Genomic DNA, 57,671 nt, shown 5'->3' on the forward strand with positions numbered 1-57,671 from the left:
CCGGTGAGAACCTGACCCGTGACGAGGCCCGGGAGCGGGCAGCACTGCTGTCCGTCGACGGGTACGAGGTGTCCCTCGACCTGCGGTCGGCGGTCGGCGGCAGCGGCGGCGAGGAACCGCGCACCTTCCGCTCCGTGACCACCGTGCGGTTCCGCTGCGCCGAGCCGGGTGCGAGCAGCTTCGCGGACCTGATCGCGCCGGGCGTGACGGCCGTGTCCCTGAACGGGCGGGACCTCGACCCCGGCCAGGTCTTCGACGGCTCGCGCCTGCTGCTGGAGGACCTGGCCGCAGAGAACGAACTGGTCGTCGACGCGCAGTGCGCCTACTCCCGCACCGGCGAGGGCATGCACCGCTTCGTCGACCCCGAGGACGGCGAGGTGTACCTGTACACCCAGTACGAGCCCGCCGACGCCCGTCGGGTCTTCGCCAATTTCGAGCAGCCCGACCTCAAGGCCCCCTACCGCTTCGAGGTGCGGGCGCCCGAGGGCTGGACGGTGTGGAGCAACGGGGCCGGTGAACTCACCGACGGCGTGTGGCGGTTCGCGGAGACGAAGCCGATCTCGACGTACATCACCTGCGTGGTGGCGGGCCCGTACCACTACGTGAGGGACACCTACGAGCGGGTCTTCGAGGACGGCACGCGGCTGGAGATCCCGCTCGGCGCGATGTGCCGCAAGGCTCTCGCCCCGCACTTCGACGCCGACGACGTGTTCCTGGTGACCAAGCAGGGCCTGGACTTCTTCCACGACCACTTCGACTACCCGTACCCGTTCGGGAAGTACGACCAGGCCTTCGTGCCGGAGTACAACCTGGGGGCGATGGAGAACCCGGGGATGGTGACCTTCCGCGAGGAGTTCATCTTCCGGGGCAAGGTGACGCGGGCGTCGTACGAGGGCCGGGCCAACGTCGTCCTGCACGAGATGGCGCACATGTGGTTCGGCGACCTGGTCACCATGGAATGGTGGGACGACCTGTGGCTGAAGGAGTCCTTCGCCGACTTCATGGGCGCGTTCTCGCTGGTCGGCGCGACGCGCTTCACCGACGGCTGGATCACCTTCGCCAACCGCCGCAAGGCGTGGGCGTACCGCGCGGACCAGCTGCCCTCCACGCACCCGATCACCGCGGACATCCGCGACCTGCAGGACGCCAAGCTCAACTTCGACGGCATCACCTACGCCAAGGGCGCCTCCGTGCTCAAGCAGCTGGTGGCGTACGTCGGCCAGGACGCCTTCCTGGAGGGCGCCCGCCGCTACTTCAAGCGGCACGCCTACGGCAACACCACCCTCGGTGATCTGCTGTCGGTCCTTGAGGAGACCAGCGGGCGGGACATGGGCGCGTGGGCCCGCTCCTGGCTGCAGACGGCCGGTGTCAACTCGCTCACCCCGCAGGTGCTGTTGCGTGAGGACGGCACGGTCGACGAGCTGGCCGTCGTGCAGGAGGCCGCCGAGTCGCACCCCGAACTGCGGCCGCACCGTGTGGCGGTGGGCCTCTACCGGCGCACGGACGCGGGCACCCTGGAGCGGTACGCCCAGGCCGAGACGGACGTCGACGGGGCACGGACCGTGGTGGCCGAGCTGGCGGGCGCGGACGCGCCGGAGCTGGTGCTGGTCAACGACGACGACCTGACGTACTGCAAGACCCGCTTCGACGAGACGTCGCTGGCCACGCTGCGCGAGCACCTGGGGTCGCTGACCGACCCGCTGGCCCGCGCGCTGTGCTGGTCGGCGCTGTGGAACATGACGCGGGACGCGCTGCTGCCGGCCCGGGAGTTCACCGAGCTGGTGCTCCGCTTCGCGGGCCGCGAGTCCGACATCGGCGTGCTGCAGATGCTGCACGCGTGGGCGGAGTCGGCGGCCGTGCACTACACCGCACCGGAGCGGCGGGAGCAGGCCGGACGGCGGCTCGCCGAGGGTGCGTCGGCCGGGCTGCGAGGCGCCGAGGAGGGCAGCGAGCACCAGCTGGCGTGGGCGAGGTTCTTCGCCCGCACGGCGGACGCGACGGCCGACTTCGAGCTGCTGACCGCGCTGCTGGACGGCACGGTGACCCTGCCGGGACTCGAGGTGGACCAGGAGCTGCGCTGGGCGTTCCTGGAGCCGCTGGCCGCCCACGGGGTGGCGGACGAGAAGCGGCTGGACGAGGAACTGGCCCGCGACGACACCGCCTCCGGCAAGCGGCACCACGTGCGCTGTCTGGCCGCCCGCCCGTCGGCGGCGGTCAAGGCGCAGTGCTGGGCGCGGGTGGTGGAGTCGGACGCGCTGTCCAACGCGCTGGTGGAGGCGACGATCTCCGGCTTCGCCCAGCCGTCCCAGCGGGAGCTGCTCGCGCCGTACGCGGAGAAGTACTTCGCGGCGATCGAGCGGGTGTGGAGCGAGCGGTCCATCCAGATCGGCATGGACGTGGTCCGGGGACTGTTCCCGTCCTTCCAGGACTCGCAGGGAACACTGGACGCGACGGACGCCTGGCTCACCTCCCACGAGGACGCGGCCCCGGCCCTGCGGCGCCTGGTCCTGGAAGCCCGCGACGACCTGGCCCGCGCCCTGCGCGGCCAGGCCTGCGACACCGCGGCCGGCTGACGCCCACCGCCACGGCGGGGCCAGCGGCACCTTCCGCCGCCGGCCCCGCACGGGGTTCCGCGGTCGTTACCGAACGCGGGCAATCAGGCCGTAACCCCCGGTCCTCCCCCGAACGGACCAGGGGATTTCGGTGCCCGAACACACGTCCTTCAGTGCGGACCTGTCCTTGTTCGTCGACGGGCGTGTAACAGGGGTTGGGTGGCGGGCCGGAGGCGGGAAATGTGCCGGTCATGAACCACGACACGCCGCTCTCCCCCCGCCCGCTGCACCACCTCTCCACCGGCGCCGGACGCCGCGTGCTGACCCACACACAGCTGCGTGCCCACGGCGTCTCGGCCGCGGCGGCCGGTGAGCGGTGCCGCCCCGGCGGGCCCTGGCAGCAGCTCCTGCCGGGCGTCGTCCTGCTCCACCCCGGCCCGCCGACCGGCGAGGAGCGGCTGCACGCGGTGCTGCTGTACGCGGCCCGGGAGCGGACCGTGAGCGTCCCCGTCCAGCCCGGCGCGGACGAGCCGCCCGCGTCCCCCTACGGCGAGGCGATGATCACCGGGCTGGCGGCGCTGACCCTGCACGGCTTCGCCTCCGCTCCCCCGTTGCCGTCCCTGGAGGTCCTCGACGTCCTGGTCCCGCGACTGCGCCGGCTGCGCTCGACGGGCTGCGCCCGGATCGTCCGCACCCCCGCCCTGCCCGTCCCGGAGCAGGTCACCGGCTTGCCGGTGGCACCCGTGCCGCGTGCGCTGGCCGACGCGGTGGCGGGCATCGAGGACGCGGCTCTCGTGCGGCGGCTCTTGACGGAGACGGTGCGCGGGGGCCACTGCGACCCGGCGGCGGTGGTGCGGGAGCTGACCGGCGCGAAGCTGCTGAACCGGCCGCACGTGGTGGACGCGGTGGACTCGCTGCTGGCCGAGGGCCGGGCGCTGGCGGAGGCGCGGCTGTACCGGATGGTGCGCGACCACGGCCTGCCGGACCCGTGCTGGAACGTCGATCTGCACCTGCCGGGCGGCCCCCGCCTCGGCGGGCTGGACGCGTACTGGCCGGAGCAGGCGGTGGCGGTGGAGCTCGACACCCGTGCGCCCCGCCCCGGCCGGCGCCCGGAGGACGACGCGGAGTGGACGGAGTACGCCCGCAAGCGCGAACTCCTGGAGCGTCTCGGCATCACGGTCGTCCACGTCACCCCCCGGGGGCTGCGGGACGCGGCGGACCAGCAGGCGGCCGTGGTCCGCACGGCTCTCACCGCCGCGGCCGACCGCGACCCGGCGGCGTACGTCGTCGTCTCACCCCGCTAGGCCGTGGACCGGAACGGACCGGACCTGAAGGGAACGGACCGGAAGGGACCGCACCGCACGCTACGGCGCCGCCCGGCCCGTCGGCGGCCGTTCGCGCCACAGGCGCAGGGCGATGTCGACCAGACGGACCCGCACCAGGCCGGCGACGGCGTCGAGGGGCTGCCAGGCGGCGAGTTCCGTGGTTCCGCCCACCTCGTCGCGGAGCTCGCCGCCGGTGACGTGGGCCTCGTAGAGCAGGCGTATCCCGTGGTGGTCGACGGTGCGGCCGAGGCGGGCGGGGACGGTGCGGCGGGTGGAGTCCACGCCGAGCAGGCGGGTGACCTCCACGAGGTGGCCGGTCTCCTCCTCCACCTCCCGGCGCACGGTGTCATAGGGGTCCTCGCCGTGTTCCGTGCCCCCGCCCGGCAACACCCACTCGGGGACACCGCCGGGGCCCGGGGAACGGGCGAGCAGGAGCTGTCCGTCGCGCACCACCACGGCGTAGGCCGCCACCCGCACCTTCTGTCGCATCGGATGACGGTAACCCGCAAGCCCGGGAGCGACTTGTCGGCTTCGCCGCTCATCTCCCCATAAGCACACCGGGGGTTTTCCCCACACCTCCATTTCCTTTCCGACAACTCTCGCCAAACATCTATCCCTTGCGTAAGGCTCAGCGATCGTCCGGGATTGCCTTCCGGACCGTCGCGGCCAGGGGCGATCGGCTCCGGTCGCTGCCGATCGTTCCTTTACTTACAAGGGATGCCGATGACCAACTCCCCCCAGCGCGATTCCATATCGGGCACCAGACGCGTGGCCCGCATCGCCGTGGCCGCCGGTCTCGTCGCCGCGCTCTCCGCGGCCGGGCCCGTCCCGCTGGCCTTCGCCGCCGACACCCCGCCCGCCTCGCCGGCCGACGCCGACGTCAAGTCCGCTCCCGACAAGCTCGGTTCGGACGACGCCGACCTGCTGGCGGAGGCCAAGGCCGACGGCGCCAAGCACGTCACGATGATGATCGCCACCGCTCCCGGCAAGACCGAGCAGGTCGCCGAGCAGCTGAACGCGGTCAAGGGCGGCTCGGTCGGCCGGACCGACGACAAGCTCGGCTACGTCCGCGCCACCGTCCCCACCGGCAAGGCCGACGCGGCGATCGCCGCCGCCACCAAGCTCTCCTCCGTGCACGGCGTCGACCTGCGCGACGAGATCCCACTGGACGACCCGACGCCCGCCGCGGACACCACGAAGAGCGCCAAGGGCAAGGGCGGCCAGAAGACCTACTCAGGACCCGACCGGCGGACGCCCGCGAAGAACCCGTACAACCCGTCCTTCGAGACCGGTGCCGTCGACTTCGTCGAGGACAACCCGAAGGCGGACGGCCGCGGCGTCACCATCGGCATCCTCGACTCCGGTGTGGACCTCGGCCACCCCGCACTGCAGAAGACCACCACCGGCGAGCGCAAGATCGTCGACTGGGTGACGGCGACCGACCCGATCGTCGACAACGACCGGACCTGGCGCCCGATGGTGTCCGCCGTCTCCGGGCCCACCTTCACCTACGGCGGCGCGACCTGGACGGCCCCGGCGGGCACGTACCAGATCAGCACCTTCCTGGAGTCGTACACCACCGGCGGCGACGCGGACGGCGACGCCAACCGCGACGGCGACACCACCGACTCCTGGGGCATGCTCTACGACGCCCAGGCCGGCACGGTCCGCGTCGACCTGAACAACAACCGGGACTTCTCCGACGACACCCCGATGAAGCCGTACAAGGACGGCTTCCAGATCGGGTACTTCGGCACCGACGACCCCAAGACCGATGTCGTGGAGCGTCAGCCGTTCGTCGTGGAGATCCGCAAGGACGTCCCGATGGACCCCTACGGCGGCGACTGGACCGGCAAGAAGGCCGACTTCGTCAACATCGGTGTCATCGAGGGTTCGCACGGCTCGCACGTCGCCGGCATCACCGCCGCCAATGGCCTGTTCGGCGGCCGGATGGACGGCGCCGCGCCCGGCGCGAAGCTCGTCTCCTCCCGCGCCTGCACCTGGTCCGGCGGCTGCACCAACGTGGCGCTCACCGAGGGCATGATCGACCTCGTCACCAAGCGCGGTGTCGACATCGTCAACATGTCCATCGGCGGTCTGCCGGCGCTCAACGACGGCAACAACGCCCGCGTGGAGCTCTACAACCGGCTGATCGACACCTACGGCGTCCAGCTGGTGATCTCCGCGGGCAACTCCGGCCCCGGTGCCAACACCATCGGCGACCCCGCCCTGGCGGACAAGGTCATCTCCGTCGGCGCGACCGTCTCCAAGGAGACCTGGGCCGCCAACTACGGCTCCGAGGTGCGCACCAAGTACGACATGATGCCCTTCTCCTCGCGCGGTCCGCGTGAGGACGGCGGCTTCACGCCGACCCTGGTCGCCCCCGGCGCGGCGATCAACACCATCCAGACCTGGGTCCCGGGCGCCCCGGTCGCCGAGGCGGGCTACGGCCTCCCGGCCGGCTACGGCATGCTCCAGGGCACCTCGATGGCCTCCCCGCAGGCCACCGGCGCCGCCGCGCTGCTGCTGTCCGCCGCGAAGCAGAAGCGCATCGACCTCACCCCGGCGACGCTGCGCACCGCCCTCACCTCCACCGCCGAGCACATCAAGGGTGTGCAGGCCTACGAGGAGGGCGCCGGCCTCATCGACATCGAGGACGCCTGGGACGCCATCCGTGACGGTGCCACCGCGCACCAGTACGAGGTGAAGGCGCCGGTCGACACCGCGATCGACCAGTTCCTGAAGACCCCGGGCTTCGGCACGGGTCTGTACGACCGTGAGGGCGGCCTGAAGGCCGGCCAGAAGAAGACGTACGACATCACGATCACCCGTACGTCCGGTCCCGACCGTGCACTCCGCCACGAGCTGGACATCGAGAACAACGAGGGCCGCACCTTCCGCATCCTCGGCGACGACGACATCCGGCTGCCGCTGAACAAGCCGGTGACCGTCAAGGTCCAGGCCGCGCCCGGTTCGGCCGGCATCAAGAGCGCCATCCTCGAGGTGGACGACCCGCGCACCGAGGGTGTCGACCGGCAGATCCTGAGCACCGTGGTGGTCTCGGAGCCGCTGCAGCACACCTTCTCCGCGTCGGGCACGGCCCAGCGCAACAGCAGCACCTCCTACTTCGTCACCGTGCCCGAGGGCGCGAAGACGCTGGAGATCGCGATGAGCGGGCTGAAGGCCACGAGCCAGACCCGCTTCATCGCCATCCACCCCTACGGTGTCCCGGCCGACCCGACGTCGACGGTCAACTGCTACCCGAACTACGCCAACCCGGCCAACACCTGCCGCCCCGACGTGCGTTCCTACCCGAACCCGCAGCCGGGCGTCTGGGAGATCGAGGTCGAGTCGCGCCGTACCTCGCCGCTGCTCGACAACCCCTACACGCTGGACGTCGCCGTGCTCGGCGCCGCCTTCGACCCGGAGACCGTGACGGTGCCCGAGGCGAAGATCGGCACGCCGGCCACCGCCACCTGGACGGTGACGAACGAGGCCGCCGCCATCGACGGCAAGCTGGTGGGCGGGCCGCTCGGCTCGTCCAGGACGGAGCGTCCCGCCATCAGGACCGGTGAGACGCACACGACGACCGTCGAGGTGCCCGCGGGCGCCGCGTCGCTCGACGTGTCCATCGGCAACGTCTCCGACACCGCCGCCGACCTGGACCTGGCCGTGTACGACCAGGCCGGCAACCGCGTCGCCCAGTCCGCCGACGGCGACTCGGAGGAGTCGGTCTCCGTGGCCTCCCCGGCGGCCGGCACGTACACCATCGAGGTGGACGGCTACTCGGTCCCGGCCGGTTCGACGGACTACGACTACCTGGACGTGTTCTTCTCCTCCACGCTCGGTACCGTCGGCGTCGACGGCTCCGCGCCGGTGAAGCTCGGCACGGGCGACTCGGCCACCGTCTCCGGCGAGGTCACCGTCGCGGCGGCGGCTCCCGAGGGACGCGCGTTCTTCGGGCGCGTGCAGCTGGTGAACGAGCGCGGCACGGTCGCGGGCCTCGGCAACGTGGCGATCGGCAAGGTCGTCCCGTAAGCGGCTGAGGCACGAAGCAGAGGGGCGGGCGTCCGTACGGGCGCCCGCCCCTTCGTCGTGCTCAGTCGCAGGTCAGGGCGTGCGACGTGGGGAGCGCGGCGATGATCCGGGCCCGCTCGGGGGCGATGCCCGGCTCGCCGGCGATCACCGTGTCCGGGCGTTCGCCGCCGGCCGGCATGCCGACCAGCACCAGGTCACCCGGTTCCAGCGGGGGCTCCCCGGCGGTGTCCCGGAGGAACGTGACCTCGCCCTCGCCCTTGTAGTACCGGCTCGCCCCCACGGTGACGCGCTCCACTCCCGCGCCGCCCGGCACCTGCTCCACCGCCGTCACCGGGCCTTCGGCGACCAGCCGGGCGCACGCCAGATAGCGAGGACTGCCGAAGGCGGCCGAGCCCGCCTCCGCCTCCTTGGAGTCCGCGGCGACACCCCGCGCCGCCGAGTCGGCCGTTCCCCCGCCCTGCGTCACGAGCCAGCCCGTGCCGAGCACCAGACCGGCGGCGGCAGCGGCGACCAGCCCGCCGAGGACGACCTTCGCCGTCCGTCGGCGGGGGCGGCGGGCGCCGCGGGGGCCGCCCGCGTCCGCCGGCCCGTCCCCGGAGCGGGAGGGCAGCCCCGTCAGGAGGGCGGGCGGCGCGTTCTCCGGACCGGGGCCCTTGCTGTCCGGGGACGCCGGCGCCGTGTCCCGTCCCGGCCCGGCGTCGGTGTCCGGGCGCCTCCCGGGCCGGGCGGCCGCCTCCCGCGCCGCAGGAACAGCGCCCCCCGCCCCGGCGAGGGCGTCCCCGATCAGCGACAGCTGCTCGCGCAGCACCGCCAGGTCGGCGACGGCGGCGTCCCGCGCGGCCAGGAACGCCGGATCCCGCCGGGCCGGCTCCGGCAGGGGCTCGTCGGAGAGGGCGGCCATCAGGGCGTCCACGCCGTCGTACTCGGCTCCGGGCCCCTCGCGGGAGGGCTCCCGGCTCTCGTCGTGGGCGGTCATGTCACACCACCTCGTCCTCGTGCAGGCGGGCGCGCAGGGCCCGTACGGCAGTGTGCAGCCTGCTCTTGACCGTGCCCTCCGGGACGCCGAGCTGCTCGGCGATCGAGCGCACCGGCAGATCGGCGTAGAAACGCAGCACGACGACCTGGCGCTGCGCGTCGGGCAGCCGGTCCAGGCCCCGGGCGACGGCGAGGGAGAGCACGCTGGTCTCCTCGCCGGAAGGCTCCTGAGCCGGCCGCAGCGCGGCCAGCCGCTCCCCCAGCCGCTCCTGGCGGCGCTTGGCCCGGTGCCAGTCCATGGCGAGGTTCGAGGCGACGACCGCCGCCCACGCCGAGACGTCCCGCGGCGCCTCCCGGCCGCTCGCGGCCCTCTCCAGCAACCGCAGGCGGACCTGCTGCACCCCGTCCGGCAGGTCCGCCTGCGGTACCCCGCCCAGGGCGAGCACCGCCCGCACCCGGCGTTCCTGCACCGCGTCCAGCGGGTCGTCGTCGGCAGCGACGTACGCCCCCCGGCCGCGCCGGATCCTTCCGCGCAGCACTGGCCACCCCCCTCACGCTGTTTCTCCTACGACGCCACTCGGGCCGGGAACGTTCGCACCGGTTGTCGGGAGCAGCAGAGGCGTACATCACATCTCCGTGTGGGCGAGGGCGGACCGGGCAGGGAACCTTGCGGTCCGTGACCCCTGGTGGCTGAATTTCTCCTGGTCAGCGGGGTGACGGCCGAAGGTCCGCGGCCTGTCCGCCCTGCTCGGTCGTCCCAGTGGGCGGGCAAACCGGCAAAGAATTGGACAGGCGGGCCGTGGTCGGCCGCATCATGGAAGAGCCTCGGCCAGGCACATCAGGTACGTATCAGGACGCAGTAGGGAGTCACCGTGAGGGTCGGAATCGTCGGAGCCACCGGTCAGGTGGGCACGGTCATGCGCAGGATCCTCAAGGAGCGGAACTTCCCGGTCACGGAGCTGCGCCTGTTCGCCTCGGCCCGCTCGGCGGGCACGGAGCTGGACGGCGTGACGGTGGAGGACGCCTCCACCGCCGACTACAGCGGCCTGGACATCGTGCTGTTCTCCGCCGGCGGCGCGACCTCCAGGGCGCTGGCCGAGAAGGTCGCCGCGCAGGGTCCCGTCGTGATCGACAACTCCTCCGCCTGGCGCAAGGACCCCGAGGTCCCCCTCGTCGTCTCCGAGGTCAACCCGCACGCCATCGCCAACCGGCCCAAGGGCATCATCGCCAACCCGAACTGCACCACGATGGCCGCGATGCCGGTGCTGCGTCCGCTGCACGCGGAGGCGGGCCTCGAGGCGCTGGTCGTCGCCACGTACCAGGCGGTGTCCGGTTCCGGCCTCGCGGGCGTCGCCGAGCTGCACGGCCAGGCGTCGAAGGTGATCGACGAGGCCGACAAGCTGACCCACGACGGTTCGGCGGTCGACTTCCCCGAGCCCGGCGTCTACCAGCGCCCCATCGCCTTCAACGTGCTGCCGCTGGCCGGCAACCTCGTCGACGACGGTCGGTACGAGACCGACGAGGAGCAGAAGCTGCGCAACGAGTCGCGCAAGATCCTCGGCATTCCCGGCCTCAAGGTCTCCGGCACCTGTGTGCGCGTCCCGGTCTTCTCCGGCCACTCGCTGCAGATCAACGCCCGTTTCGCCCGCCCGATCAGCGCGGAGCGCGCGACCGAGCTGCTGGCCCAGGCACCCGGCGTGGTCCTCACCGACATCCCCACCCCGCTCCAGGCGGCCGGCCAGGACCCGTCCTACGTGGGCCGCATCCGCCCCGACGAGACGGTGGACAACGGCCTCGCGCTGTTCGTCTCCAACGACAACCTCCGCAAGGGCGCCGCGCTGAACGCGGTGCAGATCGCGGAGCTGGTGGCGGCCGAGCTGAAGGGCTGAGCAGGCCAACGGACGTCACGAGGGGCGGTCACCGGGCTCGGTGACCGCCCCTCGGCGCTTTCACAGCGCCAGGTGTCGTCGCAGCGCCACGTCGATCTCGGCCATGCGCTGCCGCGGCACCACACCGATCGGCCGCAGCAGCCGCTCCGGGGCCAGTGCCCGAACCTGCTCGCACTGCGCCTTGGAATCCTTCAGGAGCCCGCACTCCGCCGCGGGCAGCAGCACCTGGAACGGGTAGACGCGGGACGTGTTCGTCGTCAGCGGCACCAGCGTGAGCACACCTCGTCCGGCCCTCTCCACGGCCGCGTTGGCGCCGTCGTTCGAGACGATGACGCCCGGCCGCGCCTTGTTGGCTTCGCTCCCCCGGGCCGGCTCGTAGTCGACCAGATAGATGTCACCGCGCTTCATCGGACACTCCGTCCCCCGAGAAGCGGTCCCAGAACTGTGCGTCCTCGCTCTCGTCCCACTCGGCGAAGGCCTCCGTGTACTGCTGCTCGAGCTGTGCCTGCCGCAGCAGTTCGATCGCGGCGTGTATCACCGAGGACCGGGAGGCGGCGTCCGTACGGGCGGCGTACTCGTCGACGAAGGCGACATCCTCCTGCGGCAGACTCACACTGATCTTCATACAGTCAATGCTACCTAAGGTGCCACCCTTCAGGCCACCCTTATCCGACCTCAGCGCGGATGGAACCCTCCCACATGTCCGACCGAGGGGTATCCCCATGGTCCGGCTCGGTCATCCCCCGATCCCGATCCCGCGTGGAAGGATGACGCAACCCACACATAACGAGGAGATGACCGCGTGCCTGGCACAAACCTGACTCGCGAAGAGGCGCAGCAGCGGGCGAAGCTGCTGACGGTTGACTCGTACGAGATCGATCTCGATCTCTCCGGCGCGCAGGAGGGCGGCACCTACCGGTCCGTGACCACGGTGCGCTTCGACGTCGCCGAGGACGGCGACGGCGCGGAGTCGTTCATCGACCTGGTCGCTCCGGCCGTGCACGAGGTGACCCTCAACGGTGACTCCCTCGACCCGTCCGAGGTCTTCGCCGATTCCCGCATCGCCCTGCCGGGCCTGCTCCGGGGCCGCAACGTCCTGCGGGTGAGGGCGGACTGCGCCTACACCAACACCGGCGAGGGCCTGCACCGCTTCGTCGACCCGGTCGACGACCAGGCGTACCTCTACACCCAGTTCGAGGTGCCGGACGCCCGCCGCGTCTTCGCGAGTTTCGAACAGCCGGACCTCAAGGCGACCTTCCAGTTCACCGTGAAGGCGCCGGAGGGCTGGACCGTCATCTCCAACTCGCCGACCCCCGAACCGCGCGACAACGTCTGGGAGTTCGCGCCGACCCCGCGCATCTCGTCGTACATCACGGCGCTGATCGTCGGCCCGTACCACTCCGTGCACAGCGTGTACGAGAAGGACGGCCAGTCCGTCCCGCTCGGCATCTACTGCCGGCCCTCGCTCGCCGAGCACCTCGACGCGGACGCGATCTTCGCCGTAACCCGGCAGGGCTTCGAGTGGTTCCAGGAGAAGTTCGACTACGCGTACCCGTTCGAGAAGTACGACCAGCTGTTCGTGCCGGAGTTCAACGCGGGTGCGATGGAGAACGCGGGCGCGGTGACCATCCGCGACCAGTACGTGTTCCGGTCGAAGGTGACCGACGCCGCGTACGAGGTGCGGGCCGCCACGATCCTGCACGAGCTGGCCCACATGTGGTTCGGCGACCTCGTCACCATGGAGTGGTGGAACGACCTGTGGCTGAACGAGTCGTTCGCCACCTACGCCGAGGCCGCCTGCCAGGCCGACGCGCCCGGCTCGAAGTGGCCGCACTCGTGGACGACGTTCGCCAACTCCATGAAGACGTGGGCCTACCGCCAGGACCAGCTGCCGTCCACGCACCCGATCATGGCGGACATCCGCGACCTGGACGACGTGCTCGTCAACTTCGACGGCATCACGTACGCCAAGGGCGCCTCGGTGCTGAAGCAGCTCGTCGCGTACGTCGGCGAGGACGCGTTCTTCCGGGGCGTGCAGGCGTACTTCAAGCGCCACGCGTTCGGCAACACGCGCCTGTCCGACCTGCTGGGCGCGCTGGAGGAGACCTCCGGGCGCGATCTGAAGACGTGGTCGAAGCAGTGGCTGGAGACGGCCGGCATCAACGTCCTGCGCCCGGAGATCGCCACGGACGGCGACGGCGTCATCACCTCCTTCGCCATCCGCCAGGAGGCGCCCGCGCTCCCGGCCGGCGCGAAGGGCGAGCCGACCCTGCGCCCGCACCGCATCGCGATCGGCCTGTACGACCTCGACGGGGCGACCGGCAAGCTGGTGCGCGGCGACCGGGTCGAACTCGACGTGGACGGCGAGCTGACCGACGTGCCGCAGCTGGCCGGCAAGCGCCGTCCGGCGGTCGTCCTCCTCAACGACGACGACCTGTCCTACGCCAAGGTCCGCCTGGACGAGCAGTCCCTGGCCTTCGTCACCGAGCACCTGGGCGACTTCGAGTCGTCCCTGCCCCGCGCCCTGTGCTGGGCCTCCGCCTGGGACATGACCCGGGACGCGGAGCTCCCCGCCCGCGACTACCTCTCGCTCGTGCTGTCGGGCATCGGCAAGGAGTCCGACATCGGTGTCGTGCAGTCGCTGCACCGCCAGGTGAAGCTGGCGATCGACCTGTACACCGACCCGGGCGCCCGCGAGACGCTGCTGGCCCGCTGGACCGACGCGACGCTGGCCCACCTGCGGGCCGCCGAACCGGCCAGCGACCACCAGCTCGCGTGGGCGCGTGCCTTCGCGGCGACGGCCCGCACCCCGGAGCAGCTGGACCTGCTGGAGGCGCTGCTGGCCGGCACGCAGACCGTCGAGGGGCTGGCCGTGGACACGGAGCTGCGCTGGGCGTTCGTGCAGCGGCTGGCGGCGGTGGGCCGCTTCGACGAGGCGGAGATCACGGCCGAGTACGAGCGGGACAGGACGGCGGCCGGCGAGCGCCACGCCGCGACCGCCCGCGCGGCCCGCCCGACGGAGGAGGCCAAGGCGGAGGCGTGGGCCTCGGTCGTCGAGTCCGACAAGCTGCCGAACGCCGTCCAGGAGGCGGTCATCGCCGGCTTCGTCCAGACCGACCAGCGCGAGCTGCTGGCCCCGTACACCGACCGGTACTTCGAGGTGCTGGAGGACGTGTGGGCCTCCCGCTCGCACGAGATGGCCCAGCAGATCGCCGTCGGCCTCTACCCGGGCATCCAGGTCTCCGGCGAGACCCTGGACAGGACCGACACCTGGCTGACCGCCACCTCCCCCAACGCGGCCCTGCGCCGTCTGGTCTCGGAGTCCCGCGCGGGTGTGGAGCGCGCGCTGCGGGCACAGGCGGCGGACGCGGCGGCGTCCGCGTAACCGCCGCACGGCTCGAAGGGCGCCCGGTGCTCACGCCGGGCGCCCTTCTTCGTGCCCGCGGTCGTCAGGACGTCGGGCGTCACGGTGGTGACCGCCCGGTCAGCGGGTGCGCCGCGCGAGCGGCGCGGTCAGGGCGCGGCCGGATACGGCTTGGCCGTGAGGCCGCCGAGCCAGGGACCCTGGAGGTGTTCGGCACGCAGTTCGGTGCGGGAGACCGCCTGGGCGGCGAGGAGGGCGAGGGCACCCTCGCTGGGGGCGGCGGGCACCGGGTCCTCCAGGCTCGCGTGGCCGTCGGGGAAACCCGCGTCGCGCAGGGACCGCAGGACGCGGTCACCGAAGTGGCCCCAGCGGCGGTTGCCGCGCGGCTCCAGGCCGCCGACCGGGCTGCCGTGCTCCCGGAAGACGACCTGCACCTTGTTCGGGTCGGAGAAGACGGTGCAGGCGGGTGCGTCCGGTGCGGTGAACGCCTCGAGGACGTCCGGGTGGGTGCCTACCCAGCCGGTCTGCGCCTCGCTCTCCACCACCACCGACCACCGGTCGTCCAGCACGGCCGCCGCGACCAGCACCGGCGGCCCGTCGAACGGCGAACGGCGGGCGAACGCCGCCAGCCCGTCCGGCAGCGGCGCGGCCTCGCTCACCCCCATGGCGTCGAGGCAGAACGCGGGCGGCCGGGGCGCGAAGGTGACGGCCCAGCCCTCGCCCCACAGGCGGGTCGGATCGAGCGGTTGTGCGTGCATCGCGTCGGCTCCCTGATGGCTTGCGGAGAACGGGGGCCGCCTGCGCGGCAGCGCGGCCCCCGCCGGTGCGCGGTCTGGTCGGTGATCTCGACCCAGAACCGGTCGTTGCTGCCGTCCGGGTACGGCAGGGTCGCGTCCCAGGCCAGAATGCCTCTCTGGGGCAACTAGGAGCCTCCGCGGCGCACTTGCGCACGGAGTCGATCACAGAACTTAAAGATCGTTTACGTGGGAGACGGGTGCGGGGTGGTCACGTTCTGTGCAACACCTGCGCATCTCCCGTGACGGCGGACCCGGGCGGCGCCGGCGCGGGCGCCCCGAGGGCCGTGCGCGGGCGCGGCGCGGCCTGCCCCGCCACCGTCGCCCCGAACGCCAGGGCCATGCCCGCCAGTTGGGGCGGGGTCAGCGTCTCACCGAGGGCCGCCCAGCCGATCACCGCCGCCGTGAGGGGGCTGAGGGGGCCGAGGAAGGTGACCTGGGTGGCGGTGAGGCGTCCGACGCCCCGGAACCAGAGCCAGTACGCGATCGCCGTGTTGGCCAGGGCGAGGTAGAGGTAGCCGCCGAGGGCCGGAACGTCCAGGGCGGGGGGCGCGCCCTCGGCCAGGACGGCGAAGGGCGCGATCAGCAGGCCTCCGGCCGTCAGCTGCCAGCCCGTCAGGGCGAGCGGGCCGACACCCTCCGGGCGCCCCCAGCGCTGGGTGAGGACGGTGCCGGCGGACATCGAGGCGGTGGAGGCGAGGGCCGCGAGGACGCCCAGCGGATCCAGCGCGCCCGCCGACTCCAGGACCACCAGGCTGACGCCGGACGCGGCCGCGAACCCGGTGATCACATGGCGCGCCGTCGGCCGCTGCCCCAGCAGCAGCGCCGACAGGACGACCACGAACAGCGGTCCGGCCGAGCCCACGACCGCCGCCATGCCGCCGGGCAGCCGGTACGCGGAGAGGAACAGCAGCGGGAAGAAGGCGCCGATGTTGAGCGCGCCGAGCACCGCCGCCTTCCACCACCAGGCACCGCGTGGCAGTACGCGGACCAGGGCGAGCAGGACCAGGCCGGCCGGCAGGGCGCGTACCAGGCCGGTGAACAGGGGGCGGTCGGGCGGGAGGAACTCCGTGGTCACGGCGTAGGTGGTGCCCCAGGAGACGGGTGCGAGGGCGGTGAGGGCGGTGACGGCCGCGCGGGAGGGGGCGCGGCGCTGGGACATGGGCGGTGGCATGGGCAGCCCTTCCGGGTAGGTCAGCTGCGAGTAGCTTACTCGTGAGCTACTTATCGTCGAGCCACTTTCTTGCGGGTGATCCTGTGGACGCGGATACTCCTCGCCATGAGCACATCCCAGGAGCCGCGCCCCAAGGATCCCGTCGACGCGATCGTCGAGCAGTGGGCGCGGGTGCGGCCCGATCTGGACACGGCCGGTATGGAGGTCTTCGGGCGTGTCTTCCGGCTGGCGCGCGCCATGGGCGACCGGATGGAGAGGGCGTACGCCCGGTACGGCATCTCGCGCGGGGAGTTCGATGTGCTGGCGACCCTGCGGCGGGCCGGGGAGCCCTACACCCTCTCCCCCCGGCAGCTCTCGGGCACGCTGATGCTGACCACCGGCGGGATGACGGGGCGGCTCGACAAGCTGGAGCGGGCGGGGCTGCTGCGCCGCTCCCCCGACCCGCACGACCGGCGCGGGCTCCAGGTCACGCTCACCGCGGAGGGGCTGGAGCTGATCGACCAGGCGGTCGGCGCGGGACTCGCCGAGCAGACGGAGGCCCTGGCGGCGCTCGGCGGGGAGCGGGCGGGGCAGCTGTCCTCGCTGCTGCGGGAGTTGCTGCTCGCGAGCGAGCGGTAAGGGCGCCGGGGCCGCCCTCGGAGCCGGGGCGGGCCCGGCCCTCTCAGGGCCGGGGCGGGCCGGCCTCCCTCAGGGGCGACAGCGCCGAGGGCGCCGGCGTCCGCTCGTCGCGGTGCCGGCGCCCTCGGGACAGTGCGCGGAGGTGCTCCGGGTCAGGCCTTGGCCTCGGCCTTCGTGCTGATGTTGGAGCTGGTGACGTCCTTCTTCTTGTGCGACTTGTCGCCGACCATCACCAGTGCGGCGATGATCACGAAGAGCGCGATCGGGGCCAGGACGTAGAGGCCCAGCGTCTCGACGACGCTCAGGCCCGTGCCGGGGTCGTCGCCGTCGTCGCGGGTGAGCGCGAGCGCGGGGGACGTCATGAGCAGCATCATCAGCGTCGTACCGGCTGCCAGGGCGCCGGCGCGCAGGGCGTTCTTCGTGTCCACGGTCCCAACGTATCGAACGCGGTTCAGGTGCGCGCGGCCGGGGTGCCGTAAGGGGGCGGGGCGTCAGGGGCGGTCTCGGTCAGTGTCCTCAGCAGGGCGTGCAGCCTCGGTGAGGCCGTCAGGTCCTCCAGCGTCACCGGGCGGCCCTCCGCGTCCGCGATCGGCAAGCGCCAGTTCGGGTACTGGTCCCACGTGCCCGGCAGGTTCTGCGGGCGGCGGTCGCCGACGCCGTCCGGCAGCCACACGCCGATCATCCGGGCGGGGGTGCGCAGCAGGTACCGGTGCACGGCCTGGATCTCCGCCTCCTCCCCCGGGGCCCCTCGCAGCAGCCCCAGCCGGCGCAGCAGCTCACGCCACTCCCCCACGTCCGCCGCCGCTTCCGCGCGCTCCTCCTCCAGGGGACGGGTGAGCAGCCCCAGGCGGTCCCGGAGTTCCACGTGCTCGCCGCCGAGCCGTGCCGCGGTGGGCGGCAGGTCGTGGGTGGTGGCCGTCGCCAGGCAGTCCGCGCGCCAGGTCTCCGGCGGCAGCGGGCGGCGGTCGCCCTCCCAGTCCCGCTCGAACCACAGCACCGAGGTGCCGTACACCCCGCGTTCGCGCAGCGCCTCGCGCACGCCCGGCTCCACGGTGCCGAGATCCTCGCCGATCACCACCGACCCGGCGCGGGAGGCCTCCAGGACCAGCACGGCGAGCATCGCCTCGGCGTCGTAGCGGACGTAGGTGCCCTCCGTGGGCGGGTGCCCCTCGGGGACCCACCAGAGCCGGAACAGGCCCATCACGTGGTCGATGCGCAGCGCTCCCGCGTACCGGAAGAGGGCCCGCAGCAGGGCGCGGAAGGGGGCGTACCCGGAGTCGGCGAGGCGGTCGGGGCGCCAGGGCGGCAGGCCCCAGTCCTGGCCGCGCGCGTTGAAGGCGTCCGGGGGAGCGCCGACGGACATGCCGGCCGCGAAGTGGTCCTGCTGCGCCCAGGCGTCGGCGCCGGCGGGGTGGACGCCGACGGCGAGGTCGTGGACGATCCCGACCGTCATCCCGGCCTCGCGCGCGGCGCGCTGGGCGGCGGTGAGCTGGGCGTCGGTGAGCCAGACGAGGCGGGAGTGGAAGTCGACGCGGTCCGCCAGTTCCCGGCGGGCTCGGGCGGTGCCGGGCGAGCGGGGGTCGCGCAGTTCGGCGGGCCAGCGGTGCCAGTCGGCACCGTGGACCTCGGCGAGGGCGTACCAGGTGGCGTGGTCCTGGAGGGCCTGCCCCTGCGCGGTGCGGAAATCGGCGTAGGCGGCCCGGCGGCCGGGGCCGAGCGGGACCGCGTGGACCAGCTCCAGGGCCTCCCGCTTGGCCTCCCAGACGGCGTCCCGGTCGATCAGCGCGCCCTTGTCCAGCACCGCCCCGCGCAGCCGGGCCGCCCGCTCCCGCAGGGCGCGGACGCGGCCCTGGTCCTCGACGTAACCGAACTCGGGGACGTCCTCGATCCGCAGGTGGACGGGGTCGGGGAAGCGGCGGGAGGAGGGACGGTAGGGGGAGGGGTCGGTCGGGGGGCCGGGGACGGCCGCGTGCAGCGGGTTGACCTGGACGAATCCGGCGCCGAGGGTGCGTCCGGCCCACCCGGCGAGTTCGCCGAGGTCGGCGAGGTCGCCCATGCCCCAGGAGCGGCGGGAGAGGAGCGAGTAGAGCTGCACCAGGAGGCCGCAGGAGCGTCCCCGCGGCGCGGGCAGCCGGGGTGGGGCGACGATCAGGTGGGCGCGGGCGGTGCGGCCGTCGGGTGCGGTGGCGGTCAGGTCGTGCACGCCGGGCGGAAGGTGCCGGGCGGAGGCGAGGGTCTCGCCCTGTTCGGTGCGGACGCTCAGCCGGGTGCCGTCGGGCAGTGCGGTGAGGGCGGCCGGGGTGTCGGTGCCCCAGGCGACCACGGTGGGGGGCAGCAGCCGTGCGCCCCGTTCGCGTTCGCGGGTGGTGAGGGCGGCACGGACGGCGTCCGGGCTTGCCGCGTCCACGCCGAGGGCGGCCAGCGCGAGGGTGACGGCGGTGGCGGAGGCCGTGACGGTGCGGTCCGGTGAGGGGCTGTAGGAGGTGGCGACGCCGTGCAGGGCGGCGAGCCGCGACAGGTCCGCGGAAGGGGGCTCGGCCGGCCGGGGCGCGCTCACCCTAGGGCTCCGGGCGGTACTGGGCCGGGAAGGAGTCGAGTCCGGAGGCGTCCGAGGAGTCCGTCCAGGTGTCGGACTCGCTGGTCAGGGGGGCGGCTTCGGCGAGCGGCGGTTCGCTGGTGAGCGGTTCGGCGTCCGGCAGCGGGGGTTCGCTGGTCAGCGGGAGTTCGGTGCAGGGGCCCTCCGCGCTGAAGACGCAGAAGTGGAGGTCGTCGGCGGAGGTCTCCGCCACGGGTTTGGACAGGGGCGGGGTAGGAACGTAGGCCGGTGCGGTCACAGATCGTCTCCTCGTCGAGCACGGTCCGCGGATCACGCGGACGTGCGGGATGCGGGTCGTGCGTGGTCGTGCGGGTTATCCCGCAGCCCTACCCAGCGGGCGCGATGGCAGACGTACAAAGTCTTCCAACGTGTTCCTGCTCACATTCTTCCCGCTTCTCCTCCCTCCACGGTGGGACAAACCCGCCACAGCGTCCACTCTCATTGACACGTTCATCACCGAAGTGGTGGGGTCGGATCTCTCGGTAACGGAATGGACACGGCCGTTCGGCCGCCGGACCGTTCGGACCGCTCGAGCGACCAGGAGGGGCCCGTGCAGCTGCGGCGTGGGAGGACGGCGAACACCAGGAGGGCCGCCCTCGCGTTCGCCGTCCTCGCCGGAACGCTGGGGACCGCGCCGGCCGCCGTGGCGGCGCCGCCCGCGCCCGGGACGACCGCCTCGCCCACCGCCGATCCGGTGGGGACCGCGGAGCCGTCCGTGTGGCCGCGCCCCCACTCCGTGCGCGCGAACGGCGCCCCGGTCGAGGTGACCGAGGAGGTCGCCCTCATCGCGGACGAGACGGCCGACCCGTACGCCGTCGAGGTGCTGCGGGAGCTGTTGCGGGAGGCCGGGGCGCGCCGGTTCACCGCCCCCGGCGCACCGGTGCCCGAGGGGGCGCTCGTGGTGCGGGCGGGGACGGAGCGCGCCTCGAACGACCCCCGGCACGCCCTGCCGGCCGGCGGCTACACGCTGACCACGGGGCGGGGGGCCGTCTCCCTGGCCGGGGCGGACGGTGCCGGCCTGTTCCACGCCGTGCAGACCCTGCGGCAGCTGCTGCGCCCGGACGGCACGATCGGCGCCGTCGCGGTGCGCGACTGGCCGGGCACCGCCGTGCGCGGCATCACCGAGGGCTTCTACGGCACCCCGTGGACCCACCGGCAGCGGCTGGGCCAGCTGGACTTCATGGGCCGCACCAAGCAGAACCGGTACCTCTACGCGCCCGGCGAGGACCTGCTGCGCCAGGCCCGCTGGCGGGAGCCGTACCCGGCCGAGCGGCGCGCGGAGTTCCGCGAGCTGGCCGAGCGGGCCCGGCGCAACCACGTCACGCTCGCCTGGGCGGTCGCGCCGGGGCAGGCGATGTGCTTCGCCTCGGAGCGGGACCTGCGCGCCCTGACCCGGAAACTGGACGCGATGTGGGCACTGGGCTTCCGCGCCTTCCAGCTCCAGTTCCAGGACGTCAGCTACAGCGAGTGGCACTGCGGGGCGGACGCCGACCGGTTCGGGTCGGGCCCCGAGGCGGCGGCCCGCGCCCAGGCGCACGTGGCGAACGCGGTGGCCCGGCACCTGGCGGACCGCCACCCGGAGTCCGTGGCGCTGTCGCTGATGCCGACCGAGTACCACGAGGAGGGTTCCACGTCGTACCGGAGGTCCCTCGCGCAGGCACTGGACGAGGGCATCGAGGTGGCGTGGACCGGGGTCGGGGTGGTGCCGCGCACCATCACCGGCCGCCAACTGGGCGAGGCGCGGAAGGCGTTCGGACACCCGCTGGTCACGATGGACAACTACCCGGTGAACGACTACGCCCCGGGCCGGATCTTCCTCGGCCCCTACCAGGGCCGCGAGCCGGCCGTCGCCGCCGGTTCGGCGGCCCTGCTCGCCAACGCGATGGCGCAGCCCGAGGCGTCCCGCGTCCCGCTGTTCACGGCCGCCGACTTCGCCTGGAACCCGCGTGGTTACCGCCCCCAGGAGTCCTGGCGGGCCGCGATCGCCGACCTCGCCGGTGGTGACACCCGGCGCGAGAAGGCGCTGACGGCGCTCGCCGGGAACGTCGCCTCGTCGGTGCTCGGCGGCACCGAGTCGGCGTATCTGCGGCCGCTGCTGGAGGAGTTCTGGCGCACCCGGCCGACGGCGCGCGGGCCTCGGGAGCCCGACGCCGCCGTCCGGCTGCGCGCGGCCTTCACGGCGCTGCGTGACCTGCCGGGCCGGCTGTCCGGCACCGCGCTCGCCACCGAGGTCGCCCCGTGGTCCGAGGCGCTGGCCCGTCACGGCGAGGCCGGCACGACGGCGCTGGACATGCTGGGCGCCCAGCGGGCCGGGGACGCGGCCTCCGCCTGGTCGGCGTACCGGAAGCTGGGCGAGCAGCGCCGGGCGGCCGCCTCGGCACGCGTGACGGTCGGCGAGGGCGTGCTGGACCCGTTCCTGAGCCGGGCGCGGAAGGCGTACGAGAGCTGGGCCGGGCTCGACCGGGAGCCGCCCGCGCGGTCCGGCGGCGAGCGCACCCTCGACCTGCCGCGCGCCCGTGCGGTCGACACCGTGACGGTGCTCACCGAGCCGGGCACGCGGGGAGCCGTGGAGGCGCACGTGCCGGGCGAGGGGTGGCGCCGGCTCGGGACGCTGGCCGAGGAGGGCGCCACCGAGCTGCGGGCCGGCGCCGAGCCGGTCGACGCCGTCCGTGTCACCGGCGCCGACCCCGCCCGGGTGCGGCACCTGGTCCCGTGGTTCGCGGACGCGCCCGCCGCCTCCGTCGAACTGCCCGGCGACCGCGCGGACGCCGACATCGGCGGCACCCGGAAGCTGACGGTCACCCTCGGCTCGCTGCGCCCCGACGAGGTGCGCGGCAGGCTGACCGTGGAGGCCCCGAAGGAGCTCGCCGTGCGGGTGCCCCCGGAGGTCCTGACCGTCCCGCGCGGTACGCCGCTCCAGGTGCCGGTCGAGGTGACCGTGAAGCCGGGCACGCCCGTCCGGGACCACCAGGTCCGGCTCGGCTTCGGCGGCGCGACGCGCACGCTGACGGTGCACGCGGTTCCCCGCGTCGGCGGCCCCGACCTGGCCCGCGGCGGCCGGGCGAGCTCCTCGGCCGACGAGACGCCCGACTTCCCCGCCGCGGCGGGGAACGACGGAGACCCGGAGACCCGCTGGTCGTCCCCGGTGGAGGACGACGCCTGGTGGCAGGTGGACCTCGAACGCCCGGTGCGGCTGGGGAAGGTGGCGCTGCACTGGCAGGACGCGCACCCGTCGGCGTACCGCGTGGAGGTGTCGGCGGACGGCCGCAGCTGGCGCACGGCGGTGGAGGTCCGCGACGGCGCGGGGGGCCGGGAGAGCGTCCGCATGGACGAGCGGGACGTGCGCCACGTCCGCGTCCAGGGCGAGAAGCGCGCGACGCGGTACGGCTATTCACTGTGGTCGGTGGAGGCGTACGCGGTCGCGGACTGAGCGATTCCCCTTGTGCTGATTCCGGATGCCCGGGGCCGTACTATTCACTCAGTACATGTACGCAGTACATACTGGGGCCCATGAGCACCCGTCACATCCTGCTGGGCCTGCTCGCCTCGGGGCCGAGCCACGGCTACGACCTCAAGCGACGCCACGACGAACGCTTCCCGCAGGCCCGTCCGCTGGCCTACGGGCAGGTCTACACGACGCTTCAGCGCCTGGTCCGGGACGGTCTCGCCGAGGTCGAGGGCACCGACTCCGACGGCGGTCCCGAGCGGACGACGTACCGCGCCACGGACGACGGCGCGCGTGAACTGTCCCAGTGGGCCGGGGAGATCGCCCCGCCCGCGCCGTTCGTGACGAACGAGATCTTCGCCAAGGTCGTGGTGTCGATCCTGTCCGACGGCGACCCCGCCGGGTACCTGCGTGCCCAGCGCGCCGCCCACATGGACCGGATGCGGGAGCTCACCGCGGTGAAGACGGCGGGCGGCGCCGATCTGGCGACCGTGCTCTCCGCCGACTTCGCCCTCAACCACCTGGACGCCGACCTGCGGTGGATGACGACCACGGCGGCCCGGCTCACCACCCTGACCGCGGAGGTCGACACGGCATGAACGACGGGGACAACACGGCGGGGCCGCTGCTCACGGGCCGCCGGCTGGTCAAGGCACACGGCAGGACCGAGGCGCTGCGGGGCGCCACCGTCACCCTGGGCGCGGGCGAGATCCTCGCGGTGACGGGCCCCAGCGGGAGCGGCAAGTCGACGCTGGCGCACTGCCTCTCCGGCATCACCCGCCCGGACGCGGGCTCGGTGACGTACGCCGGGCAGCGGCTGGAGGAGCTGCCGGAGAAGCGGCTGAGCGAGCTGCGCCGCACCGAGTTCGGGGTGGTGTTCCAGTTCGGCCAGCTGATCCCGGAGCTGACCGCCGCGGACAACGTGGCGCTGCCGCTGATGCTGGCGGGCGCCGGCCGCGCCGAGGCGCGGGCGGCGGCCGGGGAGTGGCTGGAGCGGTTCGGGGTGCGCGGCCAGGAGGAGTCGCGGCCGGGCGAGATGAGCGGAGGGCAGGCGCAGCGGGTGGCGCTGGCCCGCGCGCTGGTCACCGGGCCCCGGGTGGTGTTCGCGGACGAGCCGACGGGGGCGCTGGACTCGCTGGCGGGCGAGCAGGTGATGACGGCCCTGGTGCACACGGCCCGCGAGGCCGGCACGGCGGTGCTGCTGATCACGCACGACGCGCAGGTGGCGGCGTACGCCGACCGTGAAGTACGGCTGTGCGACGGTGCCGTGACGCCGCAGGGGGTGGCGGCATGACGGCGTCCCTCGTCTGCGACCTGCGGCTGGCGTGGCAGCTCACCCGCGGCTCCGACCGGCGCGAGTGGTGGCGGATCGGGCTCACCGCGACCGGGGCGGCGCTCGCCACCGGGTTCGCGCTGGCGGCCGGTGCGCTGGCCTCGCTGAGCGGCCACTACTCCGTGCCCGTCGCCGAGGGGCTGCTCAGCGAACCCGGCACGCGCGCCGGGGTGATCCTCGCCCTGCTGCTGCTCCTCGTCCCGGTGCTCGGCTTCCTCGGGCAGTGCGCCCGGATCGGGGCCGTGCACCGCGACCGGCGGCTGGCCGGCCTGCGGCTGGCGGGGACGGGTCCGTGGCAGGTGCGGCGGATCGCCGCGCTGGAGACCGGGCTGGCCTGCCTGCTCGGGTCGGCGGTCGCGACAGCCGTCTCGGTGACGGTCCTGGCGGGGGCGCGGAAGCCTCCCGCGCTCACCTGGGGGGTGCTCGCGCTGGTCGCGTTCGCCGTCCCCGTCCTGGGCGCGGCGGCGGGCGCGCTGGCGCTGCGCCGGGTGGTGGCCTCGCCGCTCGGGTGGGTGCGCCGCGTCGGTCCGGCACGCCCGGGGCGCGGGCCGGGGCGGCTGTTCCTGCTGTCGCTGCTGCTGGTGGGGGCGGTCGCGCTGGTCACGGCGACCACCGCCTCGGCGGGCCCGCGCGGCGCCTCCCCGTGGCAGATGCCGATGACGGTGTCCGGTGCGCTGCTCGCGGTCGGCGCGGGCGCGGTGTGGCTGTCCGGGGTTACGTCCCGGGCCGTGGGCCGGACGCTTGCGGTGCGGGCCCGCTCGGCGGCGACACTGATCGCGGCGGAGCGGCTGCGCGACGACCCGTGGGCAGCGGCCCGTACACATGCGGCGGTGCTGCTGGTGACGGTCGTGGGCACCGGGTTCGTGAGCGTGCGGCACATCATGATCGAAGGGCTGCGCGAGGACCGGCATCGGCTCGCGGAGAGCGTCTCGTACTACACGACCGGGCTGAACCTCACCGGCGCGGCGATCGCGGTGGGCCTGGTGATCACCTTGTCCGCGCTCGCCGTCGGCACGGCCGAGTCGCTCGCCGGCCGCCGCAGGGGGCTGGCGGCGCAGGTGGCGGCCGGTGTGCCGCGGGCGGTACTCAACCGGGCACTGCTGCTGGAGACCGCGCTGCCGCTGGCACCGGCCCTGCTGGTGGCGGGCGTCGGCGGTCTGGCGATCGGCGTCGCCTACTCCTCGGTCGCCGCGTCCGGCGTCCTGCCGTGGTCCGCCCTGCTGGTCCCGCTCACGGTCTACGCCACCTGCCTGCTGGCCTCGGCCACCGCCCTGCCCCTGCTGCGGCGCACGATCCGCCCGGCGGAGCTGCGCTACACCTGAACCGGCGCGGCCCCGGGGGGGACGGGGGTTCCCCGGGGCCGGGCCGTACGCGGGCGCCGGGCCCCGGGCCGGACCGTACGGGGGCGTCCTGGACCGCACCGCGCCGGCGGGGCGACCCTCCGGCCGGACTCACCCGTGCCGGACTGGACCCCGTCACCACGCGGAGGGGCCGGGGTCAGGCCGAGAGGCCGTCGATCCGGGCCATCGCGTCCTCCGCCCCGTACGGCTGGAGGTAGGGCAGCCAGCGCGGGTCACGGTGGCCGGTGCCGATGATGCGCCAGGCCAGACCGGTGGGCGGGGCGGGTTTGTGACGCAGGCGCCAGCCCAGCTCGAACAGGTGCCGGTCGGCCTTCACGTGGTTGCAGCGGCGGCAGGACGCCACGACGTTGTCCCAGACGTGCTTGCCCCCGCGGCTGCGCGGGATCACGTGGTCGACGCTGGTTGCGACGCCACCGCAGTACATGCACCGGCCCCCGTCACGGGCGAACAGCGCCCGGCGGGTGAGGGGAACGGGCCCCCGGTAGGGAACCCGCACGAAACGCTTGAGCCGGACCACGCTGGGTGCGGGGACTGTGACGGTCGCGCTGTGCAGATAGGCGCCGGTCTCCTCGAGGCAGACTGCCTTGTTCTCGAGGACGAGCACGAGCGCGCGGCGGAGCGGTACGACGCCGAGCGGCTCGTACGACGCGTTGAGGACCAGGACATGCGGCACGGACGGCCTCCTTGTACGCCGGCGGCGCGTGGCTCGCGCCGGGACGATCCGTAGTCAGTTTCTCCTCATGCCTGGTGGAAGCGCCACCATGTCCCGGTAACGGGCTGGGAGTGTTTTCGACCACATCCCGATGCATCCCCAGGATCACGGCCTGTTCACGCACGGGTGAGCACGGTCTCTTCTTCACAGAGGGGGCCGATCCCCGCACAATGCCCCGTTAGTGTGGTGGTTCTGCCCGTCCGGTGACCCGATCGTGACCTTGCCGGACTTGACCGCCCCGGCGGGGGCAGATCGTGCACTGGAGGTACCTGCCGTGTCCTTGTCCGCCGTCCTGTCGGCCGCCGATCCGTCGCCGACGCCCTCGGAGTCCGGGACCCCCGTGGTGCCCTCCCTCAAGGACGCCCACGAGAGCGCCACCAACGCCGCCGGCTGGGTCGAGGAGAACTGGTCGACGTGGCTGGCGATCGGGCTCAGGGTCCTGCTCATCCTGGTGATCGCGGTGGTGCTGCGCGTGGTGGTGCGGCGGGCGATCACGAAGCTGGTCGACCGCATGTCCCGCACCGGCCAGGCGGTGGACGGCACCGCGCTCGGCGGTCTGCTGGTCAACGCCGAGCGGCGCCGGCAGCGCTCGCAGGCGATCGGTTCGGTACTGCGCTCGGTGGCGTCGTTCCTGATCATGGGAACCGCCGCGCTGATGGTCCTCGGCACGTTCCAGATCAATCTGGCGCCGCTGCTGGCCTCGGCCGGTGTCGCGGGTGTGGCGATCGGCTTCGGCGCGCGCAACCTGGTGACCGACTTCCTCTCCGGCGTGTTCATGATCCTGGAGGACCAGTACGGCGTCGGTGACACCGTCGACGCGGGCGTGGCGTCCGGTGAGGTGATCGAGGTCGGGCTGCGGGTGACCAAGCTCCGCGGTGACAACGGCGAGATCTGGTACGTCCGCAACGGCGAGGTCAAGCGCATCGGCAACCTGTCGCAGGGCTGGGCGACCGCCAACGTGGACGTCACGGTCCGTTCCGACGAGGACCTGGACCGGGTGAAGGAGACGCTGACCGACGTGGCCGAGCGGACGAGCAAGGAGGAGCCCTGGAACGAGCTCCTGTGGAGCCCGGTCGAGGTGCTCGGCCTGGACTCGGTGCTGCTGGACTCGATGGTGGTCCGCGTCTCGGCGAAGACCATGCCGGGCAAGTCACTGACCGTGGAGCGGGAGCTGCGCTGGCGCATCAAGCGCGCCTTCGACGCGACCGGCATCCGTATCGTCGGCGGCGCCACGGCCCTGGAGGACGCGCCGCCCGCCGACCCGACGGCCGGCGTGGCGGCCCCGTCCGCCTACGCGAGCACGATCTCACCGCAGTCGATCGCGGCGTCCCCGCTGCCCCCGCCGAACATCACCAAGTAGGCGCGCACCCGAAGGGCGGCGACCGGGACTCCCCCGGTGCCGCCCTTCGGCATCCCCTTGACGACCCTTCCGCACCGGCCTACCGTCCTCCCCGTCCGACAGGAAACTTTCCTGACAGTGCGCCGACCGCTCCCGGGACGGACGTCCCGCACCGGTCGCTGACAGGCTGGGCAGTCCGAGAAGGGCAGGTGTCGCACCCCGTGGCCGGAACCGCCGGTACGCCGGGCACCCCGCGTGTGCTGCGCGCCATGAACGACCGCACCGCCCTGGACCTCCTGCTCGAGCACGGCCCGCTGTCCCGCACCCGGATCGGCAAGCTGACCGGCCTGTCCAAGCCGACCGCCTCCCAGCTCCTGGCCCGCCTGGAGGCGGCCGGGCTGGTCCTCGCCACCGGCACCACCGAGGGCCGCCCCGGCCCCGGCGCCCAGCTGTACGAGGTCAACCCGGCCGCCGCCCACGCGGCGGGGCTGGACGTCACCCCCCGGCGGATACGCGCCGCCGTCGCCGACATCACCGGCCGCACGGTCGGCCGGCACGAGCTGCCCACCCCCGGCCGCCGCTCCGCGACCCCCGTCGTCCAGCAGGTCACCGACGCCCTGGACGGCGCGGTGAAGGCGGCGGGACTGTCCCGCCTCGACATCCATCACCTGGTCATAGGGACACCGGGCGCCTTCGACCCGAACACCGGCCGGCTGCGCTACGCCTCCCACCTCCCCGGCTGGCACTCCCCGACGCTGCTCGGCGAACTGGCGGCCGCACTGCCCATGCCGTTCGAGTACGAGAACGACGTCAACCTGGTCGCCCTGGCCGAGCAGCGTCTCGGCGCGGCCCGCGACCACACCGACTTCGTCCTGCTGTGGAACCAGGAGGGCCTGGGCGCCGCCCTGGTGCTGGGCGGCCGGCTGCACCGGGGCTGGACCGGAGGCGCGGGCGAGGTCGGCTTCCTCCCCGTGCCCGGCGCTCCCCTGGTCCGCCACGTCGCCAGGACCAACAGCGGCGGTTTCCAGGAGCTGGCCGGCGCCCAGGCCGTGCCCGGGCTCGCCCGTGAGCTGGGCATCGACGGCATCCCGCCGGGCCCGCACACCGAGCAGGCGGCCGCCCTCCTCGAACGCGCCGCCGCGTCCCCGCCCGACGACGATCCCCCTCACCGCCTCCTGCGCGCCTACGCCACCCGCCTGGCCACCGGTCTGGCCTCCCTGGTCTCCGTCCTCGACCCCGAACTCGTCGTCCTGAGCGGCAGCGGCCTCACCTCGGGCGGCGAGGTGCTGCGCGCCCTGGTCCAGGCCGAACTCGAAGAACTGGCAGCCCCCCGCCCCCGGCTCGTCCTCGGCGACGTCCGCGAACACCCCGTGCTGCGCGGCGCGCTGGAGAGCGCGCTGGCGACCACCCGCGACGAGGTCTTCGACACCTCCCGCTGAACCGCGTCCGTGCGTCACGGCCCCGTGATCCTCCTGCTCGTCTCCCCCAGAAGGCACGCGTCGAGGGCGTCACCCTCACCGGAGTGAAGGGACACAAGACACGACATGAAACTCACCGTGGTCGGCGGAGGCTCGACCTACACCCCAGAACTCGTCGACGGTCTCGCCCGTCTGAGAGACACCCTCCCCCTCACCGAGCTGGTCCTCACCGACCCGGCGACGGACCGCCTCGACCTGATCGGTGCCCTCTCCCGCCGCATCCTCGCCCGCCAGGGCCACCCCGGCACCCTCACCACGACCGCCGACCTGGACGCGGCGGTGGACGGCGCGGACGCGGTCCTCCTCCAGCTCAGGGTGGGCGGTCAGGCGGCCCGGCAGCAGGACGAGACCTGGCCCCTGGAGTGCGGCTGCGTCGGTCAGGAGACCACCGGCGCGGGCGGCCTGGCCAAGGCGCTGCGCACGGTCCCGGTCGTCCTCGACATCGCCGACCGCGTCCGCCGGACCAACCCGGACGCCTGGATCATCGACTTCACCAACCCCGTGGGCATCGTCACCCGTGCCCTGCTCCGGGCCGGCCACAAGGCACTGGGCCTGTGCAACGTGGCCATCGGCCTCCAGCGCAAGTTCGCCGCGCTCCTGGACACCGACCCGGCCGACATCCACCTGGACCACGTCGGACTCAACCACCTCACCTGGGAGACGGCGGTGCGCCGGGGCGGCGGCCCCGACGGCGAGGACGTCCTCCCCGCCCTCCTCTCCGCCCACGGCGACACGATCGCCGCCGACCTGCGCCTCCCCCGCCCCCTCCTGGACCGCCTGGGCGTCATCCCGTCCTACTACCTGCGCTACTTCTACGCACACGACGAGGTCGTACGCGAACAGCGCACCAAGCCCTCCCGGGCCGCCGAGGTGGCCGACATGGAACGCCGCCTCCTCGCCCTGTACGCCGACCCGGCCCTCGCCGAGAAGCCCGCCCTGCTGTCCCAGCGGGGCGGCGCCTACTACTCGGAGGCGGCGGTGGACCTGGCGGCGGCCCTGCTCCGCGGTGCGGGCTCCCCGCACCAGGTGGTCAACACCCACAACAACGGCACCCTCCCCTTCCTCCCCGACGACGCCGTCATCGAAGTCCAGGCGACGGCGGGCCCGAAGGGCGCGAACCCGCTCCCCGTCGCCCCGGTCGACCCCCTCTTCGCGGGCCTGATGGCCGACGTCACCGCCTACGAGGACCTGGCCCTGGAGGCGGCCCTGCACGGCACCCGGGACCGCGTGTTCCGCGCCCTGCTCGCCCACCCCCTGATCGGCCAGTACGCGTACGCCGACCGGCTCACCGACGAACTCGTCGCGCACAACCGGGAGTACCTCCCGTGGGCCTGACCGCGGGCGTCCTCGCCATCGACGCCGGCAACAGCAAGACGGACGTGGCGGTGATCGGGTCCGACGGGGCGGTGCTCGCGACGGCCCGCGGGAAGGGCTTCCGTCCCCCGGCGGTGGGTCTGGACACCGCGATGGACACCCTCACCGATCCCGTCGTCCGGGCCCTCACCCACGCCGGCACCAAGGCCGTCCTGCGCGTCACGGCCTGCCTGGCCAACGCCGACCTGCCCCAGGAGGAGGAACAGCTGACGGCGGCGCTGGCCGCGCGCGGCTGGGGCGGGTCCGTCGAGGTGCGCAACGACACCTTCGCGATCCTGCGCGCGGGCGTCGCCGAGCCGCGGGGCGTCGCCGTCGTCTGCGGCGCGGGCATCAACTGCGTCGGCATGCGCCCCGACGGGCGCACCGCCCGCTTCCCCGCCGTCGGACGCATCTCCGGTGACTGGGGCGGGGGTTGGGCGCTGGCGGAGGAGGCGCTGTGGCACGCGGCCCGCGCGTCGGACGGGCGCGGCGGGCCCACGGCCCTCGCGGGCACGCTCCCGGCGCACTTCGGGCTGTCCGGCATGCCCGAGCTGATCGCGGCACTGCACCTGGGGCACGTACCGCAAGCCCGCCGGCACGAGCTGACTTTGGTGCTCTTCGCGACGGCGGCGGGAGGCGACGGGGTCGCGCGGGCGATCGTCGAACGGCAGGCCGAGGAGATCGTCACGATGGCGGTGGTCGCGCTGACGCGGCTGTCCCTGCTGGAGGAGGAGACGCCCGTGGTGCTGGGCGGGAGCGTGCTGGCCGCGCGGCACCCCCTGCTGAACGACCGCGTCCACGCCCTCCTCGCCGAGCGGGCACCGAAGGCGGTGCCCCGGCTGGTCACGGCGAGTCCCGTGCTGGGGGCGGGGCTGCTGGGACTGGACGGGCTGGCGGCGCCGGCCTCCGCGTACGACCGCTTGCGCGGGCATTACGAGGGGTAGGGGTGCGGGTCACGCACCCGGCGCGGGCTCGGTGGCCGGCGCCACGGGTCGTGCACCCCGGTACTCTCCCGGCGCCCGGGGTGGGGTGCGGGCCGTGGAGTGTCCGCGCAGCCCGGCGCGGGCGGGGTGCCGTCGCGCCCACCCGTGCCGCCGCGCACCCCCACCGCAGGGACAGCGGCGCCGCGGGCACCCCGCCCACCGCGCCGCGGGCAACCCGCAGGCATCCGCCCACCACGCCGCACACGGCACTCCACCCGCACACCGCCCAACCCCCCTGGAACCGAACCGGATTCCCCGACGTGTTCCTGGGCAGGGCCTGGACGGTGAGGGGCGGAATTTCCGGCAATCGGGCTGCAATCGGCTCAAGATCGAGCCAAGGCCGGTGCATATGTCAGTCGCGGCGGCGATACTGGCCGCGGACGGGTGACCATGGGGGAGGTCAAGTGACACACACGCCGCACAGCCCGGCGCCACCGGGCGGCAACGCCGCGCCCGCGCTGCCGGCGGTGCCACCGCAGCGCACCCCCGCCCCCGCGGCCGCCCCCGCACCACAACCACCCCCCGCCCCCCGCCGTACCGCCTTCGCCGAGGGCGCGGACCGCCTCCGCAGGGCCGCCACCACGGAACCCGGCCGCCTCCGCATCATCGGCGCGGTCCTCGCCGCGCTCGTCCTCGCGTTCGGCGCGGTGACGGCCTGGCAGATGACCGACAGGGCCGAGGCCGCCGACGACGTCCTCACCAGCAGCCAGCCCCTCACCTCCGACGCCGCCGACATCTACCGTTCCCTCGCGGACGCGAACACCGCAGCGTCCAGCGGCTTCCTGGCCGGCGGTCAGGAGACCGCCGCCTCGCGGGACCGCTACGAGAACGACATCCGCACCGCCGCCGCCAAACTCGTCAACGCCGCGGCCAACTCGGAACCCAGCTCGTCCTCCGCGAAGACGATCGCCGAACTCAACCGCCTGCTTCCCGAGTACAAGGGCCTGGTGGAGCGCGCCCGCACGTACAACCGCCAGGGCTACCCCGTGGGCGGCGCCTACCTGCGCTACGCGAACGAGAAGATGCAGCAGGAGATGCTCCCGGCGGCGGAGAAGCTGTACACCACGGAGAACCAGCGCCTGCGCTCCGACTACGCGGACGCGACCCCCTACCCCTGGCCCGCGATCGCCCTCGGCGTCCTCGCGCTCGCCGCCCTCGCCTGGGCCCAGCGCCGCACCTACCTGCGCACCCACCGCGTACTCAACCACGGCCTGGTCGCGGCGACGGTGACCGCCGCCGTGGTGATGCTCTGGCTGACGGCCGGCCACACCCTGGCCCGCTCGCACCTGAACGACTCCTACGACCACGGCGTCCGTTCGCTCGACGTCCTGCACGACGCCCGCATCGCCTCGCTGAAGGCGAGGGGCAACGAGAACCTCACCCTGGTGGCGCGCGGCGCCGAGACGAAGAAGGTGGGGGAGGAGACGTTCGACGCGTACGACTACGACTTCGGGCGCGACATCGACACCCTCGCCAAGGGCCTGGCCGCGGCCGAGCGGCTCGCGGACGACGACAGCGGCGCGAAGCCGGTCACCTCGGCGGTGAGCGACATGACGGAGTGGAAGAAGCGTCACGCGGCCGCGCGCGAGCAGGACGAGAACGGCAACTACCAGCAGGCGCTGGACATGGTGATCGGCGCGGAGGGCGCGACGGGCGAGTGCTTCGACAGCGTCGACAAGAACCTGGCCGCGGCGCTGGCGCACGAGGAGACGGAGTTCGAACGGGCGGCGGGCGACGGCAGGGACGCGCTGACGGGCCTGCCGCTCGGCGCGGCGGCCTGCGCGGTGCTGGGCGCGGCCGGCGCTGTCCTGGGCATCGGCCGCAGGCTGTCGGAGTACCGATGAACACCCGCGAGCCGGCCCCGCAGGGAGCGTTCGGGCCGAAGGAGGCGCCGAGGATGACCGCACCACACCCGCGGATCCGCCCCAAGGGCTGGGGCGGGGTGGGCGCGATGGCGACGGCCTGCGCCCTGGCCCTGGTCTTCGCCCTCGTCCTGACCTGCACCGGCTCCCAGGGCCGCAACCCGGTGAAGACCACCGGGGAGACCGTCTCCCACGCCGAACGGGCGCAGGACGACGCGGACTGCACGGCCCCGGAGAAGCAGACCCTGTCCCCCTCCGCCGCCGACGGTCCCACGATCGCGGCGATCAAGAGCCGCCAGGGCGAGAAGCGCAAGCTGATCGTCGGTGTGGACCAGAACAGCTACCGCTGGGGCTACCGGGACCCCAACAGCGGAGTGAGCGGCACCCTCGAGGGTTTCGACATCGACCTGGTGCACCGCATCGCCGAGGACATACTCGGCGACCGCGACGCGGTGCAGTTCAAGGCGATCCCGACCGACCAGCGCATCCCGGCGATCAAGGCCGGCCGGGTCGACATGGTCGTCCGTACGATGACGATCAACTGCGCGCGCATCCAGGACGTGGCGTTCTCCGCGCCGTACTTCAAGACGGGCCAGCAGGTCCTGGCCCCGAAGTCCTCGCCGGTCACCGGGTACGACGCGAGTCTGGCGGACCGGGAGATATGCACGGCGACGGGCTCCACGGCGTACTCGACGCTGGACGCGGACCGGAAGGCGGGCCGGCTCCCGGAGTCGGCCGACATCAGCACGACGGTCCCCAACCAGCTGGACTGCCTGGTGCGTCTGCAGCTCGGCGAGGTGGACGCGGTGGTCACGGACGGCGCGCTCGCGGCCAGCCAGGCCGCGCAGGATCCGACGGTGGAACTCAAGGGCGCGGCCTTCACGACCGAGTACTACGGCGTGGCGATGAAGAAGGACGCGGACGACCTGGTCCGCCGGGTCAATCAGATCCTGGTGGAATTCCGGCAGGACACCGCCGACGGCTGGGAGTCCTCGTACGCGAACTGGCTGTCGGCGACACTGGGCCGGAACTCCGCCGCGTCGAAGCCCCCGGCCCCCGAGTACCTGCGTAAGAGCTGACCCCCCCCAGCCCACCACCCGCCACCTCACCCCACCACCCGCCACCCCGGACCGCCCCCACACCCCCGAGATTCCCCACACCCGCGACAACCCCGCAGCGAGAGGTGATCGATGGCCGACACGGATCCCACCGGGCCGGTGCTGGACCGGGACGAGGTGGACCGTGCGCTGGCGCGGCTCGGCGCGGAGCACGAGGCGGTCGAGACCTCGCTCCTCGCCCTGCAGGACCACGCGGGCCGAAGACTCCTGGAGGGCGCGCGGCTCACCGGGCTCACCGCCGAGCGCTGGAAGGCCACGGAGGCGGCGATCACGCTGCTGTGGACGTACTTCGACGCGTACACGGACGCCCTGCGCACCGCGCGGGACATCCGCTCCCGCCGCCGCTGGTCCAGCCGCGAGGACCTGGTGGAGCTGACGGAGCTGCTGCGCGGCGAGTCGGTGACGCTGGCGGGCAGTGCGTCGGCGACGGCGGGCACCCCCGCCCTCCACGGCGACCCCGCCCGGCTCAGCGAGCGTTACTCCCTCGCGGCGCTCGTCGACCGCATGAACGAGCTGTACGCGACCTCACTGGACATGGTGGTGGCCGCGGACGCGGTGTGGTCGGCGCTGCCCGCCCGGATCGATCTCCTGGCCGCCGAGCTCCATCGCACGAGCAAACTCGCGCACTCGGTCGGTGTGCGCCCGGGCGAGCATCCGGCGGGTGACGACCTGGAGCGGATCACCCGCACCCTGACGAGGCTGCGGGAGCAGGTGGTGTCCGACCCGCTGGCGTTCTGGCGGCCGGCGCAGGGCAGTTCGGCGCCGGGCGGCGGCCGGCCGGACACCACGGTCTACGACCGTGAGGCGCGCGCGCTGGAGGACGTACGGCGCGAGATCGACGCGGTGCTGACGGTCCGGCAGGACGCGGAGAAGCGCATCGTGCGGCTGCGTGACGTGCTGTCCCGCGCCGACCGCACGCTCGCCGAGGCGCGTACCGCGCGCGGCGAGGTGCTGGCGAAGATCGCGGCGACCGAGGTGCCGGTGGTGAGCGGGCCGCCGACGGCGCTCCAGGAGCAGTTGTCGACGGCCGCCGAGTACCGCCGGCACGCCCAGTGGCACCGTCTGTCCCCGCTGCTGGAGTCGCTGGAGGAGAAGGCGGAGGACGAACTGCTGCGCGCCCGCGAGTCGTTGACGGCGGTGACGGCACCGCTGGCGGTCCGTGCGGAGCTGCGCGGCCGGCTGGACGCGTACAAGGCGAAGGTGGCCCGGTACGGTCTCGCGGAGGACTCCCTGCTGGTGGAGCGGTACGAGAAGGCGCGCCGCATGCTGTGGAGCGCGCCCTGCGATCTGCGCGCCGCCGAGCAGGCGGTGCTGCGCTACCAGCAGGCGGCCGCGGAACTGCTCGGCGGCACCCCCCGGGTGCCGGGCCAGGGCGGGCCCGACGACCGGAGGGGGCCGGGCGCATGAGCGAGCAGGGGGAGGCGGGGTCGTGAGCGAGCCACAGCAGCAGGCGCCGGGGGCCGGCCAGGCGGCACACGCCTGTCAGCGCCCCGAGTGCGGGGGCGCGTACGAGGACGTGGGGGGTGGCGAGCTGTACTGCGACACCTGCGGCCTCGCCCCGGTGGTGTCGCCCACGGGGCTGGTCGCCTCGCCCCCGACCGGCATCACGGCGGGCGGCCGCGACTCGCGCGGCTCGTCGGGCAGCGGACGGTCCGGCGGCGACCGCAGCAGCGGCCGCAGCTCGCGCACGTCGTCGCAGTCGTCGAAGTCCCGGCGCTCGGTCTCCGGGCGGCTCTCCCGTTCGGTGTCGGGCCGGGCCTCCGGCCGCTCGGTGTCGGTGCGCAGTTCCGGGGCGGGCACCGGCTCCTCCACCCGGGGCCGTCTGGGTGCCGGGCTGGTGCAGGTGCCGCCGATCCCGCGTCCCGATCCGCGCGGGATGGTGCTGGAGAACCCGGAGGTGCCGGAGCGGAAGCGGTTCTGCTCGCGTTCGGACTGCGGGGCGGCGGTGGGCCGGGCCCGCAGCGGCGGACCGGGGCGCACGGAGGGGTTCTGCACGAAGTGCGGTCACCCCTACTCGTTCGTGCCGAAGCTGCGCTCCGGGGACGTGGTGCACGGGCAGTACGAGGTGGTCGGCTGTCTGGCGCACGGCGGTCTGGGCTGGATCTACCTCGCCGTGGACCGGGCGGTGTCGGACCGCTGGGTGGTCCTCAAGGGCCTGCTGGACACGGGTGACCAGGACGCGATGGCGGCGGCGATCTCCGAGCGGCGCTTCCTCGCGGAGATCGAGCACGCCAACATCGTGCGGATCTACAACTTCGTGGAGCACCTGGACCAGCGCACCGGCTCCCTCGACGGCTACATAGTGATGGAGTACCTGGGCGGCAAGTCGCTGAAGGAGATCGCCAACGCCCGCCGCACACCGGAGGGCAGGCGCGACCCGCTGCCGGTGGAGCAGGCGTGCGCGTACGGCATCGAGGCGCTCGAGGCGCTCGGCCACCTGCACAGCCGGAACCTGCTGTACTGCGACTTCAAGGTCGACAACGCGATCCAGACCGAGGACCAGCTGAAGCTGATCGACATGGGCGCGGTGCGCCGGATGGACGACGACGAGTCGGCCATCTACGGCACCATCGGCTACCAGGCGCCCGAGGTCGCCGAGGCGGGCCCGTCGGTGGCGTCCGACCTGTACACGGTGGCCCGTACGCTCGCCGTCCTCACGTTCGACTTCCAGGGCTACACGAACGTGTTCGTGGACTCGCTGCCGGACCCGGACACCATCGAGGTCTTCCGGCAGTACGAGTCGTTCTACCGGCTGCTGGTGCGCGCCACCGATCCGGACCCGGCCCGCAGGTTCGCCTCCGCGCAGGAGATGACCGAGCAGCTGACGGGTGTGCTGCGGGAGGTGGTCTCGCTCCAGTCGGGCCGGGCCCGCCCAGCGCTGTCCACCCTGTTCGGACCGGAACTGCGGGTGACGGACCCGGAGTTGTTCCCGGCGCTGAACGGGGACGTGTCCCGTCTGGGCACCAGGGCGCCGCGCCCCCGCAGGGGGAAGTCCGCGCTCCCCCCTGCCGGCGGCACCGCCGCTCCCGCCACGGCCCCTCCCGCCGTCGTCAAGCCCGTCGACTGCGCCCGCGCGGCCCTCGCGCTCCCCGTGCCGCACGTCCACCCCGCCGACCCCAACGCCGGTCTCCTGGCGGGCCTGCTGACGTCCGCGCCGGGTGAGCTGATCAACGCGCTGGCCGCCGCGCCGGCCCCGTCGGCGGAGACCCGGCTGCGCGAGATCCGCGCCCGGCTGGAGACCGGCGAGCGGTCCACGGCGCTTCAGGCGCTGCGCGCGCTCGAGGAGCGGGACCCCGACGACTGGCGGGTGGTCTGGTACCGGGGCGTGACCGCGCTGGTCACCGGCGACCACGAAGGCGCCGCGCTCGCCTTCGACGCGATCTACGACGCCTTCCCGGGTGAGATCGCGCCGAAGCTGGCGCTCGGCCTGTGCGCGGAGGTGCTGGGCCAGTTGGACAACGCGGCCGAGTACTACCGCCTGGTGTGGTCGACCGACCCGAGCTACGTGAGTGCCGCGTTCGGGCTGGCCCGCGTGCGGCTGGCGGCCGGGGACCGCAGTGGCGCCGTACGGACGCTGGAGTCGGTGCCCGAGTCCTCCATCCACTACACGGCCGCCCGGGTGGCGGCCGTGCGGGCCCGGCTGCGTGGGCGCGCGGCGGCCCCCGGTGACATACCGTTCCTGGACGACCTGGCCGCCGCCGCGGGGCAGGTCGAGGCCCTGGAGGCGTACGGTCTGGATCCGGCACGGCGCGAGCTGTTGTCGGCCGAGGTCCTCGGCTGCGGGCTGGACTGGGTACTCTCCGGGGGCCAGGGTTCCGCCCCTTCCGCCGCCGGGGGACGGACGCTGCTCGGCAGCGGCCTGGACGAGCGGGGCCTGCGCTTCGGCCTGGAGCGTTCGTACCGGACGCTGGCCCGGCTGGCGTCCAGCGGCGAGGAGAGGATCGACCTGGTGGAACGTGCCAATCGTTACCGCCCCCGGACGTGGGTGTAGTTGATGTCGCAGATGCCTCAGCAGGCCGCTCTGTCGAAGTGCCCGAGCTGCGAGGAACCCCTCGAGTCGGGTGATCGTTTCTGCGGTGCGTGCGGATACGACCTGTCGGTGGTGCCCGCACGGCCGCACGACGAGCCGACGATCGCCCTCAACGGTTCGGTGCCGCCCCAGGCGTCGGCGGAGCCTCCCCGGACGCCGTCGGCGCCGCCCGCGGCCCCGGCCTGGCCCGCGCCCGGGCCGGACGGCTCCGTCGACGGGCCGCCGACCCATCAGCCGACGGACGTGCCCGGGACGGACTCGGACGGTTCCCCGTTGTCCGGCGGGCCGGGCGCTCCGGCGGTTCCCGCCGCTCCGGCCGCCCCTGTGGCCGCCGCCCCGCCCCAGGCCGGGCCCGTGCCGCCACCCCCTCCTCCCCCGCCGGCCGCGTCGTCCGGTGTGCGTTTCGACCGCCGTGCGCAGCCGGACGCGACCCCGGCACCCGCCCCCCAGGGGCGTCCCGACGGTGGCCACGAGCCCGCGCGGGCCGAGGAGTACCCGCTCCAGGCGCCCGACCCGCGGGTGACCGCCGCACCGGAGCGGCAGGCATCCGCCGGCGGCACGGTGTGCGTGGCCTGCCGCGCGGGCAGGGTGGACGACGACGGCTACTGCGAGAACTGCGGCCACGCCCAGCCGCGCGAACGGGACCACATGGAACAGGAATGCGGCCCCCTGGCCGCGGTCAGCGACCGCGGTCTGCGCCACCACCGCAACGAGGACGCCTTCGGCATCGGCACGACCACGCTGCCGGACGGCTCGCCCGTCTCCGTGGCGATCGTCTGTGACGGCGTCTCCTCGGCGACCCGCCCCGACGAGGCGTCCCTGGCCGCATCCCGCGCCGCGACCGACTCCCTGCTGGCGGCCCTGCCGCGCGGCACCCATCCGCAGCAGGCGATGCACGACGCGATCATCGCCGCCTCCGACGCGGTGAACGCGCTGGCCGACGAGCCGGCCCCGGCCGCCCGTGAGCACGCCCCGCACCAGAACGCCCCGGCGTGCACGATCGTCGGCACGGTGGTGGCGGCCGGCCTGCTCGTCGTCGGCTGGGTCGGCGACAGCCGCGCCTACTGGGTCCCCGTGGACCGCTCCGCGCCGGCGGCCCGGCTGACCGAGGACGACTCGTGGGCCGCGCAGATGGTCGCCGCCGGCCTGATGGGCGAGGCCGAGGCGTACGCCGACCACCGCGCCCACGCGATCACCGGCTGGCTCGGCGCCGACGCCTACGAGCTGGAACCGCACACCGCGGCTTTCAAGCCGGACCGGCCCGGGGTGGTCGTGGTCTGCACGGACGGCCTGTGGAACTACGCGGAGTCGGCCGACGACATGGCCGGGGCCGTGCCCGCCGACGCCGCCGCGCGCCCGCTGCACAGTGCCAGGGTCCTGATCGGTCACGCCCTCGACGGCGGGGGCCACGACAACGTAACAGTGGCCCTCGTGCCGTTCCCTGCCGTCCCCCAGGGGGCAGGATCGGCCTGAGGCCGCGTGAGGGAAGCCTCCCGAGGGCTCCCGCGGGGAAGCCTCGACGGACCGGAGGGGACCGGTCCGTCATCCGTCGTCGCCCCGCGCCGCCGGGGCATCCGAGGGGGATCGAACAGGCATGGCCATCTTGTCGAAATCGAACGTGCCGCAGTTCTCGGTGGACGTCTACCAGAACGAGTACCTGCCGGAGGGCGGCCGCGAGGTCAACGCCATCGTGACGGTGACGGCGACGGGCGGCGGCACCATCGGCAGCGCGGTGACGGCGCCCCACCTCTTCTCACCGGGTGAGGGGCCGTCGGCGGCCGTGGTGCTCATGGTCGACTGCTCGGGCTCGATGGACTACCCGTCGACGAAGATGCGCAACGCCCGGGACGCGACGGCCGCCGCGATCGACACCCTGCGCGACGGCGTGCGCTTCGCGGTCGTCGGCGGCACGCACGTGGCCAAGGAGGTGTACCCGGGGGGCGGCTCCCTGGCGGTCGCCGACGCCGCCACCCGCGAGGAGGCCAAGCAGGCGCTGCGGAAGCTGAGCGCGGGCGGCGGCACGGCGATCGGCACCTGGCTGGGTCTCGCCGACCGGCTGCTGGCGTCGGCGGACGTGGCGATCCGGCACGGCATCCTGCTCACCGACGGCCGTAACGAGCACGAGTCGCCCGAGGACCTGAAGGCGGCCCTGGACGCCTGCGCGGGCCGGTTCACCTGTGACGCCCGCGGAGTGGGCACCGACTGGGAAGTGAAAGAAGTCACAGGCATCGCCTCCGCGCTGCTCGGCACCGCCGACATCGTCGCCGACCCGGCCCATCTCGCCGCGGACTTCACGCAGATGATGGAGACGGCGATGGGCAAGGAGGTCGCGGACGTCTCGCTGCGGCTGTGGACCCCGGTCGGCACGACCGTGAAGTTCGTCAAACAGGTCGCGCCGACGGTCGAGGAACTCACGGGGCGCCGCACCGAGTCCGGCCCCAGGGCGGGCGACTACCCGCTCGGTTCCTGGGGGGACGAGTCGCGCGACTACCACGTCTGCGTGGAGGTCCCGCCCGCCGGCATCGGCCGGGAGATGCTGGCCGCCCGCCTCTCCCTGGTCGTCCCGCAGCCCGACGGGGAGGTGCGCAACCTCGGCGCGCAGGGTCTCGTACGGGCCGTGTGGACCGACGACATGGCCGCCTCGACGTCGATCAACCCCCAGGTCGCCCACTACACCGGTCAGGCCGAACTGGCGGAAGTCATCCAGGAAGGACTCGACCTGCGCAAAGTGGGGAATATCGACGGAGCAACGGCCAAACTGGGCCGTGCCGTTCAGCTCGCCAGTGCGTCCGGCAACGCGGATACTGCGAAACTGCTTGCGAAGGTGGTGGACGTGGTCGACGCCGCGACCGGTACTGTGCGACTGAAGGCGAAGGTCGAGGAGGCCGACGAGATGACGCTCGAGACTCGGTCCACCAAGACTGTTCGTGTAAAGAAGTGACCGGAAACAATCGAGCCTGACCCCTCGGGGTGGGAGAAATCCGGCCGATCCGGCCGGACAAGGAGAGGGGGAAGCGCCGACATGCCGACCTGCCCGAACGGACACCAGTCGGGTTCCGACGACTGGTGCGAGGTGTGCGGTCACCGCATGGCGGGTGCCGTGCCTCCACCTCCTCCCCCGCCGCCCGCGCCCGGCGGTGGCGGCTACGGGTTCCCGCCGCCCGGCGGCCCGGGAGGCCCCGGCGGCGGTTACGGCGGCCCCGGTGGTCCCGGTGGCCCGACCGAGCTGTGCCCTCAGTGCCGTACGCCGCGTGAGGGCGGCGCGCCGTTCTGCGAGGAGTGCCGGTGGAACTTCCTGACGAACACGGCGACCTCGTACACCCCGGCCGCCCCGCGTCCGCCGGCCCCCGGTCCCGGCCAGGGCGGGCCGTTCCAGCAGCAGCCCGGCCCGTCGTACGGCGGCGCTGACTCCTACGACTACCAGGGTTCGCGTCCCTCCCAGGTGAACCGTCCCGCCGAGCCGATCCCGCCGGGCCCGCCCGGCTTCGGCGGCGACCCCTCGCGCCCGGTACCGCCCCCGCCCGGACCGGGCGGTCATGGTGGCCACGGCGGCCATGGCGGCCCCGGAGGTCATGGCGGCCCCGGAGGTCATGGCGGCCCCGGAGGTCCCGGAGGGCCGCCCGGCGGTCACGGTGGTCCGAACGGCCCGGGCGGCCAGGGTGGTCCCGGCGCCCCGCAGGCGTTCCAGCCCGGGCCTCCGGCCCCGCCCGCGTACCCGCAGGACACCGGTCGGCCGCAGCCGGGCGGACCGTCCTTCGGCGGCGGTGACGACGACTGGGTGATCCCCCCGCCGGCCGGCGGACCGGGCGGCCACGGCGGTGGCCCCGGCGGCCCCGGCGGCCCCGGCGGCCCCGGCGGTCCGAACGGCCCCGGCGCGCACGGCGGTTACGGCTATCCGCAGCCCGGCGGCACCCAGGCGCCGCCCGGACCCGGCGGGTACCCGCAGCAGCCCGGCCGGCCGCAGGGCCCCGCCACCTGGACCGCGACCATCGGCCCGGACCGCGAGTACTTCATGGCGATGATGCACCGCTCCGGCCCCGAGGCCGCGGGTCTGAACCTGCCCGCGTACTCCCCCGAGCAGCAGCGCCGCCTCACCGGCAACCAGATCACCATCGGCCGCCGCCGTCACTCCACCGGCGACACCCCCGACATCGATCTGTCCACGCCACCGGAGGACCCGGGCGTCTCGCACCAGCACGCGGTGCTGGTCCAGCAGCCGGACGGCACCTGGGCGGTCGTCGACCAGAACTCGACGAACGGCACGACGGTCAACGGCTCGGACGAGCCGATCCAGCCGTTCGTCCCGGTCCCCCTCCAGGACGGTGACCGCGTCCACGTGGGCGCCTGGACGACGATCACCATCCGCCGGGGCTGAGCGGCCGGCGGACAGGCACTAGGGAGAGGGAACCGGCCAGACGAACGGCCCCGCGGGGTCGTCCAGCCAGGCCCGCTCCCCCTCGGCGTCGGCGGTCAGGCCGTAGCGTTCGCGCTGCGGCCTGCCCTCGCTCTCCCACACCTCGTACGCCTCCCACGGGTCGAGGGCGCCCGCGGTCAGCGCCAGCAGGAACCGGAACACGTCGCTGCCCAGGGCCGCGCCCGGCAGCCCCTCCACGTCCGGCGGTTCCACCCACGCACGGCCCGTGCCGCGCAGCGGGACGAAGTAGGCGGGCGTGTGCAGGAAACGTCCCTCGGCGTGGCCGGCGTCACGCACGGTGAGCGCGAGCAGGCCGGTGGCGAACGGGGCGAGGATCCGGCCGCCGGGGCGGCTCTGGGCGAGCCAGGCACGCGGGACGGACGGCAGGGCGCAGGTCGCGATGATCCGGTCGTAGGGGGCGTGCGCCGGCACTCCGCGCGCGCCGTCGCCGGTGACGACGGCCGGCCGGTGTCCGGCGGCGTCGAGGTGCCGGCGGGCCGCCTCGGTGATCTCCGGGTCGAGGTCCACGGTGGTGACCAGGCCGTCGTCGCCGAGCCGGTGGGCGAGCAGAGCCGCGTTGTAGCCGCTGCCGGTACCGATCTCCAGCACCTTCTGCCCGTCCCGGACGTCCAGGCCGGCCAGCATCAGTGCCATGAGGGAGGGCTGACTGCTGGAGGAGAGCAGTTCGCCGTCGCGCAGCCGGATCGCCAGCGGGGTGTCCTCGTACGCGCCGCGCAGCCACAGTTCGCGGGCGCCGGGGTCGGGGTGCTCGCCCCACCGGCGTTCGTATCCGCCGACGACCCCGACGTAGTAGTACGGCACGAAGAGGTGCCGCGGTACGGCGGCGAACGCCTCCCGCCACACCGGGTCGGCGTCGAAGGCCCCGCTCGCGCCGATCTCCCGCACGAGCGCCGCCCGCGCGTCCTCGGCGAGATGGTCGAGCGCCTCACGGCCCTGGCCGCCCATGTCTCCACAGTACTTAGGGCTTGAGTCCTACGCCGTGGTGTCTGAGACCATGGACCGCGTGACAGAGATTCGGCGCGGCACGCTTCAGGAGCAGACCTTCTACGAGCAGGTCGGCGGGGAGGAGACCTTCCGCCGGCTCGTCCACCGTTTCTACCAGGGGGTGGCCGAGGATCCGCTGCTGCGGCCGATGTACCCCGAGGAGGACCTGGGCCCGGCCGAGGAGCGCCTCGTCCTGTTCCTCATGCAGTACTGGGGCGGCCCCACCACGTACAGCGCCACCCGCGGCCATCCGCGACTGCGCATGCGCCACGTCCCGTTCAAGGTCGACCGCGCGGCACACGACGCGTGGCTCAAGCACATGCGGGACGCCGTGGACGAACTGGGCCTGCCCGAGGAACACGAGCAGACGCTGTGGAAGTACCTGACCTACGCGGCCGCCTCGATGATCAACTCCCCGGACTGAGGAGACGCCGAGGCCGGGCCGGGGCGACGCAGCGGCCGGACCGGGCCGACTCCGCGGTCGCACCACGGTCACATTCCGAACGCACGCCTCCGCATTCCGATCACGATCCGGTCAAGTCCGCACACCGCCCGGTTACCTCCGACCCTCCCCTCTGACAACATCACCGGCAGGGCCGGACAACCACGGGGGGTTGGGTGACTGCCGCAGTGAGCCCGGCACGCTTCGTGCTCGCCCGCGCACGCACCCACCGCCCCCTCCTCGCCGCCGCCCTCCTCACGGTCGTGCTGACCACGGCGGTCCTCGCCACCCTCACCGCCTACTCCACCACCATCGGCGACGCCTCCCTGCGTCACGCCCTGGCGCACCCCGGCAGCCCCGCCGACACCACCCTCACCGTCAAGTCCGAGGTCCCCGCGGACCGCCGTGCCGCCGCCGAGACCGCCGTGCGCGAGGGCGCTCGAGCCGCCTTCGACGGTCTGCCGGTGACCCTGCGCACACTGACCCGCTCCGGCCCGTACGCCCTCCCCGGCCCGCTCCGCCCCCCGGACCGGCGTGCCCCGGGCGAGGAACCCGACCTCACCCACCTCGCGGCCCTGGACCCCACGCAGATACGCGTCACCGCCGGCCGCATGCCCGCGAAGACCTCCGGCACGGAGATCGAGGCCGCCCTCCCCGAGCGGGCCGCCAAGGCCCTCGGCCTGGAACCGGGTGCCCGCCTCACCCTCGCCGACCGCCTCGACGGCCCCCCGGCGCGCATCCGCGTCACCGGCGTCTACCGCCCGGCGGACACGGCCGCCCCCTACTGGCGGCTGGACGAGCTGGGCGGCCGGGGCATCGTCGAACTCCACTTCACGACATACGGCCCACTGCTCGCCGACCCTTCCGTGTTCACCGGCGACCGGGTCAGCACCGGCCCGTCCGGATGGCTGGCGACGGCCGACTTCTCCTCGGTGACCACCGAACGGATCGACGCGCTGCGCGAGGCCGCCCGCGAGGGCACCGCCGCCCTGCCGAAGGCCGACGCCCTGGGCGGCACCGCGACCGCCACGACGGAGCTGCCCGCGGTGCTGGACCGCATCGAGCGCTCCCTGGTCGTCTCCCGTTCGACGCTGCTGATCATCACCCTCCAGCTCACCCTCCTCTCCGGCTGCGCGCTGCTGCTGGTGGCCCGCCTGCTGAGCACCGAACGGTTCGGCGAGACACGGCTGTTGCGGGCCCGCGGCGCCTCCCGCGCCCAGGTGGCCCGGCTCGCCGCGCTGGAGGCGCTGCTGCTGGCCGTGCCCGCGGCGGCCTGCGCCCCGCTGCTGGCGGGCCCGCTGACCCGGCTGCTGGCCGGGCAGGGGGCGCTGGCCCGGATCGGACTGCGGCTGGACGCGTCCGTCGCCGCCGTCGCCGGGCAGGGCACGGTGTGGCTGGTGTCGGCTGGGGTGGCGCTGGGCTGTGCGCTGGCCGTCACGGTTCCGGCTCTGACCTCGTCCTTCCCGACCGGCCGGGCCAGGCCGCTGCCCGGCGTGGTGCGCGCGGGCGCGGACCTGGGGCTGCTGGCGGTGGCCGGTGTGGCGTACTGGCAGCTGAGCCACCGGCCGTCCGGCGCCGTCGGTGAGGACGCCGGTGTCGATCCGCTGCTCGTGGTCACCCCGGCGCTGGCACTGCTCGCCGGCACGGTGCTGGCCCTGCGGCTGCTGCCGCCCGCGGCGCGGCTGGCCGAGCGGCGGGCCGCGGCGGGCCGGGGGCTGCCGGGAGCGCTGGCCGGCTGGCAGTTCAGCCGCAGGCCGATGCGCGGGGCCGGTCCGATGCTGCTGCTGGTGCTCGCCGTGGCGCTGGGCATGCTGGCGATCGGCCAGGGCTCCTCGTGGGAGCGTTCGCAGGACGACCAGGCGGACTTCCGGGCCGGTGCGCGGGTGCGGGTAGTGACCGCCGAGGGCGGCTTCGGCCGTACTCAGGCGTACGCGGCCGTCCCCGGCGTGCGGGCGGCCGCTCCAGCCGCCCGTACGACGGTGCCGCTGTCCGGCGGACGGACGGCGACCGTGCTCGCGCTGGACACCGCGCACGCGGCGCGGACGGTGCTGATGCGTCCCGACCTGACGCCGGTGCCGATGCGCACGCTGGTGGCCCCGCTGCCGCCCGGGGGAGGCACGGCGGGCGTCCGCGTGCCGGCGGGCACCGACCGTCTGACGCTGACGGCGGGGCTGGCCGGCGCGGGCCCGGAGACCGCGGTCGAGGTCACCGCCACCGTGGAGGACTCCACCGGCATCCCCCACACGTTCGCCTTCGGCACACTGTCCCCCGACGGCCGGCCGCACGACCTCGTACTCGACCTCGCGGCCGCCGCCGAGGCGCCCCCCGGTGAGCTGACCCTGACCGGGCTGCGGCTGGACTCGCTGCAGCCGGCCGGGCAGGCCGAACGCCACCGGTTCACCCTCGGAGCGCTGACGGCCACGGACGGCGGCGGCCGGGACCGGGCCCTGCGGCTGCCGGACACCTGGGAGCTGTCCGCCCGGGCGGACGGGGCGCTCCCCGGCCCCGAGGAGGACACGAGCCCGACCCGGCCCCGCCCGGTGCCGGGCGATCCGGCGACCATCACCTACGGGACCGGTTACTTCGACCCGGAACTGATGTGGCAGGCCTCCCCGCTCACGATCGGCCTCCGGATCCCGCAGCCGGCGGCGTCCGAGGTCACCGCCGTGGCCACGGACCGCTACCTCGACTCCACGGGCGCCCGTCCCGGGCAGCGGATGGACGTGCGGATCGGCGCGGACACGGTGCCGGTGCGGATCGTGCGGGCGGTGCGGTCGCTGCCGTCCACGCCGTCGGGCGGGGGGAAGGACGACGGGGGCGCCCTGCTGGTCGACCTGCGGTCCGTCAACCGGGTGCTCGCGGCGCGCGGGCACGAGTCCCTGCCGCCGAACGAGTGGTGGCTGGCGACCGCTCCGGGTGACGCGGAGCGCGTGGCCGGGGCGCTGCGTGCCCGGCCGGACCTCGACCCGTCCCGGGTGGTGGTGCGGGACGAGATCGCCGTCGGGCTGCGCGACGACCCGTTCGGCGCCGGTCCCGGTACGGCGTTCGGCGGGGCGGCCCTCGCGGCGGCGGCGCTGGCGGCGGTCGGGTTCGCGGTGAGCGCGGCAGGGTCGCTGCGTGAGCGCTCCGCCGAGTTCGCGGTCCTGCGTGCCCTCGGTGCGTCCCGGCGGCGGCTGGCCCGGGTGGTGCTCCTCGAGCACGGCGTCCTGGTCGGTCTGGCGCTGGCGGTGGGTGCGCTGCTCGGCGCGGTGCTGGCACGTGCGGTGATCCCCCTGATCATGCTGACCTCGGAGGCGACCCGCCCGGTGCCGCAGGTCCTGGTGGAACTGCCCCCGCTGCGGGTGGCCGTCCTCCTGACCACCGTGGCCGCGGCCCCGCTCCTGATCACGGCCGTCCTGGCGCTGCGCCGGGCGGCCCCGGTGACGTCCCTGCGGGACCGGGGAGGCGACTGACATGACCGGCCGCACCCTTTCCCGCCCCACTCCCACCCGGCCCCCGCACGACCGGCGCGGCTCCGGACCGGTCAGCGACCACAACGGCGACGGCTTCCTGCCCGCCCATGGCCGCGGCGGCGGCGGTAGCGAGCCCGCCCAAGGGAATGGCGACCGCCGCTCCGAGCCCGCCCGTGGCCGGAACCGCCGGGCCTGCGTGCCGCGCCCCTGCCGGCCGGCTCCCGGGTGCCGTGCCGCGAAGCGACCGGGGAGGCCATCGACGTGAGCGTGCGACGTACGGGACGGCCGCGGGTCGTCGCCGGCCGGGTGCGTACCCGGCTGCGGTCGGCGCCCGGCGCGGCGGTGGCGTTCGCGGTGCTCGTCGCGGTGACCGCGTGTCTGGCCGCCGCGCTGCCGCTCGCCGTCGACCGGTACGGCGACGCGGGGCTGCACCGGGCGATGGAGGTGGCCGGGCACTCCCGCACCACCGTCCAGCTCTTCACCTCCGACGCCGACACCGTCCTTCCGCGGGAGACGCGGGAGGCGGACCTGGAGTGGGACGCGGTGCGCGGACCCCGCGCCGAGCTCCTCGCACTGCCCGGCCGGTCCCTGCCCCTCGACCGGGACCAGTCCGCCTACGGCGTACGCACCACCGACCCGGTGCCGGTCCGGGAGCCAGCGGAGCTGGCCCAGCCGTCCGCGCTGCCCCCGCAGTTCCACCTCGTCGCCCAGAACGACCTCGCCGGCCACTCCCGGCTGCGGGAGGGCCGGCTGCCGAAGGCCCCGGACGGCGCCGGCGCGGCGACCCCGGTGGTCGAGGCGGCCGTCACGGCCGAGACGGCCGGCGAGCTGAACATCGCGGTGGGTTCGGTGCTGCGCGTGCCCGGTCTGCAGCGCGGCCCGCTCATGGTGCGCGTCACCGGCATCGTCGACCCGCGTGCGCCCGAAGAGGCGTACTGGTCGACGGCGCCGGTCCTGCGCAGCCCGCACCTGATGACCGTCCCCGACGACCCCGCGCGCAGCGTCTACTGGGTCGGTGCGCTGCTGCTGCCCCCGGACGCCGCCCCGGCGATCCTCGCCACCGGCCTGCCGGAGCGGTACTGGCACCTGGTCCCCGACGCCTCCGGGCTGCACGGTCACGACCTGCCGCGGCTGACGTCCGCCCTGGCCTCCCTGGAGGCGGGCCCGCTGCTCCAGCAGGCGCGTACGGCGGTGTCACCCGGCCTGGAGGCGGACACCGCGCTCGACGAGGTGGTCGGCGAGTACGGCGCACTGCGGACCGTCATCGGCTCGCTGGTCGCCGTCGCCGCCTTCGGCACCGGCACGGTCGCGGCGGTCGTCCTGCTCATGGCGGGCGGTCTCGCCGCCGACCGGCGTCGCGCCGAACTCACCCTGCTGCGCGCCCGCGGCGCCTCCCTCGGCGGTCTCGCCGCCCGACTGCTGGCGGAGACCGCGGTGGTCGCCGTACCCGCCGCCGCACTGGGTCCGGTCGCCGCCCTGCTCCTGGTTCCCGGGGGCCGCACGTCGTACGCGGTGGCCGCCGCGGGTGCCGTCGCCCTCCTCGCCTGTGCGGCGCTGCCGCTGCGGGCCGTCGCGGCGCACCGTACGGTACGCGTCCACGCCGCCCGCGAGGACATCGCCGCGGCCCGCCCGTCGCGGCGTCGTACGGTCGCCGAACTCACCCTGGTCACCGTGGCGGTGGGCGCGGTCGTGGCGCTGCGCACCCGCGGCACGGCGGAGGGCGAGGGGGCGTCCGGGGACGCGCTGGTGTCGCTGGCCCCGGTGCTGGTGGGGATGATCGCCGCACTGCTGCTGGTGCGCCTGTACCCGCTGCCGCTGCGCGGCCTGGCCCGTCCGGCCGGGCGGCTGCGGGGCGTGGTCGGCCCGCTGTCGCTGGCCCGCGCGGCCCGTGTGTCCGGCTCCGCGGTACTGCCGCTGCTCGCCCTGCTGACCGCGCTGACCACCGCCGCGTTCGGCGGTTCCGTCCTCACCGGTGTAGCCGACGCCCGGGACCGCGCGGCCGTGCTCGCCATCGGCGCGGACGCCCGCCTGGAGGGGGCGCCGGATCTGCCGTCCGGCCTGACCGAGCGGGTCCGGCGCGCACCCGGCGTCCAGGACGTCACCGCCGTGGCCGTCGCCCTCTACGCCCAGCCGCGGGACAGCAGGCTGGCGGTCCCGGTGGCGGCCGTCGACCCCGCCGGTTACGCGGCCCTCGCCCGGCACACGGACATCGGCGCGTTCGACGCGGACCTGCTGAAGGCGCCCGCGGACGCCGACGCGCTGCCCGCCCTGGCCTCCCCCGAGGTCGCCGACCGCTACGGAACCCGCCCGTTCCGGATGGGGCTCGGCAACGGCGGCTTCATCTCCGTACGGATCGTGGAGGTGCGGGAGCGGACCCCGGCGGTCACCGGGCAGGAGTTCCTCGTCGTGGACCGCTCCCGGATCCCCGGGGGTTCCGCCCGGCCGACCGCGCTGCTGGTGACCGGCGACCGCCCGGACCCGAGCGCGCTGCGCGAGGCGGCGGGCAGCGCCGCGCGGGTCCACCTCCGTGCGGAGGAGCACGCCCGGTACTCCGACTCCCCACTCCAGTCCGGCGCCGAGCGCGTCTACGCGGCAGCCGTGGCGGCCGGCACCGGATACGCCGTCCTCGCCCTGCTGCTGACCCTGCTGCGCGCCGCTCCCGAACGCGCGGCGCTGCTGGCAAGGCTGCGCACCATGGGACTCACCCGGGCCCAGGGCCGTCGGCTGCTCGTGCTGGAGTCCCTGCCGCAGGCGCTGCTCGCGGCTGCCGGCGGCATCGTCACCGCCTGGGCGGCCATCCGGCTGCTGTCACCCGGCGTCGACCTGACGACCATCGCCGTCTCCGCCTCCTCGTCCCCGGCGGGGCGGGCGGTACTGCGCACCGACCCGGTGTCGCTGCTGCTGCCGGCGCTGGCCGTGCTCGCCCTGGCCGTCGGCATCGCGGCGGCGCAGGCCTGGTGGTCGGGGCGCAGGGGGTCGGTGCGGGAACTGCGGGCGGGCGATGCCCGGTGACCCTTCCGCCGTCCGCTGTCCCGCCGCGACGACAACTCACCGCTGGAGGGCCCCGATGACCTCGAACCCGACCCTGGCCGACCTCGCCGGCCGTGTCACGGCCGACCGTGACCGCCCGGCGTACGGGCATGACGCGCTCATCACCTGTGACCGGCTGGTCCGTGTCTTCACCGCGGACGGCATCGAGGTACAGGCACTCCAGGGGCTCGACCTGCTGGTGCGCGAAGGCGAGTTGATGGCGCTGGTGGGGGCGTCCGGCAGCGGCAAGTCCACCCTGATGAACATCCTGGCCGGTCTGGACACCCCGACGGCCGGGGCGGCCCGCGTGGCGGGCCGCGACCTGCTCGCCATGACCGCGAAGGCCCGTCTGGCGTACCGGCGTGAGGTCGTCGGCTTCGTCTGGCAGCAGACGTCCCGCAACCTGCTGCCGTACCTCACCTCGGCGCAGAACGTCGCCCTGCCGATGCAGCTGGCCGGCCGCCGGTCCCGCGTCGCACGCCGGGCCCGCGCGGAACGGGTCCTGGAACTGCTGGAGTTGCTGGGAGTCACCGACTGCCGGGACCGGCGCCCGCACGAGATGTCCGGGGGGCAGCAGCAGCGCGTCGCCATCGCCGTGGCGCTCGCGGGCGGCCCGTCGGTGCTGCTCGCGGACGAGCCCACCGGCGAACTCGACTCCCACACCGCGGAACAGATCTTCGCCGCGTTCCGCACCGCGAACGAACAGCTGGGCACGACCATCGTGATCGTCACCCACGACCAGGCGGTGGCGGGCGAGGTGCGGCGCACGGTCGCCATCCGTGACGGACGCACCTCCACCGAGGTGCTGCGCCGCAGCGAGGTGGACGCCGCCACCGGTGACGAGAAGGTCGTCGCCCGCGAGTACGCGATGCTGGACCGCGCGGGCCGCCTCCAGCTGCCCGCCGAGTACACGCGCGCCCTCGGCATGCGCGACCGGGTGGCACTGGAACTGGAACCGGACCACATCGCCGTCCGCCCGGACGACAGCGAACGGGAGTGACCGGACGTACGGGCGTGGGCGAAGGAAGACGAGCGGACGAAGGAAGACGGGCAGGCGGGGAGATGAGAGCGGGCGAGGGACCTGGAGCTAGCGCACGCTGAGACCCAGCGCGCCGACCCCCGCCCGCCGCACCGCGACCGACCCGTAGGGGGTGCGCAGCCGGAGCCAGCTCCCCGAGGAGAACAGCCCCTGTTCCGTTCCGCGCAGGAACCCCAGTGACTGGGCGGCGTGCACCGCCCGCACCGGAAGCCCGGTCCCCGCGACCGTACGGGACCATATCTCCCGCCCGACGCGGTCGAGTTCGGCCCGCGTACGCGCCTGGGGCTCCAACCCTTCCGTACGGGACCGGAATTCCGCGACCGACGCGGCGACGAGTTCCCGCAGCCGCTCGGGCGCCGGCAGTCCGGGCTCGGCCCGCCAGCCGCCGCGCGGCGGAAGCACACCGGCCCACGGCGGTCCGGTCACCGCGCCCGGGACGGCGGCCGTGGCGGCCGACTCGTCGACGGACTCCAGCAGTTCACCCGCGGACACGGTCACGTCCAGCGAGACGTCGAGCCCCTTCTCGTACGGCTTCGCGAGCCGTACGGCGCGGATGGTGAGCACCTCGAAGGAGGGCGGCCGCCCGAAGACGGCCAGCGCCGTGCCGGCCGCCTGCAGTCGGACGGCGGCCGCACGGTCGTAGCGCAGCAGCCGGGAGAGGAAGGCCGCGAGATCCGCGGCCTCCCCCTCGTCGGCGAGGTGGAGCACCGTCATGCGGCGACGGCCTCCTCCTCTTCGCCGGCGGGGTCGTCCGTGTACTCCTGGAGGAACGCGCGCTCCTCACCGGTGAGCCGGCGCGGACGCTGCGCCTCGAAGTCGAACGGCACGATCACCGTCGACGCGCGGACGTAGACGAGGTCGTCGTCCTTCACCTCGTAGGTGAGGGTGAAGGACGCCGCCCTGATCTCGGTGACCCACAGCTCGATGTCGACCGGGTGGTGCCGGTGGACGAGCTGCCGCTTGTAGTCGATCTCGTGGCGCGCCACCACGGACCCCTGCTGGAAGTCCTTCTCCGGGCGGAACAGGAAGTCGATGCGGGCTTCCTCCAGGTAGCGGAGGAACACCACGTTGTTGACGTGGCCGTACGCGTCCATGTCCGCCCAGCGCAGCGGGCAGCGGTAGATGTGCCGCAAGAGATCAGCCCCGGGTCAGCTTCTTGTAGGTGGCACGGTGCGGGCGGGCCGCGTCCGGGCCGAGCCGGTCGACCTTGTTCTTCTCGTACGACTCGAAGTTGCCCTCGAACCAGAACCACTTGGAGTCACCCTCGTAGGCGAGGATGTGCGTGGCGACGCGGTCCAGGAACCACCGGTCGTGGGAGACGACCACGGCGCAGCCGGGGAACTCCAGCAGCGCGTTCTCCAGGCTGGAGAGGGTCTCGACGTCGAGGTCGTTGGTCGGCTCGTCGAGGAGCAGCAGGTTGCCGCCCTGCTTGAGGGTGAGCGCGAGGTTCAGCCGGTTGCGCTCACCGCCGGAGAGCACCCCGGCCGGCTTCTGCTGGTCCGGGCCCTTGAACCCGAACGCGGAGACGTACGCCCGCGAGGGCATCTCGACCTGGCCGACGTTGATGTAGTCGAGCTCGTCGGAGACGACCGCCCACAGGGTCTTCTTCGGGTCGATGTTCTCGCGGCTCTGGTCGACGTAGGAGATCTTGACGGTCTCGCCGACCTTGATGGAGCCGGAGTCCGGCTCCTCGATCCCCTGGATCATCTTGAACAGCGTGGTCTTGCCCGCGCCGTTGGGACCGATGATGCCGACGATGCCGTTGCGCGGCAGCGTGAAGCTGAGGTCGTCGATGAGGAGCTTGTCCCCGAAGCCCTTGGTCAGGTTGTTGACCTCGACGACCACGCTGCCCAGACGCGGGCCCGGCGGGATCTGGATCTCCTCGAAGTCCAGCTTCCGCATCTTGTCGGCCTCGGCGGCCATCTCCTCGTACCGGGCCAGACGCGCCTTGGACTTGGCCTGCCGCCCCTTGGCGTTGGAGCGCACCCATTCGAGTTCGTCCTTGAGGCGCTTCTGCCGCTTGGCGTCCTTGGCGCCCTCGACCTTGAGGCGGGTGGCCTTGGTCTCCAGGTACTTGGAGTAGTTGCCCTCGTAGCCGTGCAGCCGGCCGCGGTCGACCTCGCAGATCCACCCGGCGACATTGTCCAGGAAGTACCGGTCGTGGGTGACGGCGACGACGGTGCCCTCGTACTTGGCGAGGTGCTGCTCCAGCCAGTTCACCGACTCGGCGTCCAGGTGGTTGGTGGGCTCGTCGAGCAGCAGCAGGTCGGGGGCCTCCAGCAGCAGCTTGCACAGCGCCACCCGGCGCTTCTCGCCACCGGAGAGGTTGGCGACCGGCCAGTCGCCGGGCGGGCAGCCCAGGGCGTCCATGGCCTGCTCGAGCTGGGCGTCGAGGTCCCAGGCGTTCGCGTGGTCGAGCTGCTCCTGCAGCTTGCCCATCTCGTCCATGAGCTCGTCGGTGTACTCGGTCGCCATCTGCTCGGCGATCTCGTTGAACCGGTCGAGCTTGCCCTTGACCTCGGCGACACCCTCCTGGACGTTCTCCAGGACGGTCTTGTCCTCGTTCAGCGGGGGCTCCTGCAGCAGGATGCCCACCGTGTAACCGGGCGTGAGGAAGGCGTCACCGTTCGACGGCTGCTCCAGCCCCGCCATGATCTTCAGGACCGTCGACTTACCAGCGCCGTTCGGACCGACGACGCCGATCTTCGCCCCGGGCAGGAAGCTCAGGGTGACGTCATCGAGGATCACCTTGTCGCCGTGCGCTTTGCGCGCCTTGCGCATGGTGTAAATGTACTCAGCCAAGAGAAACCGTCCGGCAGCTTGAAATCTGGCAGTGGGCAGATACACCCCATCTTGCCCGACCGCCACCCCTGGGGGGAAACCCGTCTGGTCCGGGGCCTTTGACCTGGGCTTTCGTAGACGGGTGCCGCAGGTCTCCTGCGGAGATCTTGCCTGCCGTCTGTCGGTTGCATGATCGTATGACCATGTCCGAGGCCCCTGATGTTGAGACTGCGTGGACATGGCTCCTGGAGCGTCGACCAGGTACCCGAGGCTGGTTCGACGACACGTTGCCACCCATCGCGGCTGCCGCATACGCCGAGCCTGCGCTGCGCGGGCTCTTTCCCTTTCACACCCACGGCACACTCAAGTTCATCCGCGACGCTCCCCCGTGGCACGAGCCTCCGGTTGATGATCTGCCGTTCATCGTGCTGGGTGAGCCGCCGTACAGCGTCTACGCGTCCAGTTACGGCACCCGCCTCGGAGAGGGGGCAACGGCCGAGGAGGCCGTCGGCCTGGTGAGGGCTCACCTGCCTCCTGGGCTGGGCGACGGTGCGGCAAGCCAAGAGTCCTGAGAACCGTCGCGGCAGCGATGCCACCGTGGGAATGTCTGGTCGGGGGCCGTTCGGCGAACAGCATGTCCGGCCCTCAACTACCCCGCCCCGTGCCTGGTTTCAGCTAGGATCACATCGCGAACGAAAGCGCCTTGTGCCAGGTTTTTGGGGGGAACCTTGGAAGCAGCGCGGGTCTTCTTCGGCCTGGCAGCACCCTTGGTCGTGTCCTGGGAGCGTAAGTGGTTCACAGCTCGGCCCGGGCTGACGGTCTTGCTTACGCTCGTGTACGGCGCCTACGCCATTGCCCCGTACGCCGACGCGCGTAGGTCGTGGAGTGCGTTAGCAACAGCAGTGCTGTTAGCACTGGGCTGCATCATGCTTTACCGGTCTTCGTCGACGCCGTCTCTCGGATTCTCGATCACGAGCCCTCTGATCACGGGAGTGAGTACCACTAGGCGACTAGGTGCTCTGACGGTCATGCTCGCGGCGCTCGCCGGCGTGTGGACGGCGTGGACGACAGCCTCGGAGTTCGTCGAGCAGTTGCTACGAAACGACACGCTGGCCGTGATGCTCTCCGCCCTGCTCATCGCCGTCTTCGGCGGGGGAGCCCTGGTCAAAGCGGTGACCGACCCTGTGGTGGAAGAAGTCTACAGGCTGCCCAACGGGTCGAACAGGGATGCCGCCCTGGCCTTGATTCGTAGCGGTGGCCGGAGCATCGGCCTCATTGAGCGTGGGCTGTTGTTCGCCTTCCTAGCCGCTGGTCAGCCCGAGGCCGCCGCTCTGGTGTTGGCGGCCAAAGCGCTGGCGCGCGCCCCGGTCGATCATGTGAATCATGCGTCCAAGTACTTCCTCAGCGGTACGCTGGCGAGCGTCATCGCAGCATTGGCCATGAGTGTGGCCGCACGTGCGGCAGTGGGACTGCCTGTCCTCTAGGAGGTTCTTTGAGACTCCGGCAGCATCCCTTCATCCGCGAGCTGCTCACCCTTCATCTGCCCACCGACGACTACGTCGTAGCAGGAAGCGGCCCCTTGCTTGCGCACGGACTCAGGCAGGACGTGAGTGATCTCGACATCGTGGCACGAGCGGACGCGTGGAAAATCGCTTTGAGTATGGCCGACGCCACAGTGCCTCCGTCAGGCCACGGTCTGATGGTGGTGCTCTTCGGCGGCGATCTCGAAATCTTTGATCGATGGCTGCCGGGTGCACAAGATGCTGACGAATTGATCGATTCAGCAGAAATGATGGAAGGCATTCCCTTTTGCCCACTCCCGCGAGTCCTGGAGTGGAAGATGCGCTCAAATCGAGAAAAAGACAAGCGAGACATTAAGCTAATAAGGGAATATATGGGTGAGAAGTAATCCCTTCCACCTCTCTGAACCCTTGTTTCCAGCGGCCTGGACCGCCGGCGTGGGGACCCCTGCCGCCGGCGCGGAGAGGCCTGCCGGCGAGTGAATCCGTGACCGCCCGAGGGGCCGGCCCCCTCGGGCGGGAGCCCGAGGGGCCGGCCCCCTCGGGCGGGAGCCCGAGGGGCCGGCCCCCTCGGGCGGGAGCCCGAGGGGCCGGTCCCAGTGGGGTCAGTCGCCGGACGGGGTCTGTCGCTGGCGGGTGATGACCAGGCCGGCTCCGCCGAGGACGACCAGGGCTATCGCGGTGCCGGTGATCCAGGGGGTGGCGCTGGAGGCGCCGGTCGCGGCGAGGTCGGTGTCGGAGGGGGCGCCCGCGTAGGGGCTGGGGCCGGGGGCCGTGAGGGTCTGGGTGGTGGTGCCCGCCTCGGCGGCGCGGGTGCGGCAGTCGAGCATGCCGGTGAAGCGCTGTTCGAAGCCGGGCGGCCCCTCGAGCGTGAAGTCGTACGGCTGGTCCTCGTTGAGCGGCACCGTCACCGTCGCGGACTTGCCCGCGGCGACGGTGTGCTCCGTACCGGCCAGGGAGAAGGTGAAGGGGGCATCGCCCCGGTGGGTGACGGTGAGGTCGACGCCGCCCTTGGCGCAGTTCTCGCGGGCCGACACGGCGGGTGTGGCGCCGCCCTCGGACCAGGTGGCGCTCGCGGTCGCGGAGACGGTCGACTCGCTGGAGCCGGCCAGGATCTGTGTCTGGCTGCGGCTCTCGGAGACGAAGGCGCGGCCGACCGGCACCGTCGTGGAGGCCTGGACGGTCAGCGCGACACTGCCCGCCGCCTCGTCCTCGGGCACCTCGAAGAAGATCCGGCCGCCGTCGGTGGCGGTGGTGACCGGCTCGCCGTTCACGTCCACGATCCGCACGCCGCTCGTGGCCGCGTCCGCCGGCGGGGAGACGGTCACGCTGCGGGCGTCGGTGCGGACCGTCACCGGGCCGATCCGCTCGCCCGGACGGCCGGAGACGGCCGGCGGGTCGAGGATCAGGGACGCCTTGGGCTCCTGCTGGTCGCGGGCCTTCTTCTGGAGGTAGTCGGCGAGCTGCTCGGCCTGGGGGTCGACGGCGTCCACGTCCACGTCGTCGGAGTACCGCCAGATGGCCACCTGGGTGCCGGCCGCGGCGTCCTGCTCGGTGAGCTGGCCCCGGATACCGGCCTTCTTCGCCAGCGCGGCGAGGTCGTTCACCTGCGGGTAGGAGTTCCGCAGGATCCAGCGGATCCTGCCGGC

General features: G+C 73.6%; 44 protein-coding genes (2 of these 44 running past the window's edge). 28 read left to right on the forward strand and 16 right to left on the reverse strand.

Features of this window, described 5'->3' with window-relative positions; all coding sequences use genetic code 11:
- Nucleotides 1-2,573, forward strand: partial view of an aminopeptidase N gene (gene pepN, locus ACZ6A9_RS20165; protein ID WP_468987362.1) — the 3' portion only. Its footprint begins 4 nt before the window's first position; 2,573 of the gene's 2,577 nt are visible here — the last part of the coding sequence; the start codon falls outside the window, past its left edge; it ends in the stop codon at nucleotides 2,571-2,573.
- 230 nt (nucleotides 2,574-2,803) lie between these two features.
- Nucleotides 2,804-3,856 carry a hypothetical protein gene (locus ACZ6A9_RS20170; protein WP_468987364.1) on the forward strand — a complete coding sequence of 351 codons (1,053 nt, stop codon included), beginning with the start codon at nucleotides 2,804-2,806 and terminating at the stop codon, nucleotides 3,854-3,856.
- Between the two features lie 60 nt (nucleotides 3,857-3,916).
- On the opposite strand, the gene ACZ6A9_RS20175 is transcribed toward ACZ6A9_RS20170, so the two are convergent.
- Nucleotides 3,917-4,366 (reverse strand): NUDIX hydrolase, encoded by a 450-nt coding sequence (locus tag ACZ6A9_RS20175; RefSeq protein WP_468987365.1) that lies wholly within the window; start codon nucleotides 4,364-4,366, stop codon nucleotides 3,917-3,919.
- A gap of 234 nt (nucleotides 4,367-4,600) precedes the next feature.
- On the opposite strand from ACZ6A9_RS20175, the gene ACZ6A9_RS20180 reads away from it, so the two are divergent.
- A complete protein-coding gene (locus ACZ6A9_RS20180) occupies nucleotides 4,601-7,915 on the forward strand; it encodes a S8 family serine peptidase (protein WP_468987366.1) in 3,315 nt (1,104 codons plus the stop codon).
- Between the two features lie 61 nt (nucleotides 7,916-7,976).
- On the opposite strand, the gene ACZ6A9_RS20185 is transcribed toward ACZ6A9_RS20180, so the two are convergent.
- Both ACZ6A9_RS20185 and ACZ6A9_RS20190 read right to left on the reverse strand, forming a co-directional pair.
- A complete protein-coding gene (locus ACZ6A9_RS20185) occupies nucleotides 7,977-8,891 on the reverse strand; it encodes a hypothetical protein (RefSeq protein WP_468987367.1) in 915 nt (304 codons plus the stop codon).
- 1 nt (nucleotide 8,892) lies between these two features.
- Nucleotides 8,893-9,429 carry an RNA polymerase sigma factor gene (locus ACZ6A9_RS20190; protein ID WP_468987368.1) on the reverse strand — a complete coding sequence of 179 codons (537 nt, stop codon included), beginning with the start codon at nucleotides 9,427-9,429 and terminating at the stop codon, nucleotides 8,893-8,895.
- A 333-nt stretch (nucleotides 9,430-9,762) separates the two neighbouring features.
- Here ACZ6A9_RS20190 and ACZ6A9_RS20195 point away from each other — a divergent pair, with 333 nt between their 5' ends.
- Nucleotides 9,763-10,779: an aspartate-semialdehyde dehydrogenase gene (locus tag ACZ6A9_RS20195; RefSeq protein WP_468987369.1), complete on the forward strand. Its 1,017-nt coding sequence runs from the start codon at nucleotides 9,763-9,765 to the stop codon at nucleotides 10,777-10,779.
- Nucleotides 10,780-10,839: 60 nt separating this feature from the next.
- On the opposite strand, the gene ACZ6A9_RS20200 is transcribed toward ACZ6A9_RS20195, so the two are convergent.
- Together ACZ6A9_RS20200 and ACZ6A9_RS20205 are read right to left on the reverse strand one after the other, a co-directional pair.
- The gene (locus tag ACZ6A9_RS20200; protein WP_468987370.1) at nucleotides 10,840-11,187 is read right to left on the reverse strand and encodes a type II toxin-antitoxin system PemK/MazF family toxin; all 348 of its coding nucleotides are present in this window, start codon (nucleotides 11,185-11,187) and stop codon (nucleotides 10,840-10,842) included.
- On the reverse strand, nucleotides 11,174-11,404 hold the full coding sequence (locus tag ACZ6A9_RS20205; protein WP_468987371.1) for a ribbon-helix-helix domain-containing protein: 231 nt from the start codon (nucleotides 11,402-11,404) through the stop codon (nucleotides 11,174-11,176). The genes ACZ6A9_RS20200 and ACZ6A9_RS20205 overlap by 14 nt, the downstream gene beginning before the upstream one ends.
- Nucleotides 11,405-11,581: 177 nt before the next feature.
- Between ACZ6A9_RS20205 and pepN (ACZ6A9_RS20210) the strand changes: the two genes are divergently transcribed.
- A complete protein-coding gene (gene pepN / locus ACZ6A9_RS20210; RefSeq protein ID WP_468987372.1) occupies nucleotides 11,582-14,164 on the forward strand; it encodes an aminopeptidase N in 2,583 nt (860 codons plus the stop codon).
- Nucleotides 14,165-14,292: 128 nt separating this feature from the next.
- Here the strand turns inward: pepN (ACZ6A9_RS20210) and ACZ6A9_RS20215 are convergent, their stop codons facing one another.
- Together ACZ6A9_RS20215 and ACZ6A9_RS20220 are read right to left on the reverse strand one after the other, a co-directional pair.
- On the reverse strand, nucleotides 14,293-14,901 hold the full coding sequence (locus tag ACZ6A9_RS20215; RefSeq protein WP_468987373.1) for a hypothetical protein: 609 nt from the start codon (nucleotides 14,899-14,901) through the stop codon (nucleotides 14,293-14,295).
- Nucleotides 14,902-15,148: 247 nt separating this feature from the next.
- A complete protein-coding gene (locus tag ACZ6A9_RS20220) occupies nucleotides 15,149-16,099 on the reverse strand; it encodes an EamA family transporter (protein WP_468987374.1) in 951 nt (316 codons plus the stop codon).
- A 117-nt stretch (nucleotides 16,100-16,216) separates the two neighbouring features.
- Here ACZ6A9_RS20220 and ACZ6A9_RS20225 point away from each other — a divergent pair, with 117 nt between their 5' ends.
- On the forward strand, nucleotides 16,217-16,729 hold the full coding sequence (locus tag ACZ6A9_RS20225; RefSeq protein ID WP_468987376.1) for a MarR family winged helix-turn-helix transcriptional regulator: 513 nt from the start codon (nucleotides 16,217-16,219) through the stop codon (nucleotides 16,727-16,729).
- 152 nt (nucleotides 16,730-16,881) lie between these two features.
- On the opposite strand, the gene ACZ6A9_RS20230 is transcribed toward ACZ6A9_RS20225, so the two are convergent.
- The 3 genes from ACZ6A9_RS20230 to ACZ6A9_RS20240 are packed head-to-tail and all read right to left on the reverse strand — an operon-like array spanning nucleotide 16,882 to nucleotide 19,563.
- A complete protein-coding gene (locus ACZ6A9_RS20230; protein ID WP_468987379.1) occupies nucleotides 16,882-17,157 on the reverse strand; it encodes a hypothetical protein in 276 nt (91 codons plus the stop codon).
- Nucleotides 17,158-17,180: 23 nt separating this feature from the next.
- Entirely contained in the window at nucleotides 17,181-19,286 is a 2,106-nt protein-coding gene (gene malQ / locus ACZ6A9_RS20235; RefSeq protein WP_468987380.1) for a 4-alpha-glucanotransferase, read from the reverse strand.
- 1 nt (nucleotide 19,287) lies between these two features.
- On the reverse strand, nucleotides 19,288-19,563 hold the full coding sequence (locus tag ACZ6A9_RS20240) for a hypothetical protein (protein ID WP_468987382.1): 276 nt from the start codon (nucleotides 19,561-19,563) through the stop codon (nucleotides 19,288-19,290).
- A gap of 312 nt (nucleotides 19,564-19,875) precedes the next feature.
- Here ACZ6A9_RS20240 and ACZ6A9_RS20245 point away from each other — a divergent pair, with 312 nt between their 5' ends.
- The 4 genes from ACZ6A9_RS20245 to ACZ6A9_RS20260 all read left to right on the forward strand — a co-directional run bounded on the left by ACZ6A9_RS20245 (nucleotide 19,876) and on the right by ACZ6A9_RS20260 (nucleotide 25,425).
- Nucleotides 19,876-22,755: a beta-N-acetylglucosaminidase domain-containing protein gene (locus ACZ6A9_RS20245; RefSeq protein ID WP_468987383.1), complete on the forward strand. Its 2,880-nt coding sequence runs from the start codon at nucleotides 19,876-19,878 to the stop codon at nucleotides 22,753-22,755.
- A gap of 80 nt (nucleotides 22,756-22,835) precedes the next feature.
- Nucleotides 22,836-23,369, forward strand: a complete 534-nt coding sequence (locus ACZ6A9_RS20250) for a PadR family transcriptional regulator (protein WP_468987384.1) — start codon at nucleotides 22,836-22,838, stop codon at nucleotides 23,367-23,369.
- Nucleotides 23,366-24,064 carry an ABC transporter ATP-binding protein gene (locus ACZ6A9_RS20255; RefSeq protein WP_468987385.1) on the forward strand — a complete coding sequence of 233 codons (699 nt, stop codon included), beginning with the start codon at nucleotides 23,366-23,368 and terminating at the stop codon, nucleotides 24,062-24,064. Before ACZ6A9_RS20250 ends, ACZ6A9_RS20255 begins: the two co-directional genes overlap by 4 nt.
- Nucleotides 24,061-25,425 (forward strand): ABC transporter permease, encoded by a 1,365-nt coding sequence (locus ACZ6A9_RS20260; protein WP_468987387.1) that lies wholly within the window; start codon nucleotides 24,061-24,063, stop codon nucleotides 25,423-25,425. The genes ACZ6A9_RS20255 and ACZ6A9_RS20260 overlap by 4 nt, the downstream gene beginning before the upstream one ends.
- Nucleotides 25,426-25,600: 175 nt before the next feature.
- Here the strand turns inward: ACZ6A9_RS20260 and ACZ6A9_RS20265 are convergent, their stop codons facing one another.
- Nucleotides 25,601-26,137, reverse strand: a complete 537-nt coding sequence (locus tag ACZ6A9_RS20265) for an HNH endonuclease (protein ID WP_468987388.1) — start codon at nucleotides 26,135-26,137, stop codon at nucleotides 25,601-25,603.
- 313 nt (nucleotides 26,138-26,450) lie between these two features.
- On the opposite strand from ACZ6A9_RS20265, the gene ACZ6A9_RS20270 reads away from it, so the two are divergent.
- The 11 genes from ACZ6A9_RS20270 to ACZ6A9_RS20320 all read left to right on the forward strand — a co-directional run bounded on the left by ACZ6A9_RS20270 (nucleotide 26,451) and on the right by ACZ6A9_RS20320 (nucleotide 42,714).
- Nucleotides 26,451-27,536, forward strand: coding sequence for a mechanosensitive ion channel family protein (locus tag ACZ6A9_RS20270; protein WP_468987389.1), 1,086 nt, complete (start codon nucleotides 26,451-26,453; stop codon nucleotides 27,534-27,536).
- 200 nt (nucleotides 27,537-27,736) lie between these two features.
- Entirely contained in the window at nucleotides 27,737-28,954 is a 1,218-nt protein-coding gene (locus tag ACZ6A9_RS20275) for an ROK family transcriptional regulator (protein WP_468987390.1), read from the forward strand.
- A gap of 105 nt (nucleotides 28,955-29,059) precedes the next feature.
- Nucleotides 29,060-30,328: a 6-phospho-beta-glucosidase gene (locus ACZ6A9_RS20280; RefSeq protein ID WP_468987392.1), complete on the forward strand. Its 1,269-nt coding sequence runs from the start codon at nucleotides 29,060-29,062 to the stop codon at nucleotides 30,326-30,328.
- Entirely contained in the window at nucleotides 30,319-31,290 is a 972-nt protein-coding gene (locus ACZ6A9_RS20285; RefSeq protein WP_468987393.1) for an N-acetylglucosamine kinase, read from the forward strand. Before ACZ6A9_RS20280 ends, ACZ6A9_RS20285 begins: the two co-directional genes overlap by 10 nt.
- Nucleotides 31,291-31,733: 443 nt before the next feature.
- On the forward strand, nucleotides 31,734-33,173 hold the full coding sequence (locus tag ACZ6A9_RS20290) for a hypothetical protein (protein ID WP_468987395.1): 1,440 nt from the start codon (nucleotides 31,734-31,736) through the stop codon (nucleotides 33,171-33,173).
- Nucleotides 33,174-33,226: 53 nt separating this feature from the next.
- Nucleotides 33,227-34,270 (forward strand): glutamate ABC transporter substrate-binding protein, encoded by a 1,044-nt coding sequence (locus ACZ6A9_RS20295; RefSeq protein ID WP_468987397.1) that lies wholly within the window; start codon nucleotides 33,227-33,229, stop codon nucleotides 34,268-34,270.
- Between the two features lie 111 nt (nucleotides 34,271-34,381).
- Nucleotides 34,382-35,716, forward strand: coding sequence for a coiled-coil domain-containing protein (locus tag ACZ6A9_RS20300; protein ID WP_468987399.1), 1,335 nt, complete (start codon nucleotides 34,382-34,384; stop codon nucleotides 35,714-35,716).
- 22 nt (nucleotides 35,717-35,738) lie between these two features.
- Nucleotides 35,739-38,300, forward strand: a complete 2,562-nt coding sequence (locus ACZ6A9_RS20305; RefSeq protein ID WP_468987401.1) for a serine/threonine-protein kinase — start codon at nucleotides 35,739-35,741, stop codon at nucleotides 38,298-38,300.
- A gap of 3 nt (nucleotides 38,301-38,303) precedes the next feature.
- Nucleotides 38,304-39,812, forward strand: coding sequence for a PP2C family serine/threonine-protein phosphatase (locus ACZ6A9_RS20310; protein WP_468987403.1), 1,509 nt, complete (start codon nucleotides 38,304-38,306; stop codon nucleotides 39,810-39,812).
- A gap of 121 nt (nucleotides 39,813-39,933) precedes the next feature.
- The gene (locus ACZ6A9_RS20315; RefSeq protein ID WP_468987404.1) at nucleotides 39,934-41,280 is read left to right on the forward strand and encodes a vWA domain-containing protein; all 1,347 of its coding nucleotides are present in this window, start codon (nucleotides 39,934-39,936) and stop codon (nucleotides 41,278-41,280) included.
- A gap of 81 nt (nucleotides 41,281-41,361) precedes the next feature.
- Nucleotides 41,362-42,714, forward strand: coding sequence for an FHA domain-containing protein (locus tag ACZ6A9_RS20320; protein WP_468987406.1), 1,353 nt, complete (start codon nucleotides 41,362-41,364; stop codon nucleotides 42,712-42,714).
- Nucleotides 42,715-42,732: 18 nt separating this feature from the next.
- On the opposite strand, the gene ACZ6A9_RS20325 is transcribed toward ACZ6A9_RS20320, so the two are convergent.
- A complete protein-coding gene (locus ACZ6A9_RS20325; RefSeq protein WP_468987407.1) occupies nucleotides 42,733-43,719 on the reverse strand; it encodes a methyltransferase domain-containing protein in 987 nt (328 codons plus the stop codon).
- Nucleotides 43,720-43,768: 49 nt separating this feature from the next.
- Between ACZ6A9_RS20325 and ACZ6A9_RS20330 the strand changes: the two genes are divergently transcribed.
- The 4 genes from ACZ6A9_RS20330 (at nucleotide 43,769) to ACZ6A9_RS20345 (ending at nucleotide 51,682) form a co-directional block, all read left to right on the forward strand.
- Nucleotides 43,769-44,182 carry a globin gene (locus tag ACZ6A9_RS20330; RefSeq protein ID WP_468987408.1) on the forward strand — a complete coding sequence of 138 codons (414 nt, stop codon included), beginning with the start codon at nucleotides 43,769-43,771 and terminating at the stop codon, nucleotides 44,180-44,182.
- Nucleotides 44,183-44,376: 194 nt separating this feature from the next.
- Entirely contained in the window at nucleotides 44,377-47,652 is a 3,276-nt protein-coding gene (locus tag ACZ6A9_RS20335) for an ABC transporter permease (protein WP_468987409.1), read from the forward strand.
- A 261-nt stretch (nucleotides 47,653-47,913) separates the two neighbouring features.
- Nucleotides 47,914-50,664, forward strand: coding sequence for an FtsX-like permease family protein (locus ACZ6A9_RS20340; protein ID WP_468987410.1), 2,751 nt, complete (start codon nucleotides 47,914-47,916; stop codon nucleotides 50,662-50,664).
- Nucleotides 50,665-50,719: 55 nt separating this feature from the next.
- Nucleotides 50,720-51,682, forward strand: a complete 963-nt coding sequence (locus ACZ6A9_RS20345; protein ID WP_468987411.1) for an ABC transporter ATP-binding protein — start codon at nucleotides 50,720-50,722, stop codon at nucleotides 51,680-51,682.
- An 87-nt stretch (nucleotides 51,683-51,769) separates the two neighbouring features.
- Here ACZ6A9_RS20345 and ACZ6A9_RS20350 read toward each other — a convergent pair whose 3' ends face one another.
- Genes ACZ6A9_RS20350 through ettA form a run of 3 tightly spaced genes read right to left on the reverse strand, consistent with a single transcriptional unit; the run spans nucleotide 51,770 to nucleotide 54,523 of the window.
- A complete protein-coding gene (locus ACZ6A9_RS20350) occupies nucleotides 51,770-52,435 on the reverse strand; it encodes a DUF8185 domain-containing protein (protein WP_468987413.1) in 666 nt (221 codons plus the stop codon).
- Entirely contained in the window at nucleotides 52,432-52,854 is a 423-nt protein-coding gene (locus ACZ6A9_RS20355) for an acyl-CoA thioesterase (protein WP_468987414.1), read from the reverse strand. Before ACZ6A9_RS20355 ends, ACZ6A9_RS20350 begins: the two co-directional genes overlap by 4 nt.
- 4 nt (nucleotides 52,855-52,858) lie before the next feature.
- Nucleotides 52,859-54,523, reverse strand: coding sequence for an energy-dependent translational throttle protein EttA (gene ettA, locus ACZ6A9_RS20360; protein ID WP_228966885.1), 1,665 nt, complete (start codon nucleotides 54,521-54,523; stop codon nucleotides 52,859-52,861).
- Between the two features lie 176 nt (nucleotides 54,524-54,699).
- Between ettA and ACZ6A9_RS20365 the strand changes: the two genes are divergently transcribed.
- The 3 genes from ACZ6A9_RS20365 (at nucleotide 54,700) to ACZ6A9_RS20375 (ending at nucleotide 56,411) form a co-directional block, all read left to right on the forward strand.
- Entirely contained in the window at nucleotides 54,700-55,074 is a 375-nt protein-coding gene (locus ACZ6A9_RS20365; protein ID WP_468987416.1) for a DUF6193 family natural product biosynthesis protein, read from the forward strand.
- 456 nt (nucleotides 55,075-55,530) lie between these two features.
- Nucleotides 55,531-55,986: a hypothetical protein gene (locus ACZ6A9_RS20370; protein ID WP_468987417.1), complete on the forward strand. Its 456-nt coding sequence runs from the start codon at nucleotides 55,531-55,533 to the stop codon at nucleotides 55,984-55,986.
- Nucleotides 55,987-55,994: 8 nt separating this feature from the next.
- A complete protein-coding gene (locus ACZ6A9_RS20375) occupies nucleotides 55,995-56,411 on the forward strand; it encodes a hypothetical protein (RefSeq protein ID WP_468987418.1) in 417 nt (138 codons plus the stop codon).
- A 216-nt stretch (nucleotides 56,412-56,627) separates the two neighbouring features.
- On the opposite strand, the gene ACZ6A9_RS20380 is transcribed toward ACZ6A9_RS20375, so the two are convergent.
- A protein-coding gene (locus ACZ6A9_RS20380; RefSeq protein ID WP_468987420.1) for a Cys-Gln thioester bond-forming surface protein crosses the window boundary here: on the reverse strand, nucleotides 56,628-57,671 show its 3' portion. It continues 372 nt past the right edge of the window; only the last 1,044 of its 1,416 coding nucleotides appear in the window; the start codon falls outside the window, past its right edge — the gene reads right to left on this strand; its stop codon occupies nucleotides 56,628-56,630.

The organism is Streptomyces sp. NPDC041124 (assembly GCF_055592385.1).

Bases quoted from the DNA above. Each gene is read 5' to 3' on its own strand.
- ACZ6A9_RS20170 (WP_468987364.1), top strand. From the start codon at position 2,804: ATGAACCACGACACGCCGCTCTCCCCCCGCCCGCTGCACCACCTCTCC.
- ACZ6A9_RS20175 (WP_468987365.1), bottom strand. From the start codon at position 4,366: ATGCGACAGAAGGTGCGGGTGGCGGCCTACGCCGTGGTGGTGCGCGAC.
- ACZ6A9_RS20180 (WP_468987366.1), top strand. From the start codon at position 4,601: ATGACCAACTCCCCCCAGCGCGATTCCATATCGGGCACCAGACGCGTG.
- ACZ6A9_RS20185 (WP_468987367.1), bottom strand. From the start codon at position 8,891: ATGACCGCCCACGACGAGAGCCGGGAGCCCTCCCGCGAGGGGCCCGGA.
- ACZ6A9_RS20200 (WP_468987370.1), bottom strand. From the start codon at position 11,187: ATGAAGCGCGGTGACATCTATCTGGTCGACTACGAGCCGGCCCGGGGG.
- ACZ6A9_RS20205 (WP_468987371.1), bottom strand. From the start codon at position 11,404: ATGAAGATCAGTGTGAGTCTGCCGCAGGAGGATGTCGCCTTCGTCGAC.
- ACZ6A9_RS20215 (WP_468987373.1), bottom strand. From the start codon at position 14,901: ATGCACGCACAACCGCTCGATCCGACCCGCCTGTGGGGCGAGGGCTGG.
- ACZ6A9_RS20220 (WP_468987374.1), bottom strand. From the start codon at position 16,099: ATGTCCCAGCGCCGCGCCCCCTCCCGCGCGGCCGTCACCGCCCTCACC.
- ACZ6A9_RS20225 (WP_468987376.1), top strand. From the start codon at position 16,217: ATGAGCACATCCCAGGAGCCGCGCCCCAAGGATCCCGTCGACGCGATC.
- ACZ6A9_RS20250 (WP_468987384.1), top strand. From the start codon at position 22,836: ATGAGCACCCGTCACATCCTGCTGGGCCTGCTCGCCTCGGGGCCGAGC.
- ACZ6A9_RS20255 (WP_468987385.1), top strand. From the start codon at position 23,366: ATGAACGACGGGGACAACACGGCGGGGCCGCTGCTCACGGGCCGCCGG.
- ACZ6A9_RS20260 (WP_468987387.1), top strand. From the start codon at position 24,061: ATGACGGCGTCCCTCGTCTGCGACCTGCGGCTGGCGTGGCAGCTCACC.
- ACZ6A9_RS20280 (WP_468987392.1), top strand. From the start codon at position 29,060: ATGAAACTCACCGTGGTCGGCGGAGGCTCGACCTACACCCCAGAACTC.
- ACZ6A9_RS20295 (WP_468987397.1), top strand. From the start codon at position 33,227: ATGACCGCACCACACCCGCGGATCCGCCCCAAGGGCTGGGGCGGGGTG.
- ACZ6A9_RS20300 (WP_468987399.1), top strand. From the start codon at position 34,382: ATGGCCGACACGGATCCCACCGGGCCGGTGCTGGACCGGGACGAGGTG.
- ACZ6A9_RS20310 (WP_468987403.1), top strand. From the start codon at position 38,304: ATGTCGCAGATGCCTCAGCAGGCCGCTCTGTCGAAGTGCCCGAGCTGC.
- ACZ6A9_RS20315 (WP_468987404.1), top strand. From the start codon at position 39,934: ATGGCCATCTTGTCGAAATCGAACGTGCCGCAGTTCTCGGTGGACGTC.
- ACZ6A9_RS20320 (WP_468987406.1), top strand. From the start codon at position 41,362: ATGCCGACCTGCCCGAACGGACACCAGTCGGGTTCCGACGACTGGTGC.
- ACZ6A9_RS20325 (WP_468987407.1), bottom strand. From the start codon at position 43,719: ATGGGCGGCCAGGGCCGTGAGGCGCTCGACCATCTCGCCGAGGACGCG.
- ACZ6A9_RS20330 (WP_468987408.1), top strand. From the start codon at position 43,769: ATGGACCGCGTGACAGAGATTCGGCGCGGCACGCTTCAGGAGCAGACC.
- ACZ6A9_RS20345 (WP_468987411.1), top strand. From the start codon at position 50,720: ATGACCTCGAACCCGACCCTGGCCGACCTCGCCGGCCGTGTCACGGCC.
- ACZ6A9_RS20350 (WP_468987413.1), bottom strand. From the start codon at position 52,435: ATGACGGTGCTCCACCTCGCCGACGAGGGGGAGGCCGCGGATCTCGCG.
- ACZ6A9_RS20365 (WP_468987416.1), top strand. From the start codon at position 54,700: ATGACCATGTCCGAGGCCCCTGATGTTGAGACTGCGTGGACATGGCTC.
- ACZ6A9_RS20370 (WP_468987417.1), top strand. From the start codon at position 55,531: ATGCTCGCGGCGCTCGCCGGCGTGTGGACGGCGTGGACGACAGCCTCG.